Annotated in this window: 56 protein-coding genes (2 of these 56 only partly in view); 24 read left to right on the top strand and 32 right to left on the bottom strand. The window is 66.5% G+C overall.

All coding sequences use genetic code 11. The features are described from left to right. Positions 1-533, top strand: partial view of an SDR family oxidoreductase gene (locus ACFW6D_RS06275; protein WP_379325338.1) — the 3' portion only. 232 nt of this gene lie to the left of the window's left edge; 533 of the gene's 765 nt are visible here — the last part of the coding sequence; the start codon falls outside the window, past its left edge; it ends in the stop codon at positions 531-533. Between the two features lie 71 nt (positions 534-604). Here ACFW6D_RS06275 and ACFW6D_RS06270 read toward each other — a convergent pair whose 3' ends face one another. The 5 genes from ACFW6D_RS06270 to ACFW6D_RS06250 all read right to left on the bottom strand — a co-directional run bounded on the left by ACFW6D_RS06270 (position 605) and on the right by ACFW6D_RS06250 (position 8,260). Further along, positions 605-2,950 carry an MMPL family transporter gene (locus ACFW6D_RS06270; RefSeq protein WP_379325337.1) on the bottom strand — a complete coding sequence of 782 codons (2,346 nt, stop codon included), beginning with the start codon at positions 2,948-2,950 and terminating at the stop codon, positions 605-607. Positions 2,951-3,132: 182 nt separating this feature from the next. Continuing rightward, complete coding sequence (locus ACFW6D_RS06265) at positions 3,133-4,710, bottom strand: ArnT family glycosyltransferase (protein WP_379325335.1); 1,578 nt, start codon at positions 4,708-4,710, stop codon at positions 3,133-3,135. Then, positions 4,707-6,278: a glycosyltransferase gene (locus ACFW6D_RS06260; protein WP_379325333.1), complete on the bottom strand. Its 1,572-nt coding sequence runs from the start codon at positions 6,276-6,278 to the stop codon at positions 4,707-4,709. The genes ACFW6D_RS06265 and ACFW6D_RS06260 overlap by 4 nt, the downstream gene beginning before the upstream one ends. A gap of 208 nt (positions 6,279-6,486) precedes the next feature. Next, positions 6,487-7,539 (bottom strand): lycopene cyclase family protein, encoded by a 1,053-nt coding sequence (locus ACFW6D_RS06255; protein WP_379325733.1) that lies wholly within the window; start codon positions 7,537-7,539, stop codon positions 6,487-6,489. Between the two features lie 79 nt (positions 7,540-7,618). Next, positions 7,619-8,260, bottom strand: a complete 642-nt coding sequence (locus ACFW6D_RS06250) for a LysE family translocator (RefSeq protein ID WP_379325331.1) — start codon at positions 8,258-8,260, stop codon at positions 7,619-7,621. 124 nt (positions 8,261-8,384) lie between these two features. Between ACFW6D_RS06250 and ACFW6D_RS06245 the strand changes: the two genes are divergently transcribed. From ACFW6D_RS06245 to ACFW6D_RS06220, 6 genes are all read left to right on the top strand, one after another. After that, the gene (locus ACFW6D_RS06245) at positions 8,385-9,278 is read left to right on the top strand and encodes a Ku protein (RefSeq protein ID WP_379325329.1); all 894 of its coding nucleotides are present in this window, start codon (positions 8,385-8,387) and stop codon (positions 9,276-9,278) included. Positions 9,279-9,293: 15 nt separating this feature from the next. Next, positions 9,294-9,830, top strand: a complete 537-nt coding sequence (locus ACFW6D_RS06240; protein ID WP_379325327.1) for a GNAT family N-acetyltransferase — start codon at positions 9,294-9,296, stop codon at positions 9,828-9,830. A 106-nt stretch (positions 9,831-9,936) separates the two neighbouring features. After that, entirely contained in the window at positions 9,937-11,196 is a 1,260-nt protein-coding gene (locus ACFW6D_RS06235) for an NAD(P)/FAD-dependent oxidoreductase (protein WP_379325325.1), read from the top strand. Positions 11,197-11,327: 131 nt separating this feature from the next. Further along, the gene (locus ACFW6D_RS06230; RefSeq protein ID WP_379325323.1) at positions 11,328-12,197 is read left to right on the top strand and encodes a MetQ/NlpA family ABC transporter substrate-binding protein; all 870 of its coding nucleotides are present in this window, start codon (positions 11,328-11,330) and stop codon (positions 12,195-12,197) included. Next, complete coding sequence (locus ACFW6D_RS06225) at positions 12,194-13,198, top strand: methionine ABC transporter ATP-binding protein (protein WP_379325321.1); 1,005 nt, start codon at positions 12,194-12,196, stop codon at positions 13,196-13,198. Before ACFW6D_RS06230 ends, ACFW6D_RS06225 begins: the two co-directional genes overlap by 4 nt. Next, a complete protein-coding gene (locus tag ACFW6D_RS06220; protein WP_379325319.1) occupies positions 13,198-13,860 on the top strand; it encodes a methionine ABC transporter permease in 663 nt (220 codons plus the stop codon). Before ACFW6D_RS06225 ends, ACFW6D_RS06220 begins: the two co-directional genes overlap by 1 nt. Before the next feature lie 62 nt (positions 13,861-13,922). On the opposite strand, the gene ACFW6D_RS06215 is transcribed toward ACFW6D_RS06220, so the two are convergent. Genes ACFW6D_RS06215 through ACFW6D_RS06205 form a run of 3 tightly spaced genes read right to left on the bottom strand, consistent with a single transcriptional unit; the run spans position 13,923 to position 15,223 of the window. Further along, a complete protein-coding gene (locus ACFW6D_RS06215) occupies positions 13,923-14,477 on the bottom strand; it encodes an NADAR family protein (RefSeq protein ID WP_379325317.1) in 555 nt (184 codons plus the stop codon). 58 nt (positions 14,478-14,535) lie between these two features. Next, positions 14,536-15,084 carry an AraC family transcriptional regulator gene (locus ACFW6D_RS06210; protein WP_379325315.1) on the bottom strand — a complete coding sequence of 183 codons (549 nt, stop codon included), beginning with the start codon at positions 15,082-15,084 and terminating at the stop codon, positions 14,536-14,538. Then, positions 15,074-15,223: a hypothetical protein gene (locus tag ACFW6D_RS06205; RefSeq protein WP_379325313.1), complete on the bottom strand. Its 150-nt coding sequence runs from the start codon at positions 15,221-15,223 to the stop codon at positions 15,074-15,076. Before ACFW6D_RS06205 ends, ACFW6D_RS06210 begins: the two co-directional genes overlap by 11 nt. Positions 15,224-15,304: 81 nt before the next feature. Between ACFW6D_RS06205 and ACFW6D_RS06200 the strand changes: the two genes are divergently transcribed. Then, complete coding sequence (locus tag ACFW6D_RS06200) at positions 15,305-16,198, top strand: NADP-dependent oxidoreductase (RefSeq protein WP_379325311.1); 894 nt, start codon at positions 15,305-15,307, stop codon at positions 16,196-16,198. On the opposite strand, the gene ACFW6D_RS06195 is transcribed toward ACFW6D_RS06200, so the two are convergent. Further along, a complete protein-coding gene (locus ACFW6D_RS06195) occupies positions 16,195-17,469 on the bottom strand; it encodes a PucR family transcriptional regulator (RefSeq protein WP_379325310.1) in 1,275 nt (424 codons plus the stop codon). The genes ACFW6D_RS06200 and ACFW6D_RS06195 overlap by 4 nt on opposite strands. 155 nt (positions 17,470-17,624) lie before the next feature. Here ACFW6D_RS06195 and ACFW6D_RS06190 point away from each other — a divergent pair, with 155 nt between their 5' ends. Further along, complete coding sequence (locus tag ACFW6D_RS06190) at positions 17,625-18,248, top strand: TetR/AcrR family transcriptional regulator (protein WP_379325308.1); 624 nt, start codon at positions 17,625-17,627, stop codon at positions 18,246-18,248. Between the two features lie 60 nt (positions 18,249-18,308). On the opposite strand, the gene ACFW6D_RS06185 is transcribed toward ACFW6D_RS06190, so the two are convergent. The 9 genes from ACFW6D_RS06185 to ACFW6D_RS06145 form a co-directional block, all read right to left on the bottom strand. After that, positions 18,309-18,737 carry a DUF4189 domain-containing protein gene (locus tag ACFW6D_RS06185; RefSeq protein ID WP_379325306.1) on the bottom strand — a complete coding sequence of 143 codons (429 nt, stop codon included), beginning with the start codon at positions 18,735-18,737 and terminating at the stop codon, positions 18,309-18,311. 181 nt (positions 18,738-18,918) lie between these two features. Continuing rightward, positions 18,919-19,344, bottom strand: coding sequence for a DUF4189 domain-containing protein (locus ACFW6D_RS06180; RefSeq protein WP_379325304.1), 426 nt, complete (start codon positions 19,342-19,344; stop codon positions 18,919-18,921). 176 nt (positions 19,345-19,520) lie between these two features. Further along, a complete protein-coding gene (locus tag ACFW6D_RS06175) occupies positions 19,521-19,925 on the bottom strand; it encodes a metal-sulfur cluster assembly factor (RefSeq protein ID WP_379325302.1) in 405 nt (134 codons plus the stop codon). Continuing rightward, positions 19,922-20,404: a Fe-S cluster assembly sulfur transfer protein SufU gene (sufU, locus tag ACFW6D_RS06170; protein WP_379325300.1), complete on the bottom strand. Its 483-nt coding sequence runs from the start codon at positions 20,402-20,404 to the stop codon at positions 19,922-19,924. Before sufU ends, ACFW6D_RS06175 begins: the two co-directional genes overlap by 4 nt. A 3-nt stretch (positions 20,405-20,407) precedes the next feature. Next, positions 20,408-21,661, bottom strand: coding sequence for a cysteine desulfurase (locus ACFW6D_RS06165; RefSeq protein WP_379325298.1), 1,254 nt, complete (start codon positions 21,659-21,661; stop codon positions 20,408-20,410). Between the two features lies 1 nt (position 21,662). Continuing rightward, complete coding sequence (sufC, locus tag ACFW6D_RS06160; protein WP_379325296.1) at positions 21,663-22,430, bottom strand: Fe-S cluster assembly ATPase SufC; 768 nt, start codon at positions 22,428-22,430, stop codon at positions 21,663-21,665. A gap of 32 nt (positions 22,431-22,462) precedes the next feature. Beyond that, entirely contained in the window at positions 22,463-23,641 is a 1,179-nt protein-coding gene (gene sufD / locus ACFW6D_RS06155; RefSeq protein ID WP_379325294.1) for a Fe-S cluster assembly protein SufD, read from the bottom strand. Then, complete coding sequence (gene sufB / locus ACFW6D_RS06150) at positions 23,641-25,077, bottom strand: Fe-S cluster assembly protein SufB (RefSeq protein WP_379325292.1); 1,437 nt, start codon at positions 25,075-25,077, stop codon at positions 23,641-23,643. The genes sufD and sufB overlap by 1 nt, the downstream gene beginning before the upstream one ends. Next, positions 25,074-25,868, bottom strand: a complete 795-nt coding sequence (locus ACFW6D_RS06145) for a helix-turn-helix transcriptional regulator (protein WP_379325290.1) — start codon at positions 25,866-25,868, stop codon at positions 25,074-25,076. The genes sufB and ACFW6D_RS06145 overlap by 4 nt, the downstream gene beginning before the upstream one ends. A 345-nt stretch (positions 25,869-26,213) precedes the next feature. Between ACFW6D_RS06145 and ACFW6D_RS06140 the strand changes: the two genes are divergently transcribed. The 5 genes from ACFW6D_RS06140 to ACFW6D_RS06120 all read left to right on the top strand — a co-directional run bounded on the left by ACFW6D_RS06140 (position 26,214) and on the right by ACFW6D_RS06120 (position 31,943). Next, positions 26,214-27,143: a rhomboid family intramembrane serine protease gene (locus ACFW6D_RS06140; protein WP_379325288.1), complete on the top strand. Its 930-nt coding sequence runs from the start codon at positions 26,214-26,216 to the stop codon at positions 27,141-27,143. A gap of 103 nt (positions 27,144-27,246) precedes the next feature. Continuing rightward, complete coding sequence (gene mptB / locus ACFW6D_RS06135) at positions 27,247-28,965, top strand: polyprenol phosphomannose-dependent alpha 1,6 mannosyltransferase MptB (protein WP_379325286.1); 1,719 nt, start codon at positions 27,247-27,249, stop codon at positions 28,963-28,965. Positions 28,966-29,038: 73 nt separating this feature from the next. Continuing rightward, a complete protein-coding gene (locus ACFW6D_RS06130; protein WP_379325284.1) occupies positions 29,039-29,971 on the top strand; it encodes an ABC transporter ATP-binding protein in 933 nt (310 codons plus the stop codon). Further along, positions 29,968-30,747 (top strand): ABC transporter permease, encoded by a 780-nt coding sequence (locus tag ACFW6D_RS06125; RefSeq protein WP_379325282.1) that lies wholly within the window; start codon positions 29,968-29,970, stop codon positions 30,745-30,747. The genes ACFW6D_RS06130 and ACFW6D_RS06125 overlap by 4 nt, the downstream gene beginning before the upstream one ends. Before the next feature lie 224 nt (positions 30,748-30,971). Next, positions 30,972-31,943, top strand: a complete 972-nt coding sequence (locus ACFW6D_RS06120; RefSeq protein WP_379237924.1) for a heme A synthase — start codon at positions 30,972-30,974, stop codon at positions 31,941-31,943. An 89-nt stretch (positions 31,944-32,032) separates the two neighbouring features. Here ACFW6D_RS06120 and ACFW6D_RS06115 read toward each other — a convergent pair whose 3' ends face one another. Further along, a complete protein-coding gene (locus ACFW6D_RS06115; protein WP_379325280.1) occupies positions 32,033-32,398 on the bottom strand; it encodes a hypothetical protein in 366 nt (121 codons plus the stop codon). A 76-nt stretch (positions 32,399-32,474) separates the two neighbouring features. Between ACFW6D_RS06115 and ACFW6D_RS06110 the strand changes: the two genes are divergently transcribed. After that, complete coding sequence (locus ACFW6D_RS06110) at positions 32,475-33,440, top strand: quinone oxidoreductase family protein (RefSeq protein WP_379325278.1); 966 nt, start codon at positions 32,475-32,477, stop codon at positions 33,438-33,440. A gap of 185 nt (positions 33,441-33,625) precedes the next feature. Here ACFW6D_RS06110 and ACFW6D_RS06105 read toward each other — a convergent pair whose 3' ends face one another. Next, positions 33,626-34,618 carry a heme o synthase gene (locus tag ACFW6D_RS06105; RefSeq protein WP_379325276.1) on the bottom strand — a complete coding sequence of 331 codons (993 nt, stop codon included), beginning with the start codon at positions 34,616-34,618 and terminating at the stop codon, positions 33,626-33,628. A 443-nt stretch (positions 34,619-35,061) separates the two neighbouring features. Here ACFW6D_RS06105 and tkt point away from each other — a divergent pair, with 443 nt between their 5' ends. Genes tkt through pgl form a run of 5 tightly spaced genes read left to right on the top strand, consistent with a single transcriptional unit; the run spans position 35,062 to position 41,594 of the window. After that, positions 35,062-37,203, top strand: coding sequence for a transketolase (gene tkt, locus ACFW6D_RS06100; protein ID WP_379325274.1), 2,142 nt, complete (start codon positions 35,062-35,064; stop codon positions 37,201-37,203). A gap of 4 nt (positions 37,204-37,207) precedes the next feature. Beyond that, positions 37,208-38,341: a transaldolase gene (gene tal / locus ACFW6D_RS06095; protein ID WP_379325272.1), complete on the top strand. Its 1,134-nt coding sequence runs from the start codon at positions 37,208-37,210 to the stop codon at positions 38,339-38,341. Positions 38,342-38,345: 4 nt separating this feature from the next. After that, complete coding sequence (gene zwf, locus ACFW6D_RS06090) at positions 38,346-39,914, top strand: glucose-6-phosphate dehydrogenase (RefSeq protein ID WP_379325270.1); 1,569 nt, start codon at positions 38,346-38,348, stop codon at positions 39,912-39,914. After that, positions 39,911-40,819: a glucose-6-phosphate dehydrogenase assembly protein OpcA gene (opcA, locus tag ACFW6D_RS06085; RefSeq protein WP_379325731.1), complete on the top strand. Its 909-nt coding sequence runs from the start codon at positions 39,911-39,913 to the stop codon at positions 40,817-40,819. The genes zwf and opcA overlap by 4 nt, the downstream gene beginning before the upstream one ends. Continuing rightward, positions 40,812-41,594 carry a 6-phosphogluconolactonase gene (gene pgl, locus ACFW6D_RS06080; protein ID WP_379325268.1) on the top strand — a complete coding sequence of 261 codons (783 nt, stop codon included), beginning with the start codon at positions 40,812-40,814 and terminating at the stop codon, positions 41,592-41,594. The genes opcA and pgl overlap by 8 nt, the downstream gene beginning before the upstream one ends. A 74-nt stretch (positions 41,595-41,668) precedes the next feature. On the opposite strand, the gene ACFW6D_RS06075 is transcribed toward pgl, so the two are convergent. The 3 genes from ACFW6D_RS06075 to ACFW6D_RS06065 are packed head-to-tail and all read right to left on the bottom strand — an operon-like array spanning position 41,669 to position 43,371. After that, positions 41,669-42,064, bottom strand: coding sequence for a hypothetical protein (locus tag ACFW6D_RS06075; protein ID WP_379325266.1), 396 nt, complete (start codon positions 42,062-42,064; stop codon positions 41,669-41,671). 30 nt (positions 42,065-42,094) lie between these two features. After that, on the bottom strand, positions 42,095-43,144 hold the full coding sequence (locus ACFW6D_RS06070) for a WXG100 family type VII secretion target (RefSeq protein ID WP_379325264.1): 1,050 nt from the start codon (positions 43,142-43,144) through the stop codon (positions 42,095-42,097). Continuing rightward, positions 43,141-43,371: a hypothetical protein gene (locus ACFW6D_RS06065; protein WP_379325262.1), complete on the bottom strand. Its 231-nt coding sequence runs from the start codon at positions 43,369-43,371 to the stop codon at positions 43,141-43,143. The genes ACFW6D_RS06070 and ACFW6D_RS06065 overlap by 4 nt, the downstream gene beginning before the upstream one ends. A 282-nt stretch (positions 43,372-43,653) precedes the next feature. Here ACFW6D_RS06065 and ACFW6D_RS06060 point away from each other — a divergent pair, with 282 nt between their 5' ends. After that, entirely contained in the window at positions 43,654-44,496 is an 843-nt protein-coding gene (locus tag ACFW6D_RS06060; protein WP_379325260.1) for a YbaB/EbfC family nucleoid-associated protein, read from the top strand. Positions 44,497-44,609: 113 nt separating this feature from the next. On the opposite strand, the gene ACFW6D_RS06055 is transcribed toward ACFW6D_RS06060, so the two are convergent. The 3 genes from ACFW6D_RS06055 to ACFW6D_RS06045 are packed head-to-tail and all read right to left on the bottom strand — an operon-like array spanning position 44,610 to position 49,044. Next, entirely contained in the window at positions 44,610-46,310 is a 1,701-nt protein-coding gene (locus tag ACFW6D_RS06055) for an ABC transporter ATP-binding protein (protein ID WP_379325258.1), read from the bottom strand. A gap of 5 nt (positions 46,311-46,315) precedes the next feature. Then, positions 46,316-48,082: an ABC transporter ATP-binding protein gene (locus ACFW6D_RS06050; protein WP_379325256.1), complete on the bottom strand. Its 1,767-nt coding sequence runs from the start codon at positions 48,080-48,082 to the stop codon at positions 46,316-46,318. Then, entirely contained in the window at positions 48,079-49,044 is a 966-nt protein-coding gene (locus ACFW6D_RS06045) for an alpha/beta hydrolase (protein ID WP_379325254.1), read from the bottom strand. The genes ACFW6D_RS06050 and ACFW6D_RS06045 overlap by 4 nt, the downstream gene beginning before the upstream one ends. 374 nt (positions 49,045-49,418) lie before the next feature. Between ACFW6D_RS06045 and ACFW6D_RS06040 the strand changes: the two genes are divergently transcribed. After that, positions 49,419-50,522, top strand: coding sequence for a hypothetical protein (locus ACFW6D_RS06040; RefSeq protein WP_379325252.1), 1,104 nt, complete (start codon positions 49,419-49,421; stop codon positions 50,520-50,522). Between the two features lie 89 nt (positions 50,523-50,611). Here ACFW6D_RS06040 and ACFW6D_RS06035 read toward each other — a convergent pair whose 3' ends face one another. From ACFW6D_RS06035 to ACFW6D_RS06010, 6 genes are all read right to left on the bottom strand, one after another. Next, the gene (locus tag ACFW6D_RS06035; protein WP_379325250.1) at positions 50,612-51,133 is read right to left on the bottom strand and encodes a hypothetical protein; all 522 of its coding nucleotides are present in this window, start codon (positions 51,131-51,133) and stop codon (positions 50,612-50,614) included. Beyond that, positions 51,120-51,482 carry a hypothetical protein gene (locus ACFW6D_RS06030; RefSeq protein WP_379325248.1) on the bottom strand — a complete coding sequence of 121 codons (363 nt, stop codon included), beginning with the start codon at positions 51,480-51,482 and terminating at the stop codon, positions 51,120-51,122. The genes ACFW6D_RS06035 and ACFW6D_RS06030 overlap by 14 nt, the downstream gene beginning before the upstream one ends. A gap of 285 nt (positions 51,483-51,767) precedes the next feature. Next, positions 51,768-52,607: an ESX secretion-associated protein EspG gene (locus ACFW6D_RS06025; RefSeq protein WP_379325246.1), complete on the bottom strand. Its 840-nt coding sequence runs from the start codon at positions 52,605-52,607 to the stop codon at positions 51,768-51,770. Continuing rightward, positions 52,604-53,965: a hypothetical protein gene (locus ACFW6D_RS06020; RefSeq protein ID WP_379325244.1), complete on the bottom strand. Its 1,362-nt coding sequence runs from the start codon at positions 53,963-53,965 to the stop codon at positions 52,604-52,606. Before ACFW6D_RS06020 ends, ACFW6D_RS06025 begins: the two co-directional genes overlap by 4 nt. 11 nt (positions 53,966-53,976) lie before the next feature. Then, positions 53,977-54,357: a hypothetical protein gene (locus ACFW6D_RS06015; RefSeq protein WP_379325242.1), complete on the bottom strand. Its 381-nt coding sequence runs from the start codon at positions 54,355-54,357 to the stop codon at positions 53,977-53,979. Between the two features lie 36 nt (positions 54,358-54,393). Continuing rightward, positions 54,394-55,038, bottom strand: a complete 645-nt coding sequence (locus ACFW6D_RS06010; RefSeq protein WP_379325240.1) for a DUF3558 domain-containing protein — start codon at positions 55,036-55,038, stop codon at positions 54,394-54,396. A gap of 281 nt (positions 55,039-55,319) precedes the next feature. On the opposite strand from ACFW6D_RS06010, the gene ACFW6D_RS06005 reads away from it, so the two are divergent. After that, positions 55,320-55,649: a type VII secretion target gene (locus tag ACFW6D_RS06005; protein ID WP_379325238.1), complete on the top strand. Its 330-nt coding sequence runs from the start codon at positions 55,320-55,322 to the stop codon at positions 55,647-55,649. Next, on the top strand, positions 55,646-56,895 hold the 5' portion of the coding sequence (locus ACFW6D_RS06000; RefSeq protein ID WP_379325236.1) for a DUF6531 domain-containing protein. The gene runs 2,806 nt beyond the window's last position; only the first 1,250 of its 4,056 coding nucleotides appear in the window; the start codon lies at positions 55,646-55,648; its stop codon lies off the right edge, out of view. Before ACFW6D_RS06005 ends, ACFW6D_RS06000 begins: the two co-directional genes overlap by 4 nt.

Here is a 56,895-nt window from a genome sequence, read left to right as displayed (position 1 = left end):
CACGGGCCGTCACCGAGTTCGGATCGCTCGACATCCTGATCAACAACACCGGCATCAACCCGGTCTACGGGGCACTGATGGATGCCGATCTCGGTGGCGTCAGCAAGATCTTCGACGTGAACGTGGTGGGGTCGCTGGGCTACATCCAGCAGGCCTACCGCGCGTGGATGGCTGAGCACGGCGGCGCGATCGTGAACGTGGCCAGTGTGGCCGGCATTCGGTCGTCCGGGGTGATCTCCGCCTACGGCGCGTCCAAGGCGGCGCTGATCCGGCTCACCGAGGAGCTGGCCTGGCAGCTGGGCCCGAAGATCCGCGTGAACGCGGTGGCACCGGGTGTGATCAAGACCAAGTTCGCCGATGCGCTCTACGCCGATGACGAGGAGCGCGCCGCGAGCGTGTACCCGATGAAGCGACTCGGCGTGCCCGAGGACGTGGCCCGGCTGATCGCGTTCCTGGTCTCCGACGAGGCCGCCTGGATCACCGGGGATTGTGTGCGGGTCGACGGCGGGTTGCTGGCCACCGGCGGCATCTGAAGCTGCCGCAACGACCGAGGGCGACACCGGAAGTCCGGTGTCGCCCTTGTCACGTCGGCTGCGCAAGCGTGTCAGTCCGAGGTTTGTCGGCTTCCCGCCGATGCCGTCAGGCTGGCGCTTTCCTCGGCCATCGCCGCCTCCCGCGCCGAGGCGGCACGTGCCGCCTCGGCGCGCGCGAGCGGATCCATGACGACGATCTCCTCGGACCGAGCGGCGAGCGGATCACGCACCACCACTTCGCGTTTCGAACGTGCCGAACCGCTGTCGTCCAGGCCCCACCGGTCGTGCAGGCGGTGCAAGAATTCCGGTGCGTACCAGTTGGCGTCGCCGAGCACCTTCATCGCGGCCGGCAGCAGGAACCCGCGCACGAGGGTGGCGTCGACGATCACCGCCAGCGGCAGGCCGATGCCGAAGGCCTTCATGAAGGTGATGTCGGAGGCGAGGAAGCCGAGGAACACCAGCGAGATGAGGATCGCGGCGGCGGTGACGATGCGCCCCACCCGTTCCAGGCCGAGCGCGACCGCCGTCTCGTTCTTGCCGGTGCGGTCGTATTCCTCGCGGATCCGCGACAGCAGGAACACCTGGTAGTCCATCGCGAGACCGAAGGCGGCGGCGAACAGCATCACCGGGACGGTGGCGGACAGGTCTCCGGTGACGGTGAAACCGAGCACCCCGGACAGGTGCCCGTCCTGGAAGATCCACACCAGCGCACCGAAGGTCGCGGTCAGGCTCAGCGCGCTGAGGAACACCGCCAGCACCGGCAGCACCACACTGCCGGTGAGCGCGAACAGCACGATCAGCATCATGATCACCACGAAACCGAGCGCCCACGGCAGTTCGTTCTCGATGGCGGCCACCGAATCGACGTTGGCCGCGGCCACGCCACCGACCAGCAACTCACTCGGTGTCGGCACCGCGCGCACCTGGTGGACCAGGTTCGCCAGGGCGTCGCTGTCGCCGGTAGCGGGCACGATCGACAGGTAGACGGCCTTCTCGACCCGGAATCGCGCGTTGGCCGCGGTCGGTTCGACGAGCAAACCGCCCTGGGCGTAGCTGCCGGTGGCGGTGTCGACGCGGCGCACGTTGTCCAGGTCGGACATGTCGCGCGCGATGGTGTCGAGTCCCGCTGCGCTGTAAGCACTCTCGGGCAGCACCGCGACGAGGGTGTGCTGGTCGCTCTCGCCGAAGTCGCGCGCCACGATCTCGGCGACCTGACGCGAGTTCATCGATGCGGGCAGGGTTCGTTCGTCGGGGAAACCGAGTTTCACGCCCAGGAACGGCGCGCCGAGCAGGAGCAGCAGCGCCGTGACAGCGAGTCCGATCGAGATGGGCTTACGCATCACGGCGGTGGCGAGCTTGTGCCAGGCGCCCTCGCCAGGTGCGGGACGTGGTGCGCGCAGGAACCACCAGCCGAGCTGGCCCTTGTCGATGCGCGTGCCGATCAGCAACAGCGCGGCGGGCAGCACGGTGAGCGACACCAGCGCGGCCAGCGCCGCGACGACGATGCCGGCGTAGCCCATCGACCGGATCGCCAGCAGCGGGAAGAACAACAGCCCGGCCAACGCCACCGCGACCGTGAGCGCGGAGAACGCGACGGTGCGGCCCGCGGTGCGCATGGTGGTGGCGACCGCGCCTGCCGGGGTGCGGCCCTCGGCGAGTTCGTCGCGGTAGCGGCTCACGATCAGCAGGCTGTAGTCGATGGCCAGCCCGAGACCGAGCAGCGTCGCCACGTTGGTCGCGGTGACCGACAACGGAGTGAACAGGGTGAGCAACCACAGCGCGCCCATGGTGGTGAGCACGGTGCCGATCGCGACGAGCAGCGGCAGGCTCGCGGCGACCAGGCCACCGAAGACGAACATCAGCGCGATCAGGGTGAGTGGGAAGGCGATGGCCTCGCCCTTGACGATATCGGTCTTGCTCTGCTGCACCGTCTCGTGCATCAGCATGGCGAATCCGCCCACCCTGACCTGCAACGATCCTTGCTCGCCCGTCAACTCCTCAGAGATGGCGGTGACGCGCTCGTCGATCTCGCGTTCGCTGCCGAGCACGCTCGCGACGATCATGCCCTGCTTGCCGTCGACGCTGCGCAGCGCGGGCAGGTGAGTGGTCCAATACGACATCACGTCGGTGACACCGGCGCGTTCCTGCAGGTTGGCGACCAATGCCGTTGCCGCCGCGGTGGATTCGGGGTCCTCGACCGACGACTCGGTTTCCACCAGCAGCAGCAGGTTCGGTGGTGCCTGCCCGAACTCGTCACGCAACACCTCGAGCGCGCGGCTGGATTCGCTGCCGGGGTCGGTGTATCCGCCGCCCTCCACCCGCTCGAACAGCGTGGCGCCCAGTGCACCGAGCACCACCGCGAGCACCGCGAATACGCCGAGCACCCAGCGACTGCGCCGCCTGGTGAATTCGAACACCGAAACCCCTAACTGATCACGCTCTGACGCGAGGCGCACTTCGACGCGCGGGGGCCCGGAATTGTTCCGGCCGACCGCCTCGTCTCACCCGATCCTGTTGGCGGGTCGGCGCGTTCGCGTGGCGATCGTAGCAACATCGTGGCGGTGCCGCCGGGCCTCGGCCGGACCGCTGTCGCACCCGGTCAGCTAACGGTATGGACCACCCGCATCACGGTGACCGCGGTGGCGCCTTCGCCGAAGGTCGCGAGCACCTCAGCGTGGTCGATGGCGGTGAACACCCAGGGCATCGTGGCCGCCGATTGGGCCGAGATGGTGGCCGCGGACAGGGCGAGGTAGTCGATGGCGGTCCAGGTGCCGATGTCGGTGGCGACGCCGGGGTCGCTGTCGACCTTGTAGACCCAGACATTGTGCTCGGCGTCGAATCCGGCGTTGAGTAGGTCGAGCCACAGTTCGCTCTCGGTGACCACCAGCGCGTCGCGCGCGACATTGGCGGCGATCCAGGCGACCGCTTCGCGCTCGGGGCGGTCTTCGTCGAGGGTGAACTGCCGTTGCAGGGTGGCGGGCCAGGTGCGGGCCAGTGCGGTCGCGGCGATCGGCATCGCGACGAGGAGCGCGACCGTGGCGAGTGCGGTGACGCGCCACTGCTTCTCGGCGTACCAGTTGGTGACGCGCGAATATCCGAGATCGGCGACGGCGGCGAGCGCGAGCGCGAGGAAAGGCAGCACCGTCACCACATACATGGCGGGGACATATCCCCCGCGCGCGAGCATCAGCAGCTGAGCCACCACGAGCACTACCACCGGCCGCCATTTCGGCACGAAAACCAGTGCGGCCGTGGCGAACACACCGCCCACGGGCAGCAGTAGATCGAGTTCGAGCCAGGTGTCGACGAGCCTGCGGACATCGCTGCCCGGATCCAGGATCGAGCCGCTACCCGCACGAGCCGACAGCTGCCATTCGATCGCCTCCCACAGACTGACGTGTCCCACACCTGGCAGCAATTCGCTCTTGACCGCCGCGAACAGTGGATACAGCGACACCGACATCACGAACACCACCGCGAACGAGACCCCGGCGTACTCCCTGTTCCCCGCCCCGTGATAGTGCCGCCACAGCGCGTAGGCCAGGGCGGGTGCGGCGATGGCGAGGGTTTCCTTCGTGGTGACAGTGATCGCGAAGCACACCGCCGCCCCGACCGCCGCGCCCCAGCGTCGCCGGGGCGAGAGCGCGAGCACGAAGCTCGCCAGCAGCCAGGCCAGGGCGATGTTGTCCAGCAACACCATTCGGCCGTAGTGCACGGCCAGCGGACTGAACACGAACAGCGCCACCGCGAGGGCGGCCCATCCACTGCGCAGCCCCATGCGCCGGGCGAGCACGAACAGCAGTGCGGCCGTGACCATTCGGACGACGACCATGAACTCACGGCCCGCCATCACCGTGTTGTCCGACCAGCGCTGCAGGCCACGGGTGAGTTCGAACCACATCGACATCTGCACCCAGCCCAGCGGCGGATGGTCGTACCAGTAGGTGTAGTGCGCGAGGGCGCCCAGATTCGGAATCGCCCATGCCTGAGCGACATACACGCCCTCGTCACCGAAACGGATCGGATAGCCGGTGATGCCGATCGCGGTCACCACACCTGAGCACAGGGCGAGCGCGGCGATCAGGAGCTGGGTCTTGCGGCGCGGGGTGAGCCGAGGTTTCGCGGGAACCAGTTCGACGACCGGGGCGAGCGGTGCGTCGATGGCGGGCGCGCTCATGCGGTCCTGCTCAGCGCCGGGGCGAGATCGAAGTGGTCGCCGACGTGCGCGGTCTTGTCCCAGCCGAGCTTGCCCATCGCGTACCAGACCACGGCCTGCAGCGCGGCGAACGACAGCACCAACTGATACGGGTAGAACGTCACCACGAACAGCGGATACACATGCCACGGCACCCGGCGCGCGTAGATCCGGCCGTATTCGCGAATCTGCAACAGCTGCAAGGCGATTCCGAGCACGATCGGAATGGTCGGCAGGCACACCGCCACCGCCAGCGGCGCGGGCGATTTGATCCAGAACAGGGTGATCAGGGTCAGCGGGAGGATGGCCAGCGAGATCGTCTGGAACAGGCTCATCGACAGGATCCACACCGCCACCATGCGACTGCGCACCGTCGGCAGCGACCGCCAGTTACCGGCGACCAGACTCTGCAGGAACCCGATGTTCCAGCGGCGCCGCTGTTTCACCAGCGTCAACAAGCTGGGCGGGGTTTCCTCACGGGTGGTCAGGCGCGGGTCGTAGAAGGTGAGCGTGCGGGCACGGTGCACCGCCGTGGCGCGGATGCCGAGTTCGCAGTCCTCGGTGAGCGACATCGGCCAGCCGCCGGATTTGGCCAGCAGTTCCGCGCGCAGGAACACGGTGTTGCCGCCCAGCGGCATGAAGCCGCGGTCGGATTGGTAGCGCATCTGCGAGGAGAACCAGCGGGTGTATTCGAGCAGGTTGTGCCAGGCATACCAGCGGTGCAGGCGTTGCCCGGCGCGGCGCCAGAACGTGCCGGTGATCTGCGGATCCATCAGCTGGATGCCGCCCTGGATGATCTCGACCTCGGGGTTGTCCTGGAAGGCCTGGTCGACCGCGCACAGCAGACCGGGGGCGGCCAGCGATTCGGCATCGAGGATCGTGAACACGGTGAACTGGTCGCGCAGCTGCCAGAACGCGTAGTTGAGTTGCTGCGGTTTGTTCGGCGGGCGGTCGCGCAGCGGGTAGATCAGCAGCTGGACGGGGCCGGGCGTTTCGTGGGTGCGGGCGGGTGCGAAGCGAAGGGCTTCGTCGAGGTCGCGACGGATGCGGTCGTAGCCGTGCCCACGGGCGAAGCCCTCGTTGACGATGTGCGCGGTAGTCGCTGCGACAGCGCAGGTTTCGGGATCGTCGTCGTTGATCACCGTCACGACGCGATGCGCTGGATGATCACGTTGGGTCCAGGCGGTGTTGAGCAGGGTGTGGGCGAGCACATCGGTTTCGTGTCTGGCCGGGATGAGCACCGCGATGGCCTCGCGGGCGGGTCCGTCGGGTTCGGCGAGCAGCAGCTGACCCTCCAGGCCCGATTCGCGGTGCATGTAAACCAGCGAGACCAGGAACGAACAGCTCATCACCATGGCGAACACCGAGAAAGTGACACCGGCGACGATCAGGAACACCCGAAGATCGTCGACCAGCAGATAACAGACGGCGACACTGCCGAGCGCCCCGATCAGCAAGCCCAACATCGCTTTTCGCGATACCTTGCGGCTGTTCTCGCCGTGCACCAGGTGGGTGGCGCGAGTGCGCGGGGGTGGGGCTTCGACATGCACGTTGGATCACCCGGATTTCGACGAAGACCGACAGGTTGACCGGTGACCACCCCGACGTCAGCCCCCGCGCCCCGAACCGGTCGGCGCGGTGGCGTCCGGTAGGCGGCATGCCCGGCCACGACGCCGGACAGCGAAATCCTAGCAAGGGTGTTGCGCCCCGGCATGTTTGAGAAATTGACGATTGGGTAAACAGGTTCTCCGCTACCGGCTAGCCGATGCCGATAACCGAGGTAGCGAGAGTGCGTTGCAGGCGCGGGGGTAGGTCAGCGAACAACGCGCGCATCGCCGCGAGGGTGCCGCGAGGATCGTCGCGACCCGACAGATACGAATGTTGGAGCGGGGCAGGCAAACCGAAGAACGCATCGAAGAAGACCGGGATATCGCGAGGCGGCAGGGCGAGGAGCGCACGCAATCCGGCACGGCGCAGGGCGGCAACGGCACGAGCCTGCGGGGTCCAGATCCTCCCACCCGCGACGACGGTGTCGGCGGCGGCGAGGGCGGCTGCGACGCTGTAGCCGGTCGCCGGATGCGTCAGTCCCCCGGCCGCCCCGAACCGCCCGTTCCCCGGTGTGCCGCCCTGCACCGGAAATCGCACTCGCTCAACAGGTTCGGTCCCTGACAGCGAAATCCCGCGAGCTCGCAGCCGATGTTCCAGCCTGTGCCGCAACACTTCCGGAGTGAGTGCGGGTCGGCCGGCCAGGCAGGTTTCCTCGTACAACACGGCGTCGCCACCGAGCGGCACCACGTAGAGGAACGACGGCATCTCATCGGGCCCGGCACCGTTGTCGCGACGCCAATCCATGAACAACGTCTCGCCTCGGTCGCGATCGAGAACCACACCATAGGCAGTCTGCTCAGCACGCCCCGGCCTTCGTCCCAATCCGCGCGCATCCACCACCCGTCCGGAACAGGTCACCCCGTCTGCGGTTCGCACCGTCCCACGCCGCGCATCGACCTCGACAACCCGATCCGCTAGCACCGTCACCCCATCGAGCGTCAGCGAAGCTTGCAGCCCCGCCGTATCGAACACCCGATAAACCCGCTCGATCCGATGCTCCCCCTCTCCCCAAGCCAACGGCCCCTCCACTGTCGCCGCCACCACCTCGGAACCAACCCACTCCGGCACCTCGTCAGCCCACGCCGCATAAGTCGGCGTCCACACCCGATCCGGCGACGGATCAACCGCAACCACCGACAACCCCTGGGCAACCGCACGATGAGCCACCGCCCGCCCCGCAGGACCGAGCCCACACACGATCAGGTCCGCACGCACCCAACGATTGGACCAGACCCGATATCGTCCATCGCCGCCGCACCACCGCGCCGCACCCCTCGACCGGCTACGCGGTTGTGCGGGTCGACAGTGTGGCGACACCGAGGACGGCCAATGCGCCGGAACTCAGATTGCTCAGCGCGCGGGCGATCTTCGGCCTGCGCAACCATCGCACCGCCCGCGCGGCGACAACGGCGACCAGGAGCAGCCAGACGAACGCGACGATCCCGTCGATCACACCCAACACCATCGTCACCGTCGCCGCGGACGAGCCGGTCGGCGCGAACTGGGGAACCACCGCGAGGAAGAACAGGCCCACCTTCGGGTTCAGCAGACAGGAAACGACACCGTCACGGAACGCGGCCGCAGTACTCGACTCCGCCTTTCGCGCCGCTCCGTCATCGACGGGCGCGCCCCTGTCGCGGTGCAGGAATCCACTGATACCCAGGTAGATCAGATAGAGCCCGCCGACGATCTTCAAAATCTGCAATGCGGTCGGGTAGGCGGCGAGCAGCGCGGCCAAACCCACAGCAACCGCGCCCGCCCAGACCAGCGACGCGAGGCCGGAACCGGCCGCGGCGGCAATGCCGAGTCGCGCACCGGACAGGGAGTGGCGCAGCACGAGAAAGGTGTCGGGCCCCGGCGTAATCGCCAGCAGCAGACAGAGTCCGGCGAACGCCAACAGAGCGGGTACTGACGTAACGGCCATGCGCTTGTCTATCAACCATTTCGGAGCGGCGCGAGTCCTTTTTCAAGCTCTCCTCGGTCACGGACCAGCGGCGATTCGATGCCGCTTGCTCGCCAGGGCGCAATATATCGACCATGATGGGGAAATGAGGTCGATCTGGAAGGGCTCGATCGCTTTCGGGCTGGTCAATGTGCCGGTCAAGGTTTATACCGCGACCGAAGATCATGACATTCGGTTCCATCAGGTCCACGCCAAGGACGGGGGCCGGATCAAATATGACCGGGTGTGTCAGGTGTGTGGGAATTCTGTGCAGTTCGCCGACATCGATAAGGCCTATACCTCGCCTGACGGTGAGCAGGTGGTGTTGACCGACGAAGATTTCGCGAAGCTGCCCGCGGCGGAGAAGCACGAAATTCCGGTGTTGGAGTTCGTGCCGTCGGATCAGATCGACCCGGTGTTGTTCGACAAGAGCTATTACCTCGAACCGGATTCCACGACGCCGAAGGCGTATCAGTTGCTGGCGGCGACCCTGGAACGGATCGACAAGACCGCGCTCGTGCACTTCACCCTGCGGCAGAAGACCAGGTTGGCCGCGCTGCGGGTACGCGACGGTGTGCTGGTGCTGCAGACGCTGCTGTGGCCCGACGAGGTGCGGGCGGTGGAATTCCCGTCGCTCGAGGACGCGCCCGCCCCGCGCCCGCAGGAACTGAAGATGGCCGAGACATTGGTCGAGTCGATGTCGGGTGATTTCGACCCGTCCGAATACACCGACGAATACCAGATCGAACTGCAGAAACTCCTCGACGAGGCGATCGCCAGCGGCACCGGCAAGGTCGAACCGGCCGCCGAAACCGAGCCCGCCGAACAGGCCGACGCCGAGGTCGTGGATCTGGTCGCCGCGCTGCAGCGCAGTCTCGAGGCCAGCGGGCGCCGGGAAGCCACCCCGGCCAAGCCCGAGAAGAAAACCGCCGCCAAGAAGGCCGCACCGCGCAAAGCCGCGGCCAAGACCGCAGCGTCCAAGACCCGTAAGGGCGCGTAGGGCACACTGGCGGCCATGGACACCGCCATCGCTGTCGTGCCGATGGGATTGGGACACCTGCGTCAAGTCCTCGACCTCGGCCATCAGGTCTTCGACACCACCATCAAGCCGTACACGTCGTGGTCGCTCACGGCCGTCGCCCAGCATCTCGACAGCCCCGACAACGCCTGCTGGGTGGCCCTGGATTCCGACCGGGTGGTCGGGTTCGTGCTCGGGTCGATGGAGTTCGAGCATCGCGACGACTGGGCGTATCTGGAATGGATCGCGGTCGCCCCCGATATGCAGGGCCACGGGATCGCGCGGCGGCTGGTGAACGTGTGCTCGGAGGCGCTGTTCGCGCGCGGTGCCCGCCATATCGTCACCGATGTCGAGGACCGCAACAGTGCCTCGGCCGCACTGATGACCAGCAGCGGCTTCGTGCCCGCCGCGACCGTCACGCTGCTGGTTCGCCCCAACCCCGACGTACCTGACGACGATGCCACGCTGCCGCCGATCACCAAACGTGACCTCGTCCGCCGGGGCCGGTTGTCGATCGAGCACCCGCTGCGCTGATCCGCTCCGCCGAATCGGACACCACCGCGCTTCACCGGATCCGGCGCGGCCCATAGGTGCGGAGTGCCGCACACCCATCTCCCCAGGTCCGGCCTATTCTCGACAGGTGGCTCCTACTCCGCAGGACGAGCACGACAACGCCGAGCTGACCGTGGTGGCCGACCTGTGGTCGCCCGCGTGCACCGCGATTCGCACCTTTCTGGCCCGCAACGAAATCGCTTGTCGCTGGGTGCAACCCACCCATCCGACCGGCCGCGAACTCCTCGACGAACACGGTTTCACCGCCGAGGACACCCCGGTGCTGTTCGCCTCGGACGGGCGCGTCCTCAAACCCACCGGTGAGGAACAGCTCGCCGAGTGGGTCGGTCTGCACACGAAGCCCACCGCCGACGACTACGACCTGCTCATCGTCGGCGGCGGCCCCGCCGGCATGGCGGCCGCGCTCTACGGCGCCTCGGAGGGGTTGCACACGATCCTGCTCGAACGGTGGGCGATCGGCGGCCAGGCCGGACTGAGCTCCGACATCCAGAACTATCTCGGTTTCCCCGACGGCATCTCCGGTTCCGACCTCACCGACCGCGCCCGGAGACAGGCTGCCAAATTCGGCGCCGAACTGGTGATCAGCCTGCAGGCCGACCAGCTGCGCCCCACCGACCACGGCTTCGCGGTTCACTGCACCGACGACGTCACCGTCACCGCCCGTTCGGTGATCATCGCGACCGGCGCCTCCTTCCGCACCCTCGACATCCCGAGTGTCGACAAGTTCAACGGCCGCGGCGTCTTCTACTTCTCCGCGCTCACCGAGGCACCGCTGTGCTCGGGCTCGGATGTGTACATCGTCGGCGGCGCGAACTCCGCGGGTCAGGCGGCGGCCTACTTCGCCTCGTGCGCCCGCAAGGTGATCATGCTGGTGCGCGCGGATTCCCTGGCCGTGGAGATGTCGAGCTACCTGATCGAGCAGATCGCGGCGATCCCGACCATCGAAGTCCGCACCAGCGTCGAAGTCGTCGACGCCTCCGGCGACACCCACCTCGAACACCTCACCCTGCGCGACCGCAAGACCGGCGCCGTGGAGGAAGTGCCCGCGACCTGGCTGTTCGCGTTCATCGGCGCGAACCCGGCAACCGGCTGGCTCGATGATTCGTTCGCCCGCGACGATCACGGCTACCTCCTCACCGGCCCCGACATCGCCACCGTCGACGGTTCTGCCTGGCCGCTGAAACGCCCACCCCTCCACCTGGAAACCACGGTGCCGGGAGTCTTCGCGGCAGGTGATGTGCGCGCGTTCAACGGTCACCGCGTCGCCGGCGCCGTCGGTGAGGGGTCGATGGCCGTGATGCTGGTGCACAAGTTCCTGCACGACTGACGTCGCAAAGTTAGACGGTCGTCCAGGTATTGGGGAGGGTTTCGCTCGCAGCAAGCTAAACCATTGTCGAGGGTTGCTGGGGGCGACTTGGATAGCCGAGTTCCTCTTCTGCGAGTTATTCGGGAGTACACGTGAAATTCCGTCGGACACTGGCGATCCCGGTGTTGATAGCAACCGCGGCCCTCACCCTCACCGCGTGCGGCTCCGATGACACGTCGGGCACGGTGGTGCGGATCGGCACCACCGACAAGGACAAGGCGTTCGAGGTCTTCGAGCAGAAGGCCAAGGAGCAGGGCATCACGCTGAAGGTCACCAATTTCTCCGACTACAAGCAGCCGAATACGGCGCTGTCGCAGAAGCAGATCGACCTCAATCTGTTCCAGCATCTGCAGTTCCTCGGCCAGTACAACGTGGCGAGTTCGGACACGCTCACGCCGATCGGCTCGACTTATATTGTGCCGCTGGGCGTTTACTCGAAAAAGCACAAGGCGCTGGCCGATATCCCGGCCGGCGGCGAGATCGCGATCCCCAACGATCCGACCAACCAGGCGCGCGCACTGTTCGTGCTGCAGGCGGCCGGGTTGCTGAAGATCACCGGCACCTCGGTCCAGCCGACCCCCGCCGATATCGACAAGGCCGCATCCAAGGTGCGGGTGACGCCGGTCGACGCCGCCCAGACCGCGTTGTCGCTGCCATCGGTCGACGGCTCGGTCATCAACAACACCTTCCTGGAGCGGTCGGGTGTCGACCCGAAATCGGCACTGTACAAGGATGATCCGAACAATCCCGCTGCTGAGCCGTACATCAATGTGATCGTCAGCCGTGCCGAGGACAAGACGAATCCGACGTATCTGAAGCTGGTCGAGATCTGGAAGGACGCGGCCGTGGCCGCCGCGCACGCCGAGGTCACCAAGGGTACCGCGGTCGCCGTGAACCGGACCGGCCCCGAGCTCGAGCAGATCCTGGACCGGGTGCAGCAGGGCATCCGTACGACCAAGTGAACGCGGCGGTCGAATTCCGCTCCGTCACCAAGGTTTTCGGCAGCGGCAAAGACCAGCACACGGCTCTCGAGAACATCGACCTGCGGATCGAACCCGGGGAGATCTTCGGGGTGATCGGTTACTCGGGCGCGGGCAAGTCCACCCTGGTGCGGCTGATCAACGCGCTGGACAAGCCGACTTCGGGCACTGTCACGATCTCCGGCACCCCCATCACCGGGGTGCCGGAGGCGGCGGTGCGCAAGCTGCGGCGCGATATCGGCATGGTGTTCCAGCAGTTCAATCTGTTCCGATCCCGCACTGCCGCAGGCAATATCGAGCATCCACTCAAGGTGGCGGGCTGGAAACGGGCCGAGCGCAAGGCCCGCGTGGCCGAGTTGCTCGAATTCGTGGGACTCACCGACAAGGCGCGCGCGTACCCCGATCAACTCTCGGGCGGGCAGAAGCAACGGGTCGGGATCGCCAGGGCGCTCGCGACGTCGCCGTCACTGCTGCTCGCCGATGAGGCAACCTCCGCGCTCGACCCGGAAACCACCGGCGAGGTGCTGCGACTGCTGAAGAAGATCAATGACGAACTCGGGGTGACCATCGTGGTGATCACCCATGAGATGGATGTGATCAGGGCGGTCGCCGACCGGGTGGCGGTGCTGGCCGAGGGGCGGATCGTCGAATTGGCTTGCACCTTCGATGTTTTCGCCGCGCCACAGGCCACGCCTACGCGTTCCTTCGTAGCGACCGTGCTGCACAACCGACCGGATGCGACGGAACTGGAACGCCTCCAGGAACTACACGGGGGCCGGTTGGTCACCGTCGACATCGATGACGACAGCGGGCTCGGCGCGGCATTGGCCGCCGCGACGGCCGCCGACGTGCGCTTCGAGATCGTCTACGGCGGGGTGAGCACGTTGCAGGACAAGACCTTCGGCAGTGTCACGTTGTCACTGCACGGTCTCGATGCCGCGGTGGATCGTGTTGTCGCCGACCTGGAACGGAAGGCGGGCTGATGGAAACGAACTGGGAGAAACTGCGGCCCACACTGTTCGAGGCGATCGGGACCACCATCTACCTGGTCGGTGTGACGTTCGTGGTGGCCGGGGCGATCGGGCTCGTCCTCGGGACCGCGCTCTACACGACCCGCAAGGGTGGACTGCTGGCGAACGCGCCGATCTACTTCGTACTCAATGTGTTCGTCAATATCGTGCGCCCGATTCCGTTCATCATTCTGCTGGCCGCGCTCGGTCCGGTCACCCTGGAAGTGGTCGGCACGACGATCGGTTCGGAGGCGGCACTGTTCGTGATGATCGTCGCCGCGTCGTTCGGCATCGCGCGAATCGTCGAGCAGAACCTGGTGACCGTCGATCCCGGGGTGATCGAGGCGGCGCGTGCGATCGGCGCGGGTCCGCTGCGGATCATTGTCACGCTGCTGATCCCGGAAGCGTTGGGCCCGTTGATTCTCGGCTACACATTCGTGGTGATCTCGATCGTCGACATCTCGGCGATGGCGGGGACGGTCGGCGGTGGCGGGCTCGGTGATTTCGCCATCGTCTACGGGTATCAGCAGTTCCAGTGGCAGGTCACGCTCGTGGCGGTGCTCATCATCATCGTCGGCGTGCAGGGTGTGCAGTTCTTCGGGAACTGGCTGGCCAGGAAGGTGCTGCGCCGCTGAAACGAGCAGGGGCACAGAGCTGTTCACTCCGTGCCCCTGCTGCCTCAGATATCGGCCGTCACCTACCGACCAACCAGCTCATCCCGCGCCCGCATCAACGCGAACCCGAGCAGGTTGAGCCCCCTCCATCGATCGGGCTCCGTCGCGGCAGGATCGTCGGCGGCCAACCCGATCCCCCAGATCCGGTCGACCGGACTCGCCTCGACGAGCACGCGAGACCCGATGCCGGTCAGGAACTTCCGCAGCCCGTCGTCCTGCCCGAACTTGGCCACACTCCCCGTGACCACGATGTCGAATCGCGCACCCACCCAGACGCTTTCGTCGAAATTCCGGATCTGCCTGCCGAGCTTCTTCGCCTGACTCGGATGACCGACCTCGAGCACCTTCGCCGCCGTGGCCGCGTCGTCGAACAGCAACGCCTTCCGCCACATCATGTAATGCTCGGCGCTGGCGAATTCCACCCCGTCGACCTCGAATGTCGCCGGCCACCACTGACTCAGGCAACTCGACCCGAGCGCTGCGTCCCGACGCGGACTGTGCCCCCAGAACGCCAGGTACTTCGGCGTAGCACCCTGCGCGATCGCCTCGCGCAACTGCTCGACATGCTCGACGGTCATTACCCCTCCTGGTTTTAGTCAAATTAACCATATTATGAGGTCGGGGCTTGCGCAAGCCCTATTCGCCCCGTTGGTGCGTTCGCCGGTATTCGCCTGGCGGCCTGAGGAATCGGCGCTTGAAGGCAGTGGCGAAGGCGAACTCGGAGGTGTAGCCGACCTGGTGGGCGATGGTTGTCAGCGGTGCGTCGGTGGTGCGTAGCGCGCGGGCGGCGAGGGTCATGCGCCACCAGGTGAGGTAGTGGATCGGCGGGGTGCCGGTGAGATCGGCGAATCGTTTCGCAAAGGGAGCCCTGGTCGTGTCGGCACGACGGGCCAGCCGGGCGACGGTCCACGGATGGGCGGGGTCCTGATGGATAGCCGCCAGCGCGGCACTGACGACTGGGTCGCGAAGTGCTGCCGACCAACCGGTGTGGGTGGTGGTTGCGTTGAACTCCAGCCATGTCCGCAGCGCGTAGTGCACAACGACGTCGAGAAGAGACGGCACGACTCCGTCCGTGCCAGGGCCGGGGTGTTCCAACTCCCCGGTGAGAAGTTCGACAGCCGCGGACAACTGAGGGCAACCGTGCCGGGCTCGGCCGACTCGCCCGCACCCGAGGTCAGAACACACCGACCCGCGACCACGACTCGGAACCCGACGGCGCCTGGACCGGGGTGAAGTGCTGCGTCCACGGCGCCTGCCAGGTGTGCAGGAAGGACCTGGGGCGGCCGGTGCGGAGAATCGACAGCACATCACTGAGCACGTCCACCCGACCAGCTTAGGACGATCGCGATGGAAACAGAGACTTCGAAGCATTGTTCGTCTCGATCAACGCCTCTACGGTCGATGAATGAGAGCTGCACGGATCCATCAATTCGGCACCGCCGACGTCATCACGGTCGATGAAATACCCTGTCCGACACCGGGTCCCGGGCAGGTGCTGATCAAGGTAGCGGCAACTTCGATGAATCCGACCGAGGCGGCGTTGCGCGCGGGGTTGCTGCGCGCGATAGTGGCGACCGACTTCCCGTTGACGTTGGGCTGGGATGTCGCCGGCGTAGTCGTCGGACCGGACGTGGGCGGTCACCGGACCGGCGATCGAGTGATCGGGTGGATCGAGGGTGCGGCCGCCGAGTACGCGGTCGCGGATGCCTCGGCGCTGGTCAGCGCGCCGACCACCGTCCCGCTCGCCGACGCCGCCGCGCTCCCCCTCGCCGGCTTGACCGCGTGGCAGGTAATCGAAGCTGCCCGACTGACAGAAGGCGAGGTAGTGCTGATCAATGGTGCCGGTGGTGGAATCGGTGGGTTCGCAGTGCAATTGGCCAAGAGAACCGGAGCACGGGTGATCGCTACGGCTGGGCCGCGCAGCGCCTCGACGGTCCGAGCGCAGGGCGCCGACACGGTCATCGATTACACGACCACGGCGGTCGAAGCGGTGATCGGTGACCCGGTCGACGTCGTGGTCAACCTCGTACCACTCGGCGCTACGCGATCGAACGTGCTGACTTCGCTGGCCGGGGCCGACGGGCGGATCGTCTCCGCGACCGATGTCATCACCGCACCGAACTCGACGCACATCGTCGCCGACAACGACCCAGTCGACCTGGCCAGATCGGTCCGCCTGATCGACCGAGGCGAGCTCACCCTCGACATCTCCGAGCGGCACACCCTCGACGACCTCGCCACCCTGCACCGCCGCAGTGAAGCAGGCGAGCTGCGAGGCAAGGTCGTCGTGGCGGTCTAAGCCGAACGGATGCCGTCGAGGGAGGCGGCGTAGGGGGCGCGGCGGGGGCCGGTGGTTTCGACTCCGATGGTCGCGGGGCCGGTGTGGAAGCTGCGCGCGATCATCGACGAGCGCAGTTGCCACAGGCCCGAGGACTGAGCGGGGTCGAGGCCGGTGAGCTGGGCTACCCGGCGCAGGCGGTAGTCGACGGTGTTGGTGTGGATGTGCAGCAGGCGTGCGGTGCGCTGGCGGTTCATGTTGTTGGCGATGTGCACGCGCAGAGTTTCGTAGAGCTCAGGGTGGTTGTCGAGGGGAGCGAGGAGTTCGCCGAGGCGGGCGCGACCGGGGCCGGGGCGGGTGAGCTGGTATTCCAGGGCGAGGTCGCCGAAGCGGTAGAGGCCGGGGGCACTGTCGAGGCGCTCCACCATGTCGAGGAGTTCGTGGGCGCGCTGGGCCGCGTCGGGGATCTCATCGGTGGCGGCGGGCACCAGAGCGGCAGTGACCTCGACGTGCGCGGCGCGCGAGAGCGCCTCGACCAGGGCGTCGAGTTGCTCGTCGACCAGCAGATCGGAGGGGATCAGCAGGGTTCCACCGTCGACCGACAGCAGCGACAGCACCTGCTCGCCGCAGCGGTGCGCCAATGCCGTCTGCACCCGGCGCAGCTTGCGCCGGGCCACCACCGCGCCGTTCACGCGCGGATCGCGCTCGTCGGGATGGGCCCCGATCGAGAGGGCGAGCACCGAATACGCGTCGGCGACGGTGATCCCGACCTCGCGCGCCATCGTGACCGTCGACTGACCGGCCAGCAGCGCTGAGGTGAGCGTGTGCACGGCGGTGTGATGCTCCCCGACAGCCTCACGGTGCTCGCGGATGTAGGAGCGAGTCACGGTGGTGCACAACAGATCCGAGATCTCGACGGTTCGGCGGAAGCCGTGGATCAAGCTCGCGCGATCGGCATCGCCTACCTCGTCGTAGACCGTGTCGAAAGCGAGCCGGAAGCCCTCGTGGAAGGCGTGCAGGATCGTGTCGATCGGCACACCCTCGCGCGCCCAGCCCGCCGCCGCCACCGCGAGCCGGTTCAGTTTCACCTCCTCGTCGCGGCCGTCCAGCATGCCGCCGACGATTTCCAGACACATCCGGGTGACCGAGGTGACGTCGCCGGAGATCACATCGCCGGGTAGCGTCCGGCAGGTCGCGACGTTGTCGACGAAATGACCGACCAATCGGCTGGTCATCGTCCGGACGTCACGCAGGGGCTGCCACAGGGCCGTCTCGTCCAGTGGGATCGTCATCGTCGACTCCTCCTTCTACACCCCGGCGTCGCCGGTAGTGGTTGTGCCTCGGTCGTGTTGGCCTATGTGATGACCGCACTTCGGTTTCTCTGTGATCATGACTGTAGGGTGAGCAACAGCTCACCTTCTACTCTTCTTTCCGTCGAGGTCGAAAAATGCCAACGCAAGCCGATAAGCAGCGCAAACGCCCCAAGCAGGACCGGGCGAAGGAGACGCGAACACGCATTCTCTCGGTCGCTGCTCATCTTTTCGGTACCCGCGGCATCGGCAACACCTCGACCAACCGGATCGCCACCGAAGCGGGCATGAGCATCGGCACGCTGTACCGGTATTTCAACGACCGCGACGAGATCGTCAAAGAACTCAACGACAGCCTGTTTCTGCAGGTAGAAGACCGCTACAGCCAGCTGCTGACCAACAGCTCGGAACAATCCCCGCGCGAGGCAGTGGTCGGTCTGATCCGCTCGGCCGTGGACATCCTCGTCTCCAACGGACCGCTCGTGCGGGCCCTTGTCACCGATCTGCAGTTCCACGGCAGTGGTATCCCCGAATTCGAACCCCGACTGCGGATGCTGATCAAGCTCTACATCCTCCAGATGATCGGCCCGATCAAGCACGCCGACATCGACGTGATGGCCTTCGTCGTACTCAACGCGGGCTTCGCCACCGCGTTGCGTTCGGTCGAACTCGACGACGCTGAACTCGACGCCATCATCGCAGGCACCGCCGACATGATCAGCGCGTGGTTCGACACGGTCGCCGCAGCCGAAAACGCTTAGCGCACAACGACAAAGGCCCGGATCCTCGGCGAGGATCCGGGCCTGATCGCTATGCGGTGATCAGCGTGCGTTCGCCGTGCAGATCGCGTCGACGACCTCGGAGCCACTCATACCCGCCGAGCCCGTGTTGGCCAGCAGCGCGGTCGGGGTCAGCTCGGACAGGTTCTCGTAGGCCTTACGCTCTGCCTCCGCCCGTGACGCGCCTGTCGCCCAGGCGATGCCGTTGTCGCTCTCGACCAGCACGGCGCAGCCGTTGGCCCAGGTCGTCACCACATTGCAGTCCGCCAGGTGGCAGTCGGCGATCGCGGCGGCTTCGGCCGCCTCGGGGGTGGCCTCGTTGACGCTGATGCCGTAGATGGCCTGGCCGTCGCTCAACGCGATCGACGCCCACTGGTCGCCTGCCGCGCTCGCCGAACCGGCACCGAGCACAGATCCGGCCGCAAGTACCGACGCCGCCACGGCGAAGCCGACCTTACCCATGAAACTCATTCGAAAGATCTCCTCTTGAAAGCTGTTCCGGAAGTCCGGAACCTTTCAGATCATCACCGAACTACCGGTGATAGCCAACCCCGCGGTGAAATATCACATCACCACTGTCAGCGCATGATCACACCGAACACCCGGGGGCCCGGATCCATTCGAATCCGGGTCCCCGAGGGTCAGGTACGGGTCAGCGGGCGTTCGACGTGCAGACCACTTCGACGACCTTGTTGCCGCTCAGATCCGACGACCCGAAGTTCGCCAGCATTGCCAGCGGCGCACGTTCGGACAGCTTGTTGACGGCGTTTCGCATGGCGTCGCTGCGGGTGGGCCCCGATGCCACTACGGTCGAACCGTCGTTCCACACCATCGCTCCGCAGCCGTTGGCCCACGAGAGCACGACCTTGCAGTCGTCGTAACCACACCGCTCCAGCGCGCGTTCCTCTGCGGCCTCGCGGCTCGGCCAGTCGAAACTCGACTCGTAGGTCCATTGCCCTTGGCTGACGGCGAACGCGCCGTGCAGACTTTGCGCGTTCGCCGCACCGGCACCCAGCACCGACCCGGCCGCAAGAACCGACGCCGCCACGGCGAAGCCGACCTTACCCATGAAACTCATCCGAAAGTTCTCCTCTTGAAAGCTGTTCCGGAAGTCCGGAACCTTCAAGATGATCATCGAATATCCGGTGACAGCCAACCGCACGGCGCAAGATCACAATCGCACCGGTCAGTGCAATACCGGAAGAACATGACGGGCCCGGATCCGCATAGGATCCGGGCCCGAGACGTGTTGTGCTACACCGTGAAGCCGAGGGCGCGCAGCTGTTCGCGGCCGTCGTCGGTGATCTTGTCCGGGCCCCACGGCGGAATCCAGACCCAGTTGATCTTGAGTTCCTCGACCAGGCCGCTGCGCACGAGCGCGTTGCGGGACTGGTCTTCGATGACGTCGGTCAGCGGACAGGCCGCCGAGGTGAGCGTCATGTCGAGGGTGCAGATGTTCTCGTCGTCGACCGAAAGGCCGTAGACCAGGCCGAGGTCGACGACGTTGATGCCGAGTTCGGGGTCGACGACGTCGCGCATCGCTTCCTCGAGATCGTCGATGTGCTGGGCCTGCTCGGGGGTCAACTCGACCTCGGCGGGCTTGGCGACCTCGGCCTCGACGGCTTCCGGGGTCTGTGCGGTATCGGTGCTCTCACTCATGTGGCAGACTCCCCATTTCCGATCGGTGCCTTGGTTTCCTCGGCCGAACTGATCTGCACGACAGCGTCTTTGAACGCCATCCAGCCCAGCAGCGCGCACTTGACGCGCGCCGGGTACTTGCTCACGCCGGCGAGGGCGATGCCGTCGCCGATCATGTCCTCGTCGCCTTCGACGGTGCCGCGGCTGGAGATCATCTCGCTGAACGAGTCGACCACCTTCAGCGCCTGCTGCACCGGCAGCCCGATCACCTGATCGGTGAGGATCGAGGTGGCGGCCTGGCTGATCGAGCAGCCCTGTCCGTCGTAGGAGACGTCGGCGACCTCGCCCGCGTCGTCGATCTGCACGCGCATGGTCACTTCGTCACCGCAGGTCGGGTTCACGTGGTGCACCTGGGCACCGAACGGTTCCCGCAGCCCACGGTGGTGCGGGTGCTTGTAGTGATCCAGGATCACTTCCTGGTACATCTGCTCCATACGCATGACTTACGCAACTCCGAAGAAGCTCTTGGCCTTCCGCACGGCGGCAACCAGTGCGTCGACCTCGTCGAGGGTGTTGTAGACGGCGAACGAGGCACGCGCGGTGGCGGCGACACCGAACTTGCGGTGCAGCGGCCAGGCGCAGTGGTGTCCGACCCGGATGGCGACACCCTGGTCATCGAGGATCTGGCCCACATCGTGGGCGTGGATCCCGTCGACCACGAACGACACCGCGCCACCGCGATCGGAGTTCTCGCTGGGTCCGATGATCCGCACCCCGTCGATCCCCGACAGTCCGTCCAGCGCCGCACCGGTGAGCGAATGCTCGTGTGCGGCAACGGCATCCATGCCGAGGTCTTCGAGGTAGCGCACCGCGGCGGCCAGCCCGACCACCTGCGACGTCATCGGAGTACCTGCCTCGAAGCGCTGCGGGGGCGGCGCGTAGGTGGTCTTCTCCATCGTGACGGTCTCGATCATCGACCCACCGGTGATGAACGGCGGCGTCTCCTCCAGCAGCGCGCGACGGCCGTACAGTCCGCCAACGCCCATCGGGCCTAGCATCTTGTGGCCGGAGAACGCGGCGAAGTCGACACCGAGCTCGTGGAAGTCCACCGCCATGTGCGGCACCGACTGGCAGGCATCGAGCACGACGAGCGCGCCGACTGCCTTTGCGCGGCGGACCAATTCGTCCACCGGAGCGACGGCGCCGGTCACGTTCGACTGATGGCTGAACGCGAGAACCTTTGTCGCGGACGACAGTTCGAGCGAATCCAGGTCGATGCGACCGTCGTCGGTGATCCCGTACCACTTGAGAGTGGCACCGGTGCGCCGCGCAAGCTCTTGCCACGGAACGAGATTCGCGTGATGCTCGAGCTCGGTGATGACGATCTCGTCACCGGGGCCGACCTTGTAGGGGAACCGGTCGTCACCGAAAGCGTTGGCCACCAGGTTCAGCGACTCGGTCGCGTTCTTGGTGAACACGATCTCGCCGGTGTCGGCACCGACGAAGCGGGCGATATCGGCGCGCGCCTCCTCATAGGAGTCGGTCGCCTCCTCCGCCAGCTGATGCGCACCACGGTGCACCGCGGAGTTACGGGTGAGCAGGAATTCGCGCTCGGCGTCCAGCACCTGCAGCGGACGCTGCGAGGTCGCACCGGAATCCAGGTACACCAACGGTTTCCCGTCCCGCACCGTGCGGTGCAGGATCGGGAAGTCGGCGCGGATCCGAGCTACGTCGAGAGCTGGCACCGTAGCGGTCATATCAGGCTCCAGCGGTCGCGGACGTGAAGCGCTCGTACCCGTTCGCGTCGAGTTCATCGGCCAGCTCGGAGCCACCCTCGGCCACGATCTTGCCGTTGACGAACACGTGCACGAAGTCGGGCTTGATGTAGCGCAGGATGCGGGTGTAGTGCGTGATCAGCAGCACGCCACCGTCGGTGCGCTCCTTGTAGCGGTTCACACCGTCGGAGACGATGCGCAGCGCGTCGACGTCGAGGCCGGAGTCGGTCTCGTCCAGGATCGCGATCTTGGGCGCGAGCAGACCCAGCTGCAGCACCTCGTGACGCTTCTTCTCGCCACCGGAGAAGCCCTCGTTCACCGAGCGGTCGGCGAAGGCCGAGTCGATGTCGAGTTCCTTCATCGACTCCTTGACTTCCTTGACCCAGGTGCGCAGCTTGGGGGCCTCGCCGCGCACGGCGGTGGCGGCGGTGCGCAGGAAGTTCGACATCGACACGCCGGGAACCTCGACCGGGTACTGCATGGCCAGGAACAGGCCCGCGCGGGCACGCTCGTCGACCGACATCGCGAGGACGTCTTCGCCGTCGAGGGTGATGGTGCCCTGAGTGACGGTGTACTTCGGGTGACCCGCGATCACGTAGGACAGCGTGGACTTGCCCGAGCCGTTGGGGCCCATGATGGCGTGCGTCTCGCCGGACTTCACGGTGAGGTTCACGCCGTTGAGGATCTGCTTGGACTCACCCTCGGGGGTGGTGATCTCGGCGTGCAGGTCCTTGATTTCCAAGGTGGTCATCGAATCAGAATCCTTCGGTAAGTAAGTGGGTGTCAGATGCCGACAGTGGCGAGTTCGGCCTCGATGGCCGCCTCGAGCCGCTCTCGGACCTCGGGGACCGTGACCTTCTGGATGATCTCGAAGAAGAAGCCACGCACGACCAGTCGGCGGGCGACGTCTTCGGGAATGCCACGAGCGCGCAGGTAGAACAGCTGCTCGTCGTCGAAACGGCCGGTGGCACTGGCGTGTCCGGCACCGGCGATCTCGCCGGTCTCGATCTCCAGGTTCGGCACCGAATCGGCGCGCGCACCGTCGGTGAGCACCAGGTTGCGGTTGGCCTCGTAGGTGTCGGTGCCCTCGGCGGCGGCGCGGATCAGCACATCGCCGATCCAGACCGTGCGAGCGTCACCCTTCGGGGACTTCGGATCACCCTGCAGCGCGCCCTTGTACAGCACATTGGACTTGCAGTTGGGCTCGGCGTGATCGACCAGCAGACGCTGCTCGAAGTGCTGACCGGCATCGGCGAAGTACAGACCGAACAGCTCGGCGAAGCCACCCGGACCGGCGTAACGCACGGTGCCCGACAGGCGAACCAGGTCGCCGCCCAGCGTGGCCGACACGTGGCGCAGGTTCGCGTCACGGCCCAGCTTCAGGTGATGCGCGGTGACGTGCACGGCGTCTTCGTTCCATTCCTGGACCGCGACGACGGTGAGCTTGGCGCTGTCACCGAGCACGAATTCGACGTTCTCGGCGTAGGTTCCGCTGCCGCGCTGGTCGATGACCACGGTGGCGACGGCGAAGTTGTCCAGGCGGATCTGCAGGTGACCGTAGGCGGTCTTGCCCTCACCGGGACCGGTGATGGTGACCGTAACCGGGTCCGACACTTCGGTTTCCGGGCCGACCGTGATCACGGTCGCCTCGGAGAAGCCCGAATAGGCCTGGGCGGCAACACGATCGGCGGGGGTACCGGCCTGGCCGAGGCGAGAGTCGGTGCGGCCCACCGTTTCCACGGTGACACCGGCGACTTCGCTCACCTCGACTCCTGCGACACCATCGGCAACGGCGGTGCCGTCGTGCAGGCCGCGCAGGCGGCGCAGCGGGGTGAACCGCCACGCCTCGTCGCGACCCGACGGGATCTCGAACTGGTCGACATCGAACGAGGTGAAGACCTCGCCCTTGTTGACCGCGGCGCCCGCGCCAGGGTTCTGGATCGGCGTCTCGAGCGTCGACATCAGCCCACGGCCCCTTCCATCTGCAGCTCGATGAGCCGGTTCAGTTCCAATGCGTATTCCATCGGCAATTCCTTGGCGATCGGCTCGACGAAGCCACGCACCACCATCGCCATCGCCTCGTCCTCGGTCATGCCGCGGCTCATGAGGTAGAACAGCTGCTCCTCGGAGACCTTCGAGACCGTGGCCTCGTGACCCATCGTCACGTCGTCCTCGCGGATGTCGACGTAGGGGTAGGTATCCGAGCGGCTGATGGTGTCGACCAGCAGCGCGTCACACTTCACGGTCGACTTGGAACCGTTGGCGCCCTTGTTGATCTGGACCAGACCGCGGTACGACGCGCGACCGCCACCACGCGCCACCGACTTCGACACGATGGTCGAGGAGGTGTGCGGGGCCAGGTGCAGCATCTTGGCGCCGGTGTCCTGGTGCTGGCCGGGGCCCGCGAACGCGACCGAGAGGACCTCGCCGTGCGCGTGCTCGCCGGTCATCCAGACCGCCGGGTACTTCATGGTCACCTTGGAGCCGATGTTGCCGTCGACCCACTCCATGGTGGCGCCGGCCTCGGCCTTGGCCCGCTTGGTGACCAGGTTGTACACGTTGTTCGACCAGTTCTGGATGGTCGTGTAGCGGCAGCGGCCGCCCTTCTTCACGATGATCTCCACGACCGCCGAGTGCAGTGAGTCGGACTTGTAGATCGGGGCGGTACAACCCTCGACGTAGTGGACGTAGGCGTCCTCGTCGACGATGATCAGCGTCCGCTCGAACTGGCCCATGTTCTCGGTGTTGATCCGGAAGTAGGCCTGCAGCGGGATGTCGACGTGCACGCCCGGCGGCACGTAGATGAACGAGCCACCCGACCAGACGGCGGTGTTGAGCGCGGAGAACTTGTTGTCACCGGCGGGGATCACCGAGCCGAAGTACTTCTGGAAGATCTCCGGGTGCTCCTTCAGCGCCGTATCGGTGTCGAGGAAGATCACGCCCTGCTGCTCCAGATCCTCACGGATGGAGTGGTAGACGACCTCGGACTCGTACTGCGCGGCGACACCGGAGACCAGACGCTGCTTCTCTGCCTCGGGGATGCCCAGCTTGTCGTAGGTGTTCTTGATGTCCTCGGGCAGGTCTTCCCAGCTCTCGGCCTGCTTCTCCGACGAACGCACGAAGTACTTGATGTTGTCGAAGTCGATGCCACCGAGATCGGAACCCCAGTTCGGCATGGGCTTGCGATCGAAGATGCGCAGCGCCTTGAGGCGCACGTCCAGCATCCACTCGGGTTCGCTCTTCTTCGCCGAGATATCGCGGACGACGGCCTCCGACAGGCCACGTTGTGCGCTGGCGCCGGCCACATCGGAGTCGGACCAGCCGTAACCGTAGGTGCCCAGCGAGGCGATGGTTTCGTCCTGGGTGAGCGGTTGCACCTGGTCGGTAGGGGTCGTCATTCGGCACTCCTTCCGGAGTCGTTCGTACGTCCCGCCGCGGGCTGTGCGGCGGATGGGATCTTCGGCACCGCGACCAGCGGTACGTGGGTGGTGCAGGCGCAATCGCCGTTGGCGATCGTCGCAAGTCGCTGCACGTGGGTGCCGAGCAGGTCGCGGAAAGCGTCCAATTCGGCGGCGCACAACTGGGGAAACTCTTCGGCCACATGCGCAACCGGGCAGTGATGCTGACAGATCTGCACACCGGCGCCGACCTGACGGGTGGTGGCGGCGAAACCGGCTTCGGCGAACGCTTCCGCGATCTCCTCGACTTTGGCCTCGATCACCGGCGCGGTGTGGTCGGCGACGGGCTCGATGCCCTCGACGATCACCCGAACCCGCTTGCGGGCGAATTCCGCGATCGCGGCGTCGCCACCGATCTCGCCGAGCTGACGAATCGCCGCCCCGGCCAGATCGTCGTAGGCGTGGCCGAGATTGCCCCGGCCCGCCGCGGTGAGCTGGTACTGCTTGGCAGGCCTGCCGCGACCCTTCTGCTGCCACGGCGCCGAACGGCTCGCCCGAGCCTGGCCTGCGTCGATGAGCGCGTCGAGGTGCCTGCGCACCCCGGCGGGCGCGAGGCCGAGTTCGGTGCCGATCGCGGTGGCGGTGATCGGACCCTGTTCCAGGAGCAACTGGACGATGGCCGCCCGGGTCTGCCCCTCCTGCGCGGCCACCGCGGGCACAGCAGACGACCGAGCGCCGGCCGTCTTACGACCGCCACTTTCCACGTCTGTCCGCAAACCCACGGTTTTCACAACACCAGTGTGGCGGAATTGCTTCCCTAAATCTAATAAGGGTCACCTGACAAAGGGTGCCCTGACCTGCGATGAAGATCATCCGAGCATTCCCCCGACCGGTAAAACCCCAGGTGCGGACCCTGCGGACCGATCGCCGATGCTAGACCGGGTGACCCATCGCACAGGCCGCTCACCTGGACTACTCGGCTCGCAGCAACGCCGACGCCGACGCCGGACAGTGCGCAATCACGCTCTCACGGCGTTGCTCGGCGACGATATTCACACCGCGATTTTGCGATCGACCGTCCAACTTCCCGGTAGCGAACGCGGCGAGCGGGGGTCGGGGTCTGGCACGATGGCAGGGTGTCGAACCCGCTCACACCCACGTGTGTCCGTCATCCCGATCGGCCTACCGGACTCGCGTGTACGCGATGCGGTCGGCCTGCCTGTCCCGAGTGCCTGCGACCGGCTTCGGTCGGGCAGCACTGCGTCGACTGCGTGCGGCAGGGACAGCAGGATGTGCGACCGGTGCGGACCGTCAGCGGTGCGCGCCAAGGCGGTGCGGTCCCCTATGTGAGCTATGGGTTGATCGCGATCAACGTGCTGGTCTATGTGATCACCGCGGCGCAGGCCGGTAGCCCGATGGACAACTATCGCGGGTCGTCGGTGTTCCGGGAGTTCGTGCTGGTGCCGCTGCTGGTGGCCGACGGCGAGTGGTGGCGGGTGCTCGGGTCGGGGTTCCTGCATTACGGCGCTATCCATCTGCTGGTCAATATGTTCGCGCTGTATGTGGTGGGGCGCGACCTCGAACAGGTGCTCGGCCGGGTCCGGTTCGCGTGTGTGTATCTCGTGTCGCTGCTGGGTGGGTCGGCGGCGGTGATGGTGTTGTCGGACTCGATCACGGCGACGGCCGGTGCGTCCGGTGCGGTGTACGGCTTGTTCGGTGCGGTGACGGTGACGCTGATCCGGTTGCGGCAGAGCCCGACTCCGATGCTGGTGGTCATCGGCGTGAACGTGCTGATCAGCTTCTCGATCCCGGGGATCTCGCTGTGGGGCCACCTCGGCGGTCTGGCGGCGGGCACATTGAGCGCGCTCGGCATCCTGTTCGTGCCGACCTGGCTGAAGGCCCGTGATCAGCCGTCCGCGCAGCGCATCGGCTGGGCGGCGCTCGGCGCGGTCGCGGTGATCTGCGTTGGCGTGATCATCGCCGCCGCGCTCTCGTTGCGCTCGCAGCCGGTGCTGGTGGGAGCACCGGTCGTCACCGCGCCTACCGCTGTCGAAGTACCGAGGTAGTTCGCTCCGACCGGGCGAAACCTGGCGAGCTTCGCCGTCGCGACGACCGTGCGCGAACGACTGACGAACCCCGGCGCGCCCGCGCACACTAGGCTCTGACTTCGTGGCGGTACTGGAGGGCGCGGCGCGCAAGACACTGGCGTTCGGGCGGCGAGCTCTCGGGCTCGATGTGTCGACGCCCGATCACACCGTCGCGGTGCTGCACCGCGACGAGACCGAGGTGCCTGGACTCGACAAGCGCGAACGCGCCCAACTGGACCGGATCCGATTGATGGGTGCGACCGGCGCGGTGCTGATGGCGATCGCGGCGCTGGGCATCGGCGCCCAACCGGTGCACCAGAATCCGGTCTCGGGCGTGCGGGTGCTCGGCATCTTCGCGCGAGCGCACACCGGATCGCTGGCCATGTGTATGTTCGGCACCGCGTTGGTGATCGGCGCGTGGTTGCTGTTGGGGCGCTTCGCGATCGGCGGGCTGGCGGGGTCACCGCTGCACCGGCTGAGCCGCTCGCAATTGGATCGCACGTTGCTGCTGTGGATCATTCCGCTGTCGGTGGCGCCGCCGATGTTCAGCAACGATGTCTATTCCTATCTGGCGCAGAGTGAGATCGCCGCCCGTGGCATCGATCCGTATTCCGAGGGACCGGTCGCCGGACTCGGGATCGATAATGTGCTGACCAACAATGTGCCGACGATCTGGCGGGATACACCCGCGCCGTACGGGCCGTTGTTTCTGTGGATCGGCCGCGGGATAGCGGAACTGACCGGGGAGAACATCATCGCCGGGGTGTGGGCGCACCGGTTGCTGGCGTTGGCGGGGGTCGCCTTGATCGTGTGGGCGCTGCCGCGGTTGTCGGTGCGATGCGGAGTGGCGCCGGTGAGTGCGTTGTGGCTCGGTGCGGCCAATCCGCTCGTACTCCTCCACCTGGTCGGCGGCGTGCACAACGACGCACTGATGCTCGGCTTGATGCTTGCCGGTGTGGAGTTGACGCTGCGCGCGATCTACGGCGAAGGAGGAAGACCCGACCAGCTGACGGCAACGAATCGGCCGCCCTTCGACGGCCGCGCCTACGGCCTGCTGATCGGCGGCGCCATAGTGATCACCCTGTCGTCCTCGTTCAAACTCACCTCGATCATCGCGCTCGGCTTCGTCGGCATGGCACTGGCCAGGCGTTGGGGCGGCACCTTCACCTCCCTCCTCAAGTCGGCGACGATGTTGGGCGTAATCGCCGTGGCGACAACACTTTTCATCGGAATCATCAGCGGGCTCGGCTTCGGCTGGGTCCACACCCTCGGTGTCGCGGGCGCGGTGCGCAGTTGGATGTCACTGCCGACCATCGTCGGGATCGTCACCGGATTCGGCGGCGTTCTGCTCGGCCTGGGTGACCATACGACCGCACTGCTGTCGATCACCCGCCCGATCGCGGGTGCGGTGGCAGCGTTCATCACCGTCCGCATGCTCGTCGCCACCGGCATGGGCCGACTCCATCCGGTCGGCGCGCTCGGTGTCTCCCTCGCGGCGATCGTGCTGCTGTTCCCGGTGGTCCAACCCTGGTACCTGCTGTGGGCGATCGTGCCGCTGGCAGCGTGGGCGACACAACCCGCCTTCCGGATCCCCGCCATCGCCTTCTCGGCGATTCCCTCGATGCTGACGATGCCGCGCGGCGCGGAATTCCAGGTCTTTCAGATCGTCGGGGCCGCACTCGCCGCCGTGATCTGCTTCGCGCTGTTCTTCGCGCTCACCCGGCACACCCTGCCCTGGCGGGCGCAGCCGGGGGTGTCGGCTCCGTCACAGGAGGGCACGGCTTACCGTGTGAACTCGTGAGGGAGCGCAGCGAGCGAACCAATGGCGCAGCACAAGTTGGCGCGACGGAGCCGAGCGCTAGCGAGGCGCAGTTGTGACAAGTCGCCCAGGACCGGCCGTTAGCGTCGACGGTGTGGTCAAGCGCTATGGCGAGACCACCGCGGTGGACGGTCTCCGATTCGACGTCGAGCGGGCGCAGGTGTTCGCGCTGCTCGGCCCCAACGGCGCAGGCAAGACGACCACCGTCGAGATGTGTGAGGGCTTCGTGCGCCCGGACGCGGGCTCGGTCCGTGTCCTCGGACTCGACCCGATCGCCGATTCCGAGCAATTGCGGCCGCGCATCGGTGTGATGCTGCAGGGCGGCGGCGCCTATCCCGGTGCCCGCGCGGGCGAGATGCTCGACCTGGTCGCGGCCTATTCCGCCGATCCGATCGACCCCGACTGGCTGCTGTCGACGCTGGGCCTGCAGGACAGTCGCCGCACTCCTTATCGACGCCTGTCCGGTGGTCAGCAGCAGCGGCTCGCGCTCGCGTGCGCACTGGTGGGCAGGCCCGAGATCGTGTTCCTCGACGAACCCACCGCCGGTCTCGACGCCCAGGCCAGGCTGATCGTCTGGGAGCTCATCGACGCTCTGCGCCGCGACGGCGTCAGTGTCGTGCTCACCACGCACATGATGGACGAGGCCGAGCAACTCGCCGACCACCTCGTGATCATCGATCACGGCCGGATCGTCGCCCAGGGCACACCCGCTGAGGTCACCGCGCACGGCGCGGCGGGTCAGCTGCGGTTCTGCGCCCCACCGAAACTCGATATCGCGCTGTTGAAATCGGCTCTGCCGGAAGGCTTCTCACCACACGAGACGACACCGGGGATGTACCTGATCGAGGGCGAGATCACCCCGCAGGTGCTGGCCACGGTCACCGCGTGGTGCGCCAGGATGGACGTGCTCGCCACCGACATCCGCATCGACCAGCGACGCCTGGAAGACGTTTTCCTCGAACTGACCGGACGGGACCTGCGCGGATGAGCGAGACCACCAGCCGTTTCCTGCCCGGCACGTTCGCCCCCGACCCGCGGCCCGCCTCCCGGGCCACCATGCTCACCGCGCAGACCGCGCTCGAGCTGAAACTGTTGTTGCGCAACGGCGAACAGCTGCTGCTCACCATGTTCATCCCGATCACGCTGCTCATCGGGCTCACCCTGCTGCCGTTCGGCGACCTGGGCGAGCACCGGGTGGACCGGATCGTGCCGATGGTGATGATGACCGCGGTGATGTCGACCGCGTTCACCGGCCAGGCCATCGCCGTCGGCTTCGACCGCCGCTACGGCGCCCTCAAACGGCTCGGTGCGACACCGCTGCCCCGCTGGGGTGTGATCGCGGGCAAATGCGCGGCCGTGCTGATCGTGGTGGTGCTGCAGGCGATCCTGCTCGGGGCGATCGGTGTCGCGCTCGGCTGGCGACCCGGCATCGGCGGACTCGCGCTCGGTGCACTGGTGATCGCGCTCGGCACCGCCACCTTCGCGGCGATGGGTCTGCTGCTCGGCGGGACGCTCAAGGCCGAAGTCGTGCTGGCGCTGGCCAACATCCTGTGGTTCATCATGCTCGGCATCGCCAGCCTGGTCCTCGTCGATTCTTTGCCCACCGCACTCACCGTCATCGCCCGGCTCATCCCGTCCGGTGCGTTGGCGTATGCACTGGATGCGGCCCTGACCGGGTCGATCGACTGGTTCGGTGTAGCCGTGCTCGCGGCGTGGGGCCTCGTGTGCGGATGGCTCGCGACCCGACTGTTCCGGTTCCACTGACGCCCGGTCGATCGACTGGCGGGGCGGCCGCGTTCGCGGCATGGGCCTCCTGTGCGGATGGCTCGCGACCCGACTGTTCCGGTTCCACTATCGACCGGCGGTGCTCGAAGCGTGGCTGGTGTGCGGGTCTCAGCACGACTGTTCAGGATGCACTGACGTGACCAACGACGCACTGTAGTAGCCCGGGTATCAGCGTAGAAATGACGGCCGGTACCATTCCTGACGTGCTGTATCGCGCCTTCGTTGGCCTCGTCGACCGGCTGCCGCTCCCCTCGCTGCGGGTGCAGCGGCTCATCGCCATCGCGGTGATCCTGAGCCAGGCCGGCATCTCCGTGACCGGCGCCATCGTGCGCGTCACGGCCTCCGGCCTCGGCTGCCCCACCTGGCCGCAGTGCTTCCCCGGCAGCTTCACCCCCATCGGGGTGTCGGAAGTGCCGGTCATCCACCAGACCGTGGAATTCGGCAACCGCCTGCTCACCTTCGCGGTGACACTGTGCGCGGCGCTGATCGTGATCGCGGTCGTGCGCGCCCGGCGACGCAAGGAGGTCCTCGTCTACGCGTGGCTGATGCCGGGCGGCACGGTGGTGCAGGCGATCATCGGTGGCATCACCGTGCGCACCGGGTTGCTGTGGTGGACGGTGGCCGTGCACCTGCTCGCCTCGATGGCGATGGTGTGGCTGGCCGTGGTGCTCTACGCCAAGATCTGCGAACCCGACGACGGCATCGAGACCGTCCAGGTGCCCGCTCCCCTGCGCTGGCTCACCGCGCTGAGCGGGGTGGCGCTGGCGGGCGTGCTGATCGCGGGCACCCTGGTCACCGCCGCGGGTCCGCACGCCGGGGACAAGAGCATCGAACGGCAGGTCGAACGCCTGCAGGTCGAGATCGTCACCCTGGTGCACCTGCATTCCCAGTTCCTGATCGGCTACCTGGCGCTGCTCATCGGGCTCGCGTTCGGGCTCTACGCCGTCGGGATCACCCCGGCCATCCGCAAGCGGCTGTTCGTGCTGCTCGCGCTCGTACTCGCCCAGGGCCTCGTCGGTGTCGTGCAGTACTTCACCGATGTCCCCGCCGCGCTCGTGGCCATCCACGTCGGCGGAGCCGCGGCCTGCACCGCGGCGACCGCCGCACTATGGGCGTCCCTGCGGACTCGCGAGAACATCGCCGCGCCTGCCGTGCCGCAGCCTTCCGTGCACTGAGCGGGCCTGCACCGCCTCGACCCGCCGTCTCCGAACAACGAAAAAGCCCGCGTCGCAGTGCGATTCGCGGGCTTTACTCGTCAGCGCCGTTAGGCCCCTACGAACAACTTCCAGTTACGCGCCTTCGGGAACTTGGTCTGATGCGCGACCCAAGCCGCCATCTTGTCCCAGTGCTTCGCGGTCGGGGTGACGATCGAGCCCAGCTCACGGCTCCACTCGTCGGTCTCGGCAAGCCCGTCGACCCGCTCGACGATGGCCTTCGCGGTCGCCATATCGCCGACCACCCGATCGCCGAGGATGCCGTCGGCGCCGACCAGGGTGATGCGCACACCCTGCTTGCCGATGTACTGCAGCACGGCCGTGCCCGAACCACCGTGCCGGGCGACGAATTTCACGATGGACTTCTCGACCTCGGCCGGCACCTTCACGGCCTCGGGGGCGGCGGTTGTACTCATGCGCCGTAGTTTACCGGCCGGTAGTTTCCAGTCCAGCCCCGAGTGGTCCGGAACACGAGGTGTAGAACAGAGACTCATGCGCGCGATTCAGGTTTCCGAGCACGGTGGTCCCGAGGTTCTGCAGTACGTGGAGGTGGCCGACCCGTCGGCCGGTCCCGGTCAGCTGCTGGTCGAGACGCAGGGTGTGGGCGTCAATTACATCGATATCTACTTCCGCACCGGCCTCTATCCGCAGGCGACGCCCTATATCCCCGGCTCCGAGGGCACGGGCATCGTGGTGGCGATCGGCTCCGACGTCACCGAATTCGCGATCGGCGACCGCGTCGCCTGGGCATCAGCGCCCGGAAGTTACGCGGAATTGGTCGCGGTGGACGAAGCCGTCGCGGTGAAGGTGCCCGACGATGTCGACCCCACGGTTGCGGCCGCCGCGCTCCTGCAAGGCATGACCGCCCACTATCTGACCGAATCGGTGTTCTCCCCCGAGCCCGGCGATCCGGTCCTCATCCACGCGGGCGCGGGCGGCGTAGGCCTGCTGCTCACCCAGATGGTCGTCGCGAAGGGCGCCCGGGTGATCACCACGGTCTCCACCGATGCCAAGGAGAAACTCTCCCGCGAAGCGGGCGCCACCGACGTCCTGCACTACGGTGACGACCTCGCCGCCCGAGTCCGCGAACTCACCGACGGCATCGGCGTCGCCGCGGTCTACGACGGCGTCGGCGCCAGCACTTTCGAAGCCAGCCTCGCCTCCCTGCGCGTCCGCGGCACCCTCGCACTCTTCGGCGCGGCCAGCGGAGCCGTCCCGCCCTTCGACCCCCAGCGTCTCAACCCCGCCGGTTCGCTGTGGCTCACCCGTCCGTCCTTGGGCGCCTACACCCGCGACCGCACCGAATTCCTCTGGCGCGCAACCGATGTCTTCGACTGGATCGCCGCAGGCACCCTGAACCTGCGCATCGGCGCCACCTACCCGCTGGCCGACGCCGCCGAGGCTCAGCGCGACCTGGGCGCCCGCAAGACCACCGGCTCGATCGTCCTGCTGCCGTAATCCACGCCGAGAAAGCGCTCACCGTTCACCAGTCATCGAATCCGTCGGATTTCCGACCGTTCGCGCGATCAGTGAACGATGAGCGCGGTTCTGGCAGCCGGTCGGCGGCGCGACCAGCGGGCCCGAAACAGTCCAGAAATGACGATGGCCGGGCATCGCCGCCCGGCCACCATCACGAGAGTCTTCTACAGCCCGACGAGGCTGCCGATCGTGTCCCAGCCGAGGACCGAGTCCACAGCCAGACCGCAGAACACCACCGCGAGGTAGTTGTTCGACTGCAGGAACAGCTTGAGCGGCTTCACCGATTCGCCGCGGCGCACCCCGGCGTAGAGCTGGTGGGCCATCAGCAGGAACCAGGCGCCTGCTACCAGGGCGACGGCGGCGTAGATGACGCCGGTCGCGGGGACGAGGGCCATGGTCGCGAGCACTGTGAGCCAGGTGTAGATGACGATCTGTTTGGTGACGACCTGTTCGGTGGCGACCACCGGCAGCATCGGCACGCCGGCCGCGCGGTAGTCCTCCTTGTAGCGCATGGCCAGCGCCCAGGTGTGCGGCGGTGTCCAGAAAAAGATCACCGCGAACAGCACCAGCGCGGGCCAGCCGACTGCGCCGGTCACCGCGGACCAGCCGACGAGGGCGGGCATGCACCCGGCCGCGCCGCCCCACACCACGTTCTGCGAGGTCCGGCGCTTGAGGCCCTTGGTGTAGACGAAGACATAGAACAGGATCGTGGCGACCACGAGCGCGCCGCTGAGCAGGTTGGCCTGCCACCACAGCCAGGCGAAGGAGATCGCGCCGAGGGCGACACCGAAGATGAGAGCGTGCCTGGTGGGCACCGCGTCGCGAGCGAGCGGGCGGCGCGCGGTCCGCTTCATCACCTTGTCGATATCGGCGTCGGCCACACAGTTGAGGGTGTTGGCGCTCGCCGCGCCCATCCAGCCACCGAACAGGGTGACCAGGATCAACCGGATGTCCACATTGCCGCGGTCGGCCAGGAGCATCGTCGGAATGGTCGCGACGAGCAACAGCTCGATGACGCGAGGCTTGGTGAGCGCGATGTAGGCAAGGGGCTTGCGGACGATTCGCGCGCCGAGACTGTCGCCCGCAAGGCGGTCGGCCAGCGCCGTCGACGAAGTTCCGTGCGCACCGCTATTACCCGGCTCGTGACCGATCCGCACTGTTTCTCCTCGCACGCTGTGCTTCGCTTCGCATCCGGTAATGGAACGAGCAGCGCGCGGCTGCGGCGCGGCCACTACTACAGAGGATGGTAGACCCACTCACCTGCCGCTCCGCGCCAGACCCCCGCCACCGTGGGCGCGGTCACTACACCTCGCGACCGCCCCCTCGGACCGCACGAGGTGGTGAACCCGCATCGACGCGCAGGTGAACGGCACCGCGACCCCGCCCGCGTGCGTCGCGCCGATGCTTGACAGCGCACACCGCCGGATCCCCCCGAACCGAACTAGACTCACTGCCAGGGTTCGCGCCGATCCGGTCCAGCAGCACCACTAGGGTATTCATGAACATCGGTACGCATCCCGGCCGCGTGCGACCTGTTGAACATCATCGCCGCTGCCAAGCTATCGCCGTCGACGAAACCTAGGTCAGGAGAACCACGGTCGTGCCAGTCACCAGCGACATTCACGCCCTCACTCAGCGGAACTATCCCAGCGACTGGACGGACCTCGACACGAAGGCCGTCGACACGGCCCGCGTGCTGGCCGCCGACGCGGTCCAGAAGGCGGGCAACGGGCACCCCGGTACCGCGATGAGCCTCGCGCCGGTCGCCTACACCCTGTTCCAGCGCACGATGCGCCAGAACCCGGCCGATCCGTGGTGGACCGGGCGCGACCGCTTCGTCCTCTCGTGTGGGCACTCCAGCCTCACCCTCTACATCCAGCTCTACTTCGCCGGTTTCGGCCTGGAGCTGTCGGATCTGGAATCGCTGCGCCAGTGGGGTTCGGCGTGCCCGGGTCACCCGGAGTACCGCCACACCGCGGGCGTCGAGATGACCACCGGCCCACTGGGTCAGGGTCTGGCGTCGGCGGTCGGCATGGCGATGGCGGCGCGGCGTGAGCGTGGTCTCTACGACCCGGCCGCGGCCGAGGGCGAGAGCCTGTTCGACCACTTCATCTACACCATCGCCTCCGACGGCGACCTCGAGGAAGGCGTCACCTCGGAGGCGTCGTCGATCGCGGGCACCCAGCAGCTGGGCAACCTCGTGGTGATCTACGACGACAACGAGATCTCCATCGAAGACGACACTCTGATCGCGTTCAACGAGAACGTCGGCGCGCGCTACGAGGCCTACGGCTGGCACGTGCAGACGGTCGAGGGCGGCGAGGACATCGTCGCGATCGAGGCGGCGCTGGCCGCGGCGAAGGACGTCAAGGACAAGCCGTCGCTGATCATCCTGCGCACCATCATCGGCTATCCCGCGCCGACCAAGATGAACACCGGTGCCGCGCACGGTGCCGCGCTCGGTGCCGACGAAGTGGCCGGGATCAAGAAGGCCCTCGGTTTCGACCCGGACGCCTCCTTCGAGGTGGCGCCCGAGGTCATCGCGCACACCCGCAAGGCGCTGGTCCGCGGCCTCGAGGAGCAGGCCAAGTGGGATATCCAGTTCGCGGAATGGGCACTGAAGAACCCCGACAACCACGCCCTCTACAAGCGTCTGCAGGCCCGCCAGCTGCCCGAGGGCTGGGAGAAGTCGCTGCCGGAGTTCGAGCCGAGCGCTTCGGGGATGGCCACCCGCAAGGCGTCGGGTTCGGTGCTCGCGGCGCTGGCCGACGTGCTGCCCGAGCTGTGGGGTGGCTCGGCCGACCTGGCCGAGTCCAACAACACCACGATGCCCGGCCAGCCGAGCTTCGGCCCGACGAGCATCTCCACCAGCCACTGGAAGGCCGAGCCCTTCGGTCGCACGCTGCACTTCGGTGTGCGCGAGCACGCGATGGGCTCGATCCTCAACGGCATCGCCCTGCACGGCCCGACCCGGCCCTACGGCGGCACCTTCCTGGTCTTCAGCGACTACATGCGCCCGCCGGTGCGGCTGGCCGCGATGATGCGCACCACCGTCACCTACGTGTGGACCCACGACTCCATCGGCCTGGGCGAGGACGGCCCGACTCACCAGCCGATCGAGCACCTGGCCTCGCTGCGCGCGATCCCGGGCCTCAACGTCATCCGTCCGGCCGACGCCAACGAGACCTCGTATGTGTGGCGTTCGCTGCTCGAGCGCGGTTCCGACGAGCACCACTCGCACTATCCGGTGTTCGAGCCCGCCAAGCAGGACGGCCCGTCGGCGCTGGCGCTGACCCGCCAGAACGTGCCGACGCTGGAAGGCACCAGCTACGAAGGCGCCTCGAAGGGCGGCTATGTGCTGGCCGACGCGTCGAACGGCATCCCGCAGGTCGTGCTCATGGCCACCGGTTCCGAGGTCCACCTCGCGATCGAGGCCCGCACTACCCTGGAGTCGCAGGGTGTCGCGACCCGCGTGGTCTCGATGCCGTGTGTGGAGTGGTTCGACGCCCAGGACAAGTCCTACCGCGACGAGGTGCTGCCCCCGTCGGTGCGTGCCCGGGTGTCGGTGGAGGCCGGTATCGCGATGTCGTGGCACCGCTTCCTCGGTGACGCCGGTGAGCATGTCGGTATCGACCACTTCGGTGCGTCGGCGCCGTACCAGAAGCTGTACAACGAGTTCGGGATCACCGCCGATGCCGTCGTCGCCGCCGCACAGCGTTCGCTCGACAATGTGAAGGGGTAAAACCATGGCACAGAACGAGAATCTCGCCGCGCTCTCGGCCGCGGGCGTCTCGGTGTGGCTCGACGATCTCTCGCGTGATCGCATCCAGTCCGGCAATCTCGCCGAGCTGATCGCGACCCGCAGCGTCGTCGGTGTCACCACCAACCCGAGCATCTTCCAGGCCGCGCTGAGCGTGGGTCACGCCTACGAGTCGCAGCTGAAAGACCTTGCGTCCCAAGGGGCCGACGCCGACGCGGCGATCCGCACCATGACCACCGACGACGTGCGCGCCGCCTGCGACGTGCTCGCGCCGGTGTTCGAGGCGACCGGTGGCGTGGACGGGCGGGTGTCGATCGAGGTCGACCCGCGCTTCGCTTTCGACGCCGACAAGACCGTCGCCCAGGCGATCGAGCTGTGGAAGATCGTCGACCGTAAGAACCTGTTCATCAAGATCCCGGCCACCGAGGCCGGGCTGCCCGCGATCACCTCGGTGATCGCCGAGGGCATCAGCGTGAACGTCACGCTGATCTTCTCGGTGCCGCGCTACCGCGCGGTGATGGGCGCCTACCTCGACGGTCTGCGCAACGCCAAGATCGGTGGCCACGACCTGGCCAAGATCCACTCGGTCGCCTCGTTCTTCGTCTCCCGCGTTGACACCGAGATCGACAAGCGCCTCGAGGCGATCGGCACGCCCGAAGCCCTCGCCCTGCGCGGCAAGGCCGGTGTGGCGAATGCGCGTCTGGCCTACGCCGAGTACCAGGATGTGTTCGACGGTGGCGCGCACACCTCCACCTACAACCACCTGGCAGCACAGGGCGGCAACCGGCAGCGACCGCTGTGGGCGTCGACCGGGGTGAAGAACCCGGATTACCCAGACACCCTCTACGTCACCGAACTGGTCGGCCCGAACACGGTCAACACGCTGCCGGAGAAGACGCTGCAGGCGTTCGCCGATCATGGTGAGGTGCTGGGCGACACGCTCAGCGGGCGTGGCGCCGAAGGTGCCGCGGTGTTCGCCGAGCTGTCAGCGGTCGGTATCGATCTCGACGATGTGTTCGCGCTGCTCGAGCGCGAAGGCGTCGACAAGTTCGAGAGTGCGTGGGGTGAGCTGATCGAGGCCACCACCGGCGCACTGGGTATCGCGGCGGAGGGCAACTAACACGATGGCCGGCACAGCATCGACGGACCAGGCGGGGCTGTGGCACAACCCGCTGCGCGACGAACGCGACAAACGGGTTCCCTTCATCGCGGGCCCGTGCTCCATGGTGATCTTCGGTGTCACCGGAGATCTTTCCCGCAAGAAGCTGATGCCGGCCATCTATGACCTGGCGAACCAGGGGCTGCTGCCCCCTGGTTTCGCCCTGGTCGGCTTCGCCCGGCGCAACTACGCCGACGAGGATTTCGCGTCGGTGGTACTCGAGGCCGTGAAGAAGCACGCGCGCACCCCCTTCCGCCAGGAGGTCTGGGATCACCTGGCGGAGGGGCTGCGGTTCGTGCAGGGCAGTTTCGACGACGACAAGGCGTTCGCGACGCTCGCCGAGACGTTGAAGCATCTCGACGAAACCCGCGGCACCGGCGGCAATTACGCCTTCTACCTGTCTATTCCGCCGAATATGTTCCCCGTGGTGCTCGACCAACTGTGCGAGCACAACTTGGCCAAGGCCGAACCCGAGCCCGACGGCTACACCCCGTGGCGGCGCGTGGTGATCGAGAAGCCGTTCGGCCACGACCTGACCAGCGCCAAGGAACTCAACGCCCTGGTCAACCGAGTGTTCCCGGAGGAGCAGGTCTTCCGGATCGACCACTACCTCGGCAAGGAAACGGTCCAGAACATTCTGGCGTTGCGTTTCGCCAACGAGTTGTTCGAGCCGATCTGGAACGCCAACTATGTCGACAGCGTGCAGATCACCATGGCCGAGGACATCGGATTGGGCGGTCGCGCAGGCTATTACGACGGGATCGGCGCCGCGCGCGACGTCATCCAGAACCACCTGCTGCAACTGCTCGCGCTGACCGCGATGGAGGAGCCGACCTCCTTCGAGCCGATGCAACTCACCACCGAGAAGATCAAAGCCCTCTCGGCCACCAAACTCGTTGCGCCACTGGACGAAACCACTGCGCGCGGCCAGTACACCGAGGGTTGGCAGGGCAGCGAGCACGTGGTCGGCCTGCATCAGGAGGAAGGCTTCGACCCGCAGTCGCGGACCGAGACCTACGCCGCCCTGACCCTGCACGTGGAGAACCGGCGCTGGGCGGGTGTGCCGTTCTACCTGCGCACCGGAAAACGCTTGGGCCGCAGGGTGACCGAAATCGCGGTGGTGTTCAAACGCGCACCGCACCTGCCGTTCGATCAGACCATGACCGAGGAACTGGGCCAGAACGCGCTGGTCATCCGGGTGCAGCCCGACGAGGGCATCACCTTGCGCTTCGGCTCCAAGGTCCCCGGCTCGGGCATGGAAGTGCGCGACGTGAACATGGACTTCAGCTACGGCGAAGCCTTCACCGAGTCCTCCCCCGAGGCCTACGAACGCCTCATCCTCGACGTGCTGCTGGGTGTGCCGTCACTGTTCCCGGTCAACGCGGAGGTCGAATTGTCCTGGCGCATCCTCGATCCCGTGCTCGCGCACTGGGCCGCGGGCGGCAAACCCGAACCCTACGAGGCCGGGACCTGGGGTCCCACCTCGGCCGATGAGATGCTCGCGCGCAGCGGGCGGGAATGGCGGCGTCCGTGATCGTCGACATGCCCGACACGACCACCGTCGACGTCGGTAAGCGGATGGTGCAGTTGCGCGAGACCAACGGCGTGATCACTCAGGGTCGCGTGCTCACCCTGGTGGTGTGCACCCTGGACTCCTCCGAAGCCGAGGACGCGATCGATGCCGCCAACGATGCCAGCCGCGAACACCCTTGCCGGGTCATCGTTTTGGCCCGCGGTGATCGCGACGCCGAGACCCGCCTCGACGCCCAGATCCGGGTCGGCGGCGACGCCGGTGCGGCCGAGGTGATCGTGCTGCGGCTGCAGGGTGCGCTGGTGAACCACGAGAGCAGCGTCGTGACCCCGTTCCTGCTGCCCGACACCCCGGTGGTGGCGTGGTGGCCGCGTGGCGCGCCGGAGTTCCCGTCGATGGACTCGGTGGGCAAACTGGCCAAACGCCGGATCACCGATGCCACCTACGCGCCCGACCCGCTGGCCGCGATCAAGAAGCGCGCCTACACCTACGCCACCGGCGACACCGATCTCGCGTGGAGCCGGATCACCTACTGGCGTGCGCTGCTGGCCGCGGCCCTGGACGAGCCGCCGTTCGAACCGGTCACCTCGGTGACGGTGTCGGGCCTGCCCAGCGAACCCGCCCTGGACACCCTCGCAGGCTGGCTGGCCTCGAGGTTGCACTGCCCGGTGATCCGCAAGACGGGCGAGCTGTTCGTGGAAATCCATCGCGCCACCGATTCGATCGCGATCTCGCGACCACAACTAGGAAGGACGGCCACGCTGACCCGCACCGGCGAACCCGACCAGCGCATCGCGCTGGCACGCCGGGAAACTCGCGACTGCCTCGCCGAGGAACTCCGTCGGCTCGACGCCGACGAGATCTACGCCGAAGCGCTCGCCGGAATCGAGAAGGTGACTTATGAGTGATCTCGACAGCCATGACGACCTCGGTGCCGAATTCCCTGCCAACACGATCGAGATCCACGACGACGCCGAGCTCCTCGCCGACGCCGCCGCCGAACGGTTCGTCGACGTGATCGTCGCCGCCCAGGCCGAACGCGGCAATGCCTCGGTCTCGCTCACCGGCGGCAGCGACGGCATCCGCCTGCTCGAACGCGTCCGCCAGTCCCCCGGCGACATCGACTGGTCCACGCTCTACGTCTACTGGGGCGACGAGCGTTTCGTCCCCGCCGACGACAAGGACCGCAACGAACTCCAAGCCCGCGAGGCACTACTGGACTTCGTCCCCCTCGACCCGGCCCACGTCTTCCCGATCGCCCCCTCCGACGGCCCCTTCGGTTCCCCCGAGGAAGCCGCCGCCGCCTACGCCCAGATCGTGCACACCGAACTCGACGAACGCGGCGAATTCGACCTCACCGTCCTCGGCATGGGCCCCGAAGGCCACATCGACTCCCTGTTCCCGCACTCCCCCGCCGTGCAGGAAACAACGGAACTCTGTGTCGCCGTACACAATTGCCCCAAGCCCCCGCCGACCCGGGTCACCATGACTCTGCCCGCGGTCCACCGCTCCCGCCACGTGATGCTCGTGGTCAGCGGCGAAGGCAAAGCCGCCGCGGTAGCCGCCGCCGTCAACGGCGCCTCCCCCGACGACGTCCCCTCCGCCGGTGCGGTCGGCATCGAGTCGACCACGTGGGTCATCGACGAGGCCGCCGCGACGGGCCTGCTGCTCGACGACGAGTAAACACATCCGACGAAGCCGGGCCTCGGAGATCGAGGCCCGGCTTCGTCGTGTCAGGTGACTAATATCCGACGGCGCTAGTCGCTCCTGGGCGCATAGAGTTCAGGATTGAACAAAGAGTGTGCCCCGAGTTTGGTATATAGCTGGCGCTGCAGCGCCCGAAGGACAGCGATACCCTCGGTATCGTCGAACGTACTGACCATCCGGAACTCGATGCCGGCGCCGAACAGGTCACTGCCGAACGCCAGCTCGCTCAGGAACAACACGCGAGCCGTGTCGACCTCCGACAGCTTTCCCCCAACGGAGATAGCTCGACGCAACCTGTCCACTTCATGATCGAAATGATCTCGATCCGAATATCCGAGGGCACGTACGGGTATCGGCGCGCGCGTCGAAATCCCCGTCCAACTCGCCAGACATGCATCGACGAAATCACGCTCTCGAACACTCAGCGCCGCCATATCGAATTCCACCGTAGATCCCTTCGATCGAGCTGCGGCCACTTACTTCGCACCAGTCTTTCCGGACTGCGTGCCACCCGTGCCGCCCGTACCACCGGGGCGTTGTGACCCTGTACGCGTGCCGTCCTGCCCGTCACCGAGGGACGGGTCCTGAGCCTGGCCCGTAAGGCGAATGAATTCATCTAGCGGGGCTTTGGGTCTGTAAACGGTGCCGTGGTCGGTTGTGCTCGGATCAACGATAACGATGTAGCCGTCATAGCTCATCATCACCGGATCACCCTTGTAGTCTTTGCCCAGCCGCTCCGTCTGTGGGCCAGCGATGATCTGGTAGACCTTCTCCGCCAGCTGGTCTTGTGTCATCCCCTTGAAATCGTCATTGTGCTTTGTCCATGCATGCCCGTAAGCAATTTCCTGGGCCAAGCGTCGTGCGGGGTCAGAACTCCACCCGCCTGGCGGCTGAGGCAAACCCGGAACCTGAAATACCACGCCGGTATCAAGATTCTCAGGAAGTTTCGCGAATGCGTTCTCGATCGCGGTCTGTACCGAGGCAGCCGCCGTGCGCGCGTTCTCCAACGCTGTCTTCACCGCGGTCGTAGACGCATCCGCGCCTACCTGAAGTGCGCCGGCCGCAACCGAATACGAGGCCGCATCCGGCAACTGCGACAGCAGCATTTGGTGGGTGCTGGTGGAGATCTTGACCGCGCCGTCGTCGCCGACCTCGTAACCGTTGGACTCGGCCGACTTCACGGCGTTCGCGACCGCGCTTCTCGCAGCATCCAGGGTGCCCGCACCCGATTGCGCGGCGGTCGCACCATCTTGTAACGCGGTAACGAAAGTTCTAGTGGTCGTGCGCATCTCATCGTGCCTAGCCCGCATGGCGTCAGCCGCACTGCCTGTCCAGAAATCCCTGCTGGCGTCCACAGCGCGGTACTGCGCGTCGTCGAACGTGGTCAGCTTCTGCGCCTGCGAAGACCATGTATCACCCAGCGCGGTCAATATCGTAGGCGCCCATGCCATCACCTGTGCCACGGTGAGCGTGCCGGGCTCCGCCACTGTGACCGGCTCCTGCTCAGTGGTCCCAAGCGTGCTCACGCCAGCGCCGCCTGCTGAGCCCCGATGTCGCCCGCGTTCTGGGCGTCCGCGCTCTGGAACTCGGTTACTGCGGTCGAGGTCGCCTTCGAGAGCGCGACATACTCGGTGATCAACGTCTTCGCCGCGTTGGCGACCTTCGCGATCGCAGCCGTCGATACATCCGGAACCTTTGTCCCGGGCAGCGTCAGCACGGAGTCACCGGTCTCGCCGGCGAACACCTCCGTCATCTCGGCCTCAGCCTTGCCGAGTGTTGTCGCAAGCTCTTGTGTTCGTGTTGGATCGAGATCCAAATCCGAAGCGCCAGCCATTGTTCCCCATTTCCCCGTGTCGTCCCTTCGGCCGTCACGGTAGCGGTGGCAACCAGCCCACGCAAGGAGAAGGGACCGTGCGTATCGACGCAGTCACCTCCAGCGACTACTCTCGCCGAGAAGGTCCAGCGCCTGCTAGCACGCGGAAGCGGAACCGGATTGTGTAGCCGGCGGTGACCGGTGGGATAGAAGGTTCACATCATGGGGGACATCGATCCGGTATCGGGTCACATCGAACGGCTACAGCGGGCGCTCACCGATGCACGAGGTCGGGCTGTCAGCACTGATGGCGCAGTCCGCGTCGAAGCCGGAGCGAACGGCACGATTCATAGCATCGAGTTGGGCGATGGTGGCACTGATCTCGCTGCGGCGGAGGTTGTTTCACTGATAGTCGACCTGCATCGCGAAGCCGTTGCCGATGCCGCCGCGACCATGCGTGAAGCGGTCGCCGCGTTGAGCAACGATCCGCGGCTACAAGATGATCGACAAGAAGTGGTCGACAAACTTGCTCGGCCCGGTACCAGCTCTGAAGTAGTTGCGACGCAGCCGCATCACTCCCTGAATAGTCAGCCACCCGGTGACAGCGATGGGATTCCGGACCAACCGCGTCGGCCACCGTCGGCTGATCGTCAGATCAGATCGACACCCCGCGAGAAGTCGACACCCGTGGTCCCGCAGACTGTTTCGACCCCGATGTCCCGCCGACGTCATCAACCTGCCGCGCCTGCGAAGCTCTCGCAGTTCGATCCGGTCACCTTCGCTCCACTATCCCGGACATACCGACCCGCGCAGGCAGATCCGCGTCCCACCGCACCCGAAGCGGCTCCCGCGATCCCCACCAGCCGTGAGCCGACCGTCGCTGAACCCGATTCTGCACCGGCCACCATCGAGCCCTCTTACCCTGAGGTCGAATACATCCCCGCTGATCCGTTCGCCCCGTGGGGTGAGCCCGGTGACGGCACCGGAATTCCGCCGGGGGCTTGGCCCCCAGACGACAATCTGATCCTGTCCGATGACTGGTGGGAATGGCAATCCCGCGAATAGACGATGGATCGCGCGCACTGCTCGCCACCACCGAGCTACCTGTCGGATTCTCCTACCCTCGCGAGTTCCTCCACATCGCGGCGTTGAATCTCGCCCCGCTCGGCTTCGTCGCCTCAGGCGATCGGAGTCAGGGAGCGTGCCCAGAAGTCGGCGTAGCGACCTTCGCGAAGGAGGAGTTCTTCGTGGGTGCCGTCTTCGACGAGGTGGGCGTTGTCGAGGAAGATGATGCGGTCGGCGCGGCGGACGGTGCGTAGGCGGTGGGCCACCATGACCACGGTTCGGCCGGACATCAGGCGCTCGATTCCCGCGTGGACGGCGGCTTCGTTGCGTGGGTCGAGGGCCGATGTCACCTCGTCGAGCAGGACGATCGGGGCGTCTTTCAGGAGCGCTCTGGCGATCGAAACACGTTGGCGCTCACCGCCGGACAGTGACGTGCCGCCTTCGCCGACATTCGTTGTCCAGCCGCCGGGGAGGCGGTCGATCACCTCGTCGAGGCGGGCAGCGGTCGCGGCTGCGCGGACCTCGTCGTCGGTGGCGTCGGGGCGGCCGAGGCGGATGTTGTCCTCGATGGTGCCGTCGAAGAGGTAGACGTCCTGGAAGACGATGGCGAACTGGGCCATCAGGGTTTCGGTGCTGATGTCGCGCACGTCGACACCGCCGATCCGCACGGTGCCCGCGTCGACGTCGTAGAAGCGGGCGAGCAGTTGCAGGAGCGTGGTTTTGCCCGCGCCGGATGGGCCGACCACGGCAAGCCGTTGCCCTTGGGGAACGGTCAGCGAGACCTCGTCGAGCACCGTGCGTGTGCCGTGCCGGAAGGTGACGGCGTCGAAGGTGAGATCGTGGGCGTGCGGTTGGACCGGACTGCTGGGTTCGGGCAAGGTTTCCGTGCGCAGCAGCGCCTCCAGACGTACCAGTTCGGAACGGGCGCTGCGGAGTTGGCCACCGATGTCGGCCAGGGACAGCAGCGGGTCGGCGCAACGGGCGGCGAGGATCAGGACGGCCAAAAGCTCTGCCGCACCGATGTTTCCGCCGAGGGCGAGATAGGCGCCGAGGGCCAGCAGTGCGGTGAACACCGCTTGCACCGCGAGCGAGAGGCCCAGGATCGCGGGCAGCGCGGTGAAAGCCCGGCGGCGCGACTCCCGGGCGAGCGCCTGGAGCGAGTCGTCGAGCAGGTCGAACCGTTGCGCGGTGCGTCCACCTGCCCGCAGAATCGGCTGGGCCTGTAGGAATTCGATGACTCGTTGCGCGGCGTCGTGGTCGCGTTCGTGGCGCTGAACGTCACCGACCGCCATCGCCCGCCCCGACCAGACCTGGATCGCGGCCACGATCGGCACCGCGGCGACCGCGGCCAACCCCAGCTGCCAGTTGAACGCCAGCATCACGACGATGATCGTCAGCGGGGTGACGGCGGCGGAGATGAGCGGCGCCATCAGATGGGCGAGCACGCTCGACGCCCCCAGCACACCACGACTGGCGAGCACCGACACCTCCCCCGCCCGACCGGCGGTGTACCAGCCGATGGGTAGTCGGGCGAGGTAATCGCCGAGCCGGTAATACACGCCGCGCAACAGCGTGGTGCCGACACGGAATCCGGACAGGTCGCTGCGGTAGCGCAGGACGGCGTAGAGGGCAACGGCGCCGGTCAGCGCGATCAGCCAGGGTCGTGCGGCGGCGGGATCGTCGCCGAACAGCGCCCGCAGCACGGGGACAAGGAGCGCGTAGGACAGGCCCTCGGCGACCACGGTCACGGTCATCAGCGCGACCGTGCGCCGGACCGGTTTCGCGTACTCGGGTCCGAGTACACGCAACAGCATGCGAATCATCGTGGATCTCCCTGTAGTTGCGCGGTCACCGATCGGTGCGAGTGCCAGAAGTCGGCGAACTTTCCTTGTCGGGCAAGCAGTTGCGCGGGTGTGCCCTGTTCGACGATCGTGCCGTTGTCGAGCATGACGACGGTGTCGGCATCGGCGATAGTTTCCGCGCGGTGCGCGATGACCAGGATGGTGCGGTCGCCGCCGAGCGAGGCCAGTGCGTGTCGGACCGCCTGCTCGGTGTGTGGATCGGCGAAGGCGGTGGCCTCGTCCAACACCAGAACGCGTGCGTCGGCGAGCAGGGACCGTGCCAGTGAAATCCGTTGCGCCTCACCGCCTGACAATGCGGTGTCGTCGCCGATCACCGTGTCGTAGCCGCGCGGCAACTCGAGAATCCGTTCGTGGATGTTCGCCAGGCGGGCGGCACGAATCACGTTGTCGCGGTCGGCATTCGGCACCGCGAGGGCGATATTGTCGGCCACCGATGCGCGCAGCAGTCGCACATCTTGGAAGACGAACGACACGGTCCGGTAGAGGTCGCGGCTACCGAGTTCGCGCAGGTCGATTCCGCCGAGGGTCACCGCTCCGTGAGTCGGATCGAAGAACCGCGGCAGCAACTGGACCAGGGTGGATTTACCGCTGCCCGACGGCCCGACGAGCGCGGTGACGGTGCCCGGCTCGAGCACCAGGTCGATTCCGCGCAGCACTTCGTGCTCGGCGTCGTAGCCGAACCGGACCCCGCGCAACTCCACCCGGTGCCCCACCGGTGTTCTCGGCCGGGTCGGCTCGGGCAGCGGTGCCTCATCGAGCACGTCGCGAATCCGGCCCGCCGCGCGACCGGCGGCCTGCAAGTCGTCGAAACCGTGTCCAAGCGCCGCCACGGGGGCGGTGAGTCCGATGCCGAGCAGCAGGAACGGCAGCAGATCGGCCGGGGCCAGCCCACCGTTGGTGATCAGTACCGCACCGCCGATCAGCACGACCAGCAGCACGAACGGCGGCGACAGCGCCACCTGCATGCCCGCCGCGGGCCCCGCCAGCCCACGCACCATCCGTAAGAAGATGTCGGCGAAATCATCGGTGGCCGTGCGGAATCGGCGATGGGCGCGCTCGGAACCACCGAAGGCCTTCACCACCGCGATACCCTGCACGAACTCGACGACCGAGCTGGCGATGCCGCCCATGGCCGTGTCGAAATCCTGCTGTTCGCGCAGTCGGGTGGGGGTCATCATCAGCGGGACGAGCGCGATGGCCAGTACCACCGGGACCAAGGTGATGAGGGTGAGCCGCCAGTCGACGGTGAACAGGTAGACCAGCGAGACCAGCGGCACCACGAACGCGGACACGAGTTCACCCGGCGCGTGGGCGATGAACGGGTGCACGGCGCTCACGTCGTCGCCCACGATCTTGGCCAGTTCACCGGTGCGACGGCGCGCGAACCAGCCGATCGGCACCCGTCCCAGCTGATCGGCCAGCTGCCGCCGAAACGACAGCTGGACTCGATCATCTAGGAGGTGCCCGATCGCGGAAGACGCTGCGGTACACAGCAATCGGACCAGCAGACCCACCGCGCCGACCAGCACGACCAGCCATACGTGCGCGCGATCGATCTCGCCGGGCGACAACACAGTACGGCCCAGTTCGACCACAGCCAGCAACGGCGCCAGCCCCGCGACGGCGCCGACCACCTGCAGGATCACCACCGCGCCGAAACTGCCGAGATACGGTCGCAGCAAGCTCACGAGACTTGTTGCCCGATCAGCTTTTTCGGTGGTCATCGGCGCACATCCGAACGCTCGGACAGCCGGCTTCGCAGATGGTCGAGAATCTCCGCACGGGCAGGTGCCGCCGCCGGGATCAGGCCCGACATGCTCAGAAAGCCGTGCGTCGCTTCGGGATAGCGAGTCAGCGTCACCTCGACGCCGGCCTGTCGGAGACGAGCGGCGTAGGCGGGTGATTGATCCTCCAGGGGATCCAGTCCCGCCGACTGGATGAGGGTGGGGGCGGACCCGGCGAGATCGTCGTGGAACATCGGCGAAATCGCTCGCGCGTCGAAACCAGCGGGCAGTGCAATGCGTTGCACCGCACGACAATTGGCCGGTGTCGCAGTGGGGCTGTCGGCGTTGTCGGTGAACGACGGGTAGGCGAACACCCCGTCGGTCCAGTCGAGTTGGGGGTTGATCAGTACCTGCGTGCGCAGGTCACGAGTCTCGAAGGCCGTCAACACCGCGAGCGTGGCACCCGCGCTACTGCCGAGCAGCGCGAGCCGAGTACCGTCCGCACCCCACTGCCCCGCCCGCGCAACGAGAACCGGCACAGCATCGCGCGCGTCCTCGACAGCCGCGGGAATCGGATGTTCCGGAGCGAGCCGGTAGTCCACCGAGGCGACCACCGCGGGGCACTCGGCCGCCAGGTGACTCAGCAGCCAATCGTCCTGCTCGGGCACCCCGCTGATGAATCCGCCGCCGTGGAACGCGACGATCAGCGGCAGCCCCGGCTCAGCGTGTACGGGCCGATGGACGCGAACATTCAGCGTTCGACCAGGTAGTTCGAGAGTGTGCGTGACGGCGCGCGCACCCCGATGGGGCTTGCCGGTGATGAAGGCGCCGAGCGCGGACCGGCGCAACCGCTCTTGCGGTGCACGCGCCTCGACAACCTGGTCCGGGGTCATCGAATCCCAGTCCGGCCCACCTTTGAGTGCGGCCAACACACGCATCCGAACGGGAACTCTGCCTCGCATGATCTGCCTCCTGGCGCTCGCTCACCGCCCGCTTTCCGGCGGCGTAGAACAACCCTGACAGCGGCGACCACCCCCGCGCTTTCGGAAACATGCGGTCACCTCGTTCGCGTATCACGCGATTCGTTAAACATTTTTCTGGCAGATCATGATCAATCGCACAGCACCGTCGTCGTATCCCCTGGCGGCCCATCCCATCCGGTCCCGGACCGGGGTGTACCGGGTAAAATGTCGGGCGATCGGTGTGGCGGGGGACGCGAGTTTGCCGAGCCGGGACATCACGGGTTGCCTACCTGTGGTGCTGTCGTGCCCCCGTGCGTCGACTGTGCGCTCGAGCCGGGTGCGAGGCGCCGGCATGGGAAGGGAAAGGGTGTTGGGTGGGTTCCACAGGACCATGGGAGGACGAGAGTTCGGGGTCACCATTCGGTCCGCCGCTGGACGCCCTCGGGCCTGATCCGGCCGCCGTGGCGGGTCTGCACGAGCAGGCTCCGACGTCGTGGCGACCGGCCGATCCTGAGCCCGCGCCGGAAGCGATGATCCCGCCCCCGCCGCCCCAGTTTCGGGCGCCCTCGGGAACCGAGCCGATGCGTGCGCCCGGCGCTGATGGGTTGCCGGACTGGTCGGCGCCTGCGCGGCCGGTTCAGCAAGATCGGCGCGAACCTCCACCGCCGATCCAGCGGGAGCAACCTCGCCAGCCCTCGATGCAGCGGGATCTTCCGCTGCCCGTTCAGCAGGAACCGTCACCGACCAGCCGGGAGGACCGCCTTCGCGAACCTCCACCGTCGTGGGACGACGATCCGATGGCGGCGATCTTCAAGCCGGGCAAGGCATCTGGTCGACAGCAGTCCTCATGGGACGAAGACGACCTGTTCGATGATCTCTACAACGACAGCACGCCCACCGAGCCGTCGTCGACATCGGGCCGCAGCAAGGTAGGCGTCATCCTGCTGGGTTCGGTGGCCACGATCGCGGTCGGTGTGGCGGCGGCGATGACCTATGTCGTCATGACCGGTCAGGACAGCGGACCGGAAGAGACGGTGGTCGTCGCCGCCACCAGCCCGCCGACGACCACGACGAAAAAGACGGCAGGGCCGCTGGCCTGCACCGAAGAACAGCGGGGCAACCTGACCATCGGCCGCGGTCCCGGCGACAACAACTCCGGCCCCGGCGTGATCCTCGGCTTCGAGTACGCGTTCTACACCGACCGCAACGGCGAAAAGGCACGGTCGTTCGTTGCACCCGAAGCCGACACCGTGGGTACGGCCCCGATCATCCAGGACGGGATCGACAAGTACATCCCGCTCGGCACCACCTACTGCGCCCAGATCAACCAGATCGGCCCGGACAGTTACGAACTCGACCTGACCGAACGTCGACCCGGCGGTATGCCTGCCGATGACCTGCTCTACACCCAGCTCATCACCACCACGGTCCGCGACGGGCGAACGATGATCGCCTCGATTGCCGAACGGGGACAGTGAGATTCGGCCCGTAGTCACTGAATGACGTTGCCCTCCAGCCGAATCAGGCTGGAGGGCAACATTTTTGGTTCGTGGTGTGCGGTGCGGCGTTACAGCACGCTTCCTGCCGCGGCACCAGCCACTCCGCCGACAACGGCGGCTGGAACTCCGCACACGACAGCGCCGACCGCGGACCCGGCGGCAACCGCTGCGGCGAATCCAGCGGCGCCCGCAGCCGGCGCAACAGGGAGGGCCGCCGCCGCGGCGGCACCACCGGCAGCGAACGCAGCACCGGAGGCAACTGTCAGCACGCCCCCGGCAACACCACAGACGACGGCCGCGGGCACACCTGCCACTGCCGCACCCGCCAACGCACCGGCGGCGATCTTGTCCGACCGACTCGGATCGATGCCGACCGACTTGCCACCCGTCGAGATCGCGGCCTCCGCGTTGGCGGCAGCCGAGTTCACGCCGTCGAGAAGATCTTCCGGCACCTCGTCGGGCACCGGGGACGTGAAGTCACCCAGGCGCAGCGTGCGGTCCGGCGGCGCGATGGGCGCGACCGGCTCAACCGCCTGCGGCGCGTGCAGGGCGCCCAGGTTCACCGGCGGCGCACCTTCAGTGCTCGGCACGGTCCGGGACAGCGTATTCACCGAACGGACCCGGCTTGGCCTCGCGCGGCACAGTGACGCCCGGCTGACGCGGCGTCGTGCGTGGCCCGAACGCGGCGTTCGGATCGTCGCCCGGCGCAGTGACACCCGGCTGCACGGTGGTCGTGCGCCCCGGCCCGACCACCGGCGTGGCGCCGCCCCGATCACCGGGCGGCGGCGGAGTCGCGGTTCCCGGCTCCGGTTTCGGAGTCGCCGGATTCGGTGTTGCCGTAGTGGTTTTCGGCGCCTGCGTATCACTCGGCGCCAGGCTTGTCGACGTCGAACTCGCGACATCGGTGCCGGTGTTCGTGCAGGCGACGGCGAACATCACGGGAAGAACCCCCAATGCCGGTGCCGCACGCCTCGCGATCACTCCTGCTTTAACTCTTCGGTGCTTGCCGGCCATCTAGAACTCCCCGCTTCTGATCATGTCGACATCCGGCACCGTCACGGTGTCGGACGCGCCACTGTAAACATGACCAATGCGGCGCCGTCAAAACCTGGGTGCCGGTTGACAATCCACGAGTTATACCTCTGTCCGATTCCACAACACCCTCCCACCAGCGAAATGACCCCACCCCGGCCGAGCCGACTGTGTCGTCACTCACTCGCCGCCTCAGACAAGCCAGCTCTGCCGACGGAAGTATTCGCCTTCCGGATCGTCTTCCTCGTCGTAGTTGTCGAACGCCGGCGCAGCCGCGTAGACACGCGCCCTCGCGACCGCATCGATGCGCTCCTGGAGCTGCCGGAGCAGTTCCTCCGGCGAGCCGGGAGTGACCGAGATGTCGTCAGGACCGTGCTCGTGCAGGAGGTAGCGCCCGTCGTTCGGATAGTCGAGCCAGATGAACGCTCGCCCGTCGTCGGTCGGCTTGGAATCGAGCGCGAAACCGGGCAGCACCGTGATCTCCCCCATGCCCACCCGCGAACGGTTGAAGAAGCGCTGCGTCTCCTCGACGGGTGTGAGCCGGTTGGGTTGTTGCCCGTATGTTCGCTGTTCGAGATCGCTGCGCCTACCGTTGAACGCTCGCAGACCACCGGCCGCCAACCGCGGAATGCGCGAGATCACTTCGGCGGCAATGCGATGCGGCTGATGGGTGCTGACGGTGATGTCGGTGCCGTACTCACGGGTTGACCCAGGTCGCTGAACCGCCAATGTCGCTGTGTCGCCGGAGATTCCGGCGTGGATCCGCACCACCTGGTTCTGGTCCGGACCGTAGAACCCGTAGACCTCCACCCGCATCTCGGGCTCGAGGAGAACAGCGAGCGCCCCGTAGAGCGTCTCGTCGAACCGTCCCGCCAGTCGCTGCGCCGCCGCGACCCGACTGCGTTCGAGCTCGCCGGGGAACTCGAGGTCGTTCGGGAAGTAGCTCAGCGGGTAAGGCAGTCGGTCCCTGCCGAGAGCCTCCAGGGCGATGGTGAAGGTGAGACCTTCCATCTGCCACGTGGATCCGGTCATTCGCCGATCACCCCGCCCGGCGGCAGCACCCGCGGCTGAACGCCGAGCAATTCCGTTTCCCGGTCCTGGATGAGGTAGTCCGGGATCTTGTGCTCGCTGTCGTCGTCACCCTTGCCGCCACGCGCACCCGCACCACCCATTCCGGGCATGCCGGACATACCGCGACCGCCCGAGCCCGCTCCGGCCCCACCGCGCGCAGCCGCGGCGCCCGTCGGCTGACCCGCCGAGCCGGGCACGGGCACTCCCGCGCTCGGTGTGCCGGCACCCGGCGAACCACCAGGTGAACCGCCGGGCGAACCACCCGGACTTCCCCCCGAGCCCAACGGCGAGCCGCTGGGCGAACCCACACCCGCCGGCGTCGTGCCCGCTGGAGTGGTAGCAGCCGGCGTCGTCGGCTCTTCCGGGGTGGTAGTCGTCGGCGTTGTGCTCTCCGGTGTCGTGGAGCTGGGATCGGTACCTTCCGGGGTCGTCGACGGAGTTTGCGGCGTCTCCGGGGTCTGCGGGGTCTGCGTCCCGGCGGGATTCTGCGTGGTGCCGCCGGGTTGCGTGGTACCGCCCGGTTGCTTGCCCCCCGGATCAACGGCGGCGGCTTTGAATGTGCTGACTGCCTGCGCGAGGACCGGGGTCTTCGCATCGACTTCGCGCGCCGCGGGCTGATAAACGGTCTGCATCACCTGCTGCGCCGCCTTCGTCTCCTCGTCAGCGCGATGCTTCGCCGTCTTCAACAGACCGCTGCCGGGAATCTTCGCGACGATATTGTCGAAGGTGGAGACGTTGTCGGGCTGGCCAACCGCCGTTTTCGCGTGACCGAGGGCGTCCTCGAGCAGGTCGATGCCGTTGGCCACCATCTCGAAGGTCAGCGCGAGTTTCTCGGCTTCGACACCATAGGCACGGGTGCTCTCCATCGAAGCGGTGGCCGCCTTGCCCTTCCAGTGCTCCTCGATCGCGCGCTCGACCTCTTGGCGGAACGTCGTGACGGCCTCGCGCATACCGCCGCCACTGCCCTGCCCGTCGTCGAGCTGACGCCAACCGTTTGCAGCGGCATTGATATCGTTGACTGAGACTGCGGGTTTGCCATTGTTACCCTGCAGTGCGTCCCAGATCTCTTGGTGAGTCCAGGCGCCGAACTCTTCGTGCTGGACGATCTTCGTACCGGCGTATGTCCCGTCGAAGCGGCCCTGCAGCATCGTCCGTTCATTGTTGATGACCTGTTGATCACCACCGAACTGATTCGTCGCGTCCTGGTTCCGCTGCTTCTGGTCGTCGGCATTGTTCGACGACTGCGAGTAGTTGTCGTAGACCTTCAAGCCGCCGATGGAGATGATCGCGGGAAGCGCCGCCGCAAAGGGGAATACCATCCGAGTTCTTCCTATTTATTATTGAGTTCGGCAGCGCGCTGCTGATCGGTTTCTTTGAACTTCCCGATTGCAGCCGCGTAGGTGTCCCGCATGAGTCCAGCGATCTCGATATGCTGTTCGAGCCGCTTGAGTGCAGAGTCTCCACCTTCGCCGTTCACGGCCTTGCTTTGGAATTTCTGCTTGAGCACGTCAGCCGACGGTATGCCACCGAACCCCGAGATGTGCTCCAAACCCTTAGCAGCGACCTGCAACCTCTCAAGCTTGGTCACGTAATTAGCGCAGGCCGTACGGAGCGCCTCGCCAATAGCTTCCTCCATCTTGAATTCACCAGCAACAGCCTGCTGTTTAACTGTCTTCCATTGGGTAATATCTTGATCAAGACCGTTAGCCATAACTATCCTCAATCGTACCGCGCCATTCGGCGGAATCTATTTCGGCAGGTGGGGTTCAATGTCGGTTGCATGCTTCGACGAAATCACACAACTGTCCACATCACGTTTACCGCTCGAAAGCCACGACGTTGATATCTCGAACATTCCCTGTTCGGCTTCGAACGCAATGAAGCACCCGTCCGGGTCGGACTTCTCCCGGAATGAAATTGCAGTCCGCTGCCCAACCTTGGTTTCGCGAATATCCACAATGGTGTCTTTAGATCTGGTCTCATCGAGCGTGTGGCTGGTCGAAAAGACAGTCATCCCATATGGATTCCCGTCAGGGAACCATGCGCATACCCGCCAACTCGAAGGCCCGGATGGCGGGTCGGTAACCGTGGTCTTGGACGCCGGATCAACCCCTGTCGCCCGCAGCACATCCGCACTCAACTCCGTGCACGGGTTGTACACCTGAATCGATTCCGCATCACGAGTCGGCACCGTGGCCGTCGGCGTCCCGTCGACAGAACTCCCGCACCCCACGATCCCGACCAAGCAAGCCCCGACCATCGTCGCGCCTAGAATCCGACCGTTACGCACGTGCCTCCTTCGATACCCCTCCGAGAGTGCGCGGCGTCCACCAGCACACTGCGATCCCCCGCCGATGCGGCTGCGCCAGCTGATCTCGCTGCCAGAATACATGCGCACCTCCTTCCGCGGAACCGCTGCGCCGACGCCGCACCACTGCCCACGACCACCCCCTTAGACGCACCACGACCGCCCACGGTTCCATCGAATTTTCCACGAGCGCAATCTCTTTCCCCTCCGCTACGCTCGGCCATCGGCATCACGTGCCACAGGTCGCACCACCGGTCCACCCACCGGCCCCGACCTGTTAGGCCAATTTCGAACACCGCAGGTCGAGGGCAGGGAGTGCCTGCCGACCGGGTGGCTTCACAGATGATGAGGGGCGGGCACACACCATGACCAGCGCAGGCGGGGAACTCACCATCTCCCCAGACAAAATCAAATCCCACGCCACGAACGTCTCTTCCGCTGGATCCGGACTCAACGAGGCACTCGAAGCAGCCCAAGCTGTCTCCGCCCCCTCAGACGCCTTCGGCAAACTCTGTGCCTTCCTCGGCCCGCTATTCGTCGACGCGGTCGAAACCGACGGTATCGACGCCATCCAAGCCGCGATCGACGCCTTCGGTACCACCAGCACCAACCTCACCGCTGTCGCGGACGCGTTCACCACCCAGGACACCACCAACGCCGCCGCGCTCAAGACCCAAGAATCCGGTCTATCGTGACCAACCCGCTGATCGCGGCCAAACAAGACACCACCGACTGGTCCACCGGCATCAGCCTGGTCAGCTCCGTCACCGACCTCTCCGACGCCATCTCCGGTGGTTCCTGGATCGAAACCGGACTCGGCGTGGTCGGTTTGGCCGCCGAAGCCGTCTCGTTGGTCGTCGACCCACTCGGCACCCTCGCCGGCTACGGCGTCGGCTGGCTCATCGAACACTGCCAACCCCTCCAGGACGCCCTCGACTGGATCGCCGGAGACCCCGCCCAAATCGAGGCCTACGCAAAAACCTGGGACAACGTCGCCACCCGCATCAGCGAAGTCGCCACCGCCCAGAACAAAGCCGTCTCCACCGACGTGACGGACTGGACCGGCCAAACCGCCACCGCCTACAAAAACGCCGCCTCCAACACCACGAACTTGCTCACTGCGGCCAACACCGCCGCCACTGCTGCGGCGTCAGCGATCCGGCTGGCTGGTGGAATCGTGGCCGCAGTCCGCGAAACCGTCCGCGACCTGGTAGCTCAGACCGTGGGCCGTCTCGCGGTGTGGGCTGCGGAGTTGGTGTTCTCAGTCGGCTTGGCGACGCCGTTGGTCGCGGTCCAAGCCACGGCTTATATCGCGAAGACTGTGTCGACGATCTCGAAGTTGTTCTCCAAGCTGGCCAAGACGATGGACAAGCTGAAACCGTTGTTGAAGCAGTTGAAGTCGGCGTTCGGTGATATCGCGAAGGCGTTCAAGAAGACCCCGTCGAAGTCCTCGAAGAACGCCGACAACACCAACACCAGTCCTGCGGGCACCAAGCCGGCCGATACCCCGACAACACCGTCGAGCACCAAACCATCTGACGCTCCGACGAATCCGGCGAGTACACCCGACGCACCCACGACACCCGATCTCTCGGGGACCACGAAACCGGCGAACACACCCGATACCAGCACCCTTCCCGACCAAACCGGTTCACAGAAACCCGAAGTCAACAAAACCGCGAAGCAAACCATCGACTGCGGCGACCCCGTCGACGTCGCCACCGGCGAATTCCTGCTCCCCGAAACCGATCTCGAACTCCCCGGCGTGCTCGCGCTGGTGTTGACCCGCCGACACCGTTCGTCGTACCGGTCCGGTGGCTGGTTCGGCCCCTCATGGGCAGCGACCCTGGACATGCGCGTCGAGATCGACCAAGTCGGCGCCCGGTTCGTCGGCCCCGACGGCGAGGTATGGCAATTCCCCCACACCGCCCCCAACGTTCC

This window comes from Nocardia sp. NPDC058705, assembly GCF_042749305.1.
In the GTDB taxonomy this organism is placed as follows: domain Bacteria; phylum Actinomycetota; class Actinomycetes; order Mycobacteriales; family Mycobacteriaceae; genus Nocardia.
Note: the sequence above shows the minus strand (reverse complement) of the source record. Positions and strands in the feature narration are given on the sequence as shown.

What these genes read in the sequence shown, in the direction of transcription:
- ACFW6D_RS06220 (WP_379325319.1), top strand. Translation starts at nt 13,198, where the DNA reads ATGGAAACGAACTGGGAGAAACTGCGGCCCACACTGTTCGAGGCGATC.
- sufC (WP_379325296.1), bottom strand. Translation starts at nt 22,430, where the DNA reads ATGACCACCTTGGAAATCAAGGACCTGCACGCCGAGATCACCACCCCC.
- ACFW6D_RS06250 (WP_379325331.1), bottom strand. Translation starts at nt 8,260, where the DNA reads ATGGCCGTTACGTCAGTACCCGCTCTGTTGGCGTTCGCCGGACTCTGT.
- ACFW6D_RS06245 (WP_379325329.1), top strand. Translation starts at nt 8,385, where the DNA reads ATGAGGTCGATCTGGAAGGGCTCGATCGCTTTCGGGCTGGTCAATGTG.
- ACFW6D_RS06200 (WP_379325311.1), top strand. Translation starts at nt 15,305, where the DNA reads ATGAGAGCTGCACGGATCCATCAATTCGGCACCGCCGACGTCATCACG.
- ACFW6D_RS06055 (WP_379325258.1), bottom strand. Translation starts at nt 46,310, where the DNA reads ATGCTGTTGCGTGTACTCGGACCCGAGTACGCGAAACCGGTCCGGCGC.
- ACFW6D_RS06185 (WP_379325306.1), bottom strand. Translation starts at nt 18,737, where the DNA reads ATGAGTTTCATGGGTAAGGTCGGCTTCGCCGTGGCGGCGTCGGTACTT.
- ACFW6D_RS06195 (WP_379325310.1), bottom strand. Translation starts at nt 17,469, where the DNA reads ATGACGATCCCACTGGACGAGACGGCCCTGTGGCAGCCCCTGCGTGAC.
- pgl (WP_379325268.1), top strand. Translation starts at nt 40,812, where the DNA reads ATGAGTGATCTCGACAGCCATGACGACCTCGGTGCCGAATTCCCTGCC.
- sufD (WP_379325294.1), bottom strand. Translation starts at nt 23,641, where the DNA reads ATGTCGACGCTCGAGACGCCGATCCAGAACCCTGGCGCGGGCGCCGCG.
- ACFW6D_RS06045 (WP_379325254.1), bottom strand. Translation starts at nt 49,044, where the DNA reads ATGCGAGGCAGAGTTCCCGTTCGGATGCGTGTGTTGGCCGCACTCAAA.
- ACFW6D_RS06180 (WP_379325304.1), bottom strand. Translation starts at nt 19,344, where the DNA reads ATGAGTTTCATGGGTAAGGTCGGCTTCGCCGTGGCGGCGTCGGTTCTT.
- ACFW6D_RS06175 (WP_379325302.1), bottom strand. Translation starts at nt 19,925, where the DNA reads ATGAGTGAGAGCACCGATACCGCACAGACCCCGGAAGCCGTCGAGGCC.
- ACFW6D_RS06050 (WP_379325256.1), bottom strand. Translation starts at nt 48,082, where the DNA reads ATGACCACCGAAAAAGCTGATCGGGCAACAAGTCTCGTGAGCTTGCTG.
- sufU (WP_379325300.1), bottom strand. Translation starts at nt 20,404, where the DNA reads ATGCGTATGGAGCAGATGTACCAGGAAGTGATCCTGGATCACTACAAG.
- ACFW6D_RS06165 (WP_379325298.1), bottom strand. Translation starts at nt 21,661, where the DNA reads ATGACCGCTACGGTGCCAGCTCTCGACGTAGCTCGGATCCGCGCCGAC.
- ACFW6D_RS06065 (WP_379325262.1), bottom strand. Translation starts at nt 43,371, where the DNA reads ATGACGGAGGTGTTCGCCGGCGAGACCGGTGACTCCGTGCTGACGCTG.
- ACFW6D_RS06240 (WP_379325327.1), top strand. Translation starts at nt 9,294, where the DNA reads ATGGACACCGCCATCGCTGTCGTGCCGATGGGATTGGGACACCTGCGT.
- ACFW6D_RS06265 (WP_379325335.1), bottom strand. Translation starts at nt 4,710, where the DNA reads ATGAGCGCGCCCGCCATCGACGCACCGCTCGCCCCGGTCGTCGAACTG.
- ACFW6D_RS06020 (WP_379325244.1), bottom strand. Translation starts at nt 53,965, where the DNA reads ATGGTATTCCCCTTTGCGGCGGCGCTTCCCGCGATCATCTCCATCGGC.
- ACFW6D_RS06005 (WP_379325238.1), top strand. Translation starts at nt 55,320, where the DNA reads ATGACCAGCGCAGGCGGGGAACTCACCATCTCCCCAGACAAAATCAAA.
- zwf (WP_379325270.1), top strand. Translation starts at nt 38,346, where the DNA reads ATGGCCGGCACAGCATCGACGGACCAGGCGGGGCTGTGGCACAACCCG.
- ACFW6D_RS06125 (WP_379325282.1), top strand. Translation starts at nt 29,968, where the DNA reads ATGAGCGAGACCACCAGCCGTTTCCTGCCCGGCACGTTCGCCCCCGAC.
- ACFW6D_RS06015 (WP_379325242.1), bottom strand. Translation starts at nt 54,357, where the DNA reads ATGGCTAACGGTCTTGATCAAGATATTACCCAATGGAAGACAGTTAAA.
- ACFW6D_RS06115 (WP_379325280.1), bottom strand. Translation starts at nt 32,398, where the DNA reads ATGAGTACAACCGCCGCCCCCGAGGCCGTGAAGGTGCCGGCCGAGGTC.
- tal (WP_379325272.1), top strand. Translation starts at nt 37,208, where the DNA reads ATGGCACAGAACGAGAATCTCGCCGCGCTCTCGGCCGCGGGCGTCTCG.
- sufB (WP_379325292.1), bottom strand. Translation starts at nt 25,077, where the DNA reads ATGACGACCCCTACCGACCAGGTGCAACCGCTCACCCAGGACGAAACC.
- ACFW6D_RS06025 (WP_379325246.1), bottom strand. Translation starts at nt 52,607, where the DNA reads ATGACCGGATCCACGTGGCAGATGGAAGGTCTCACCTTCACCATCGCC.
- ACFW6D_RS06190 (WP_379325308.1), top strand. Translation starts at nt 17,625, where the DNA reads ATGCCAACGCAAGCCGATAAGCAGCGCAAACGCCCCAAGCAGGACCGG.
- ACFW6D_RS06110 (WP_379325278.1), top strand. Translation starts at nt 32,475, where the DNA reads ATGCGCGCGATTCAGGTTTCCGAGCACGGTGGTCCCGAGGTTCTGCAG.
- ACFW6D_RS06215 (WP_379325317.1), bottom strand. Translation starts at nt 14,477, where the DNA reads ATGACCGTCGAGCATGTCGAGCAGTTGCGCGAGGCGATCGCGCAGGGT.
- ACFW6D_RS06010 (WP_379325240.1), bottom strand. Translation starts at nt 55,038, where the DNA reads ATGTATTCTGGCAGCGAGATCAGCTGGCGCAGCCGCATCGGCGGGGGA.
- ACFW6D_RS06060 (WP_379325260.1), top strand. Translation starts at nt 43,654, where the DNA reads ATGGGGGACATCGATCCGGTATCGGGTCACATCGAACGGCTACAGCGG.